51 protein-coding genes and 1 tRNA gene are annotated in these 57,671 nt (G+C 44.8%); 34 read left to right on the forward strand and 18 right to left on the reverse strand.

The window, feature by feature from the left end:
* Window positions 1–44 precede the first annotated feature (44 nt).
* Window positions 45–1,259 (reverse strand): ROK family protein, encoded by a 1,215-nt coding sequence (locus tag AB4558_RS08750; RefSeq protein ID WP_017062194.1) that lies wholly within the window; start codon window positions 1,257–1,259, stop codon window positions 45–47.
* Window positions 1,260–1,261: 2 nt separating this feature from the next.
* Window positions 1,262–2,398: an N-acetylglucosamine-6-phosphate deacetylase gene (gene nagA, locus AB4558_RS08755; RefSeq protein ID WP_017062193.1), complete on the reverse strand. Its 1,137-nt coding sequence runs from the start codon at window positions 2,396–2,398 to the stop codon at window positions 1,262–1,264.
* Between the two features lie 475 nt (window positions 2,399–2,873).
* On the opposite strand from nagA, the gene nagE reads away from it, so the two are divergent.
* Together nagE and glnS are read left to right on the forward strand one after the other, a co-directional pair.
* Window positions 2,874–4,424 carry an N-acetylglucosamine-specific PTS transporter subunit IIBC gene (gene nagE, locus AB4558_RS08760; protein ID WP_032545860.1) on the forward strand — a complete coding sequence of 517 codons (1,551 nt, stop codon included), beginning with the start codon at window positions 2,874–2,876 and terminating at the stop codon, window positions 4,422–4,424.
* Window positions 4,425–4,723: 299 nt separating this feature from the next.
* Window positions 4,724–6,391, forward strand: a complete 1,668-nt coding sequence (glnS, locus tag AB4558_RS08765; protein ID WP_372074669.1) for a glutamine--tRNA ligase — start codon at window positions 4,724–4,726, stop codon at window positions 6,389–6,391.
* A 132-nt stretch (window positions 6,392–6,523) separates the two neighbouring features.
* On the opposite strand, the gene AB4558_RS08770 is transcribed toward glnS, so the two are convergent.
* On the reverse strand, window positions 6,524–7,141 hold the full coding sequence (locus AB4558_RS08770; protein WP_032547229.1) for a prepilin-type N-terminal cleavage/methylation domain-containing protein: 618 nt from the start codon (window positions 7,139–7,141) through the stop codon (window positions 6,524–6,526).
* A gap of 57 nt (window positions 7,142–7,198) precedes the next feature.
* A complete protein-coding gene (gene fcrX / locus AB4558_RS08775) occupies window positions 7,199–7,645 on the reverse strand; it encodes a ferric iron uptake transcriptional regulator FcrX (RefSeq protein WP_017061956.1) in 447 nt (148 codons plus the stop codon).
* A 207-nt stretch (window positions 7,646–7,852) separates the two neighbouring features.
* On the opposite strand from fcrX, the gene AB4558_RS08780 reads away from it, so the two are divergent.
* Window positions 7,853–8,359, forward strand: a complete 507-nt coding sequence (locus AB4558_RS08780; protein WP_017061955.1) for a DUF4442 domain-containing protein — start codon at window positions 7,853–7,855, stop codon at window positions 8,357–8,359.
* 96 nt (window positions 8,360–8,455) lie between these two features.
* On the opposite strand, the gene fldA is transcribed toward AB4558_RS08780, so the two are convergent.
* The 3 genes from fldA to AB4558_RS08795 all read right to left on the reverse strand — a co-directional run bounded on the left by fldA (window position 8,456) and on the right by AB4558_RS08795 (window position 10,136).
* Entirely contained in the window at window positions 8,456–8,989 is a 534-nt protein-coding gene (fldA, locus tag AB4558_RS08785; protein WP_010436745.1) for a flavodoxin FldA, read from the reverse strand.
* 58 nt (window positions 8,990–9,047) lie between these two features.
* A complete protein-coding gene (locus AB4558_RS08790; protein ID WP_004737900.1) occupies window positions 9,048–9,266 on the reverse strand; it encodes a DUF2788 domain-containing protein in 219 nt (72 codons plus the stop codon).
* Between the two features lie 108 nt (window positions 9,267–9,374).
* On the reverse strand, window positions 9,375–10,136 hold the full coding sequence (locus AB4558_RS08795; RefSeq protein WP_017061954.1) for an alpha/beta fold hydrolase: 762 nt from the start codon (window positions 10,134–10,136) through the stop codon (window positions 9,375–9,377).
* Between the two features lie 93 nt (window positions 10,137–10,229).
* Between AB4558_RS08795 and seqA the strand changes: the two genes are divergently transcribed.
* Together seqA and pgm are read left to right on the forward strand one after the other, a co-directional pair.
* Window positions 10,230–10,769 carry a replication initiation negative regulator SeqA gene (seqA, locus tag AB4558_RS08800; protein WP_017061953.1) on the forward strand — a complete coding sequence of 180 codons (540 nt, stop codon included), beginning with the start codon at window positions 10,230–10,232 and terminating at the stop codon, window positions 10,767–10,769.
* Window positions 10,770–10,861: 92 nt separating this feature from the next.
* A complete protein-coding gene (gene pgm / locus AB4558_RS08805; protein ID WP_061034159.1) occupies window positions 10,862–12,508 on the forward strand; it encodes a phosphoglucomutase (alpha-D-glucose-1,6-bisphosphate-dependent) in 1,647 nt (548 codons plus the stop codon).
* A 122-nt stretch (window positions 12,509–12,630) separates the two neighbouring features.
* Here pgm and AB4558_RS08810 read toward each other — a convergent pair whose 3' ends face one another.
* Window positions 12,631–13,389, reverse strand: a complete 759-nt coding sequence (locus AB4558_RS08810) for a DUF1853 family protein (protein ID WP_017061951.1) — start codon at window positions 13,387–13,389, stop codon at window positions 12,631–12,633.
* Window positions 13,390–13,479: 90 nt separating this feature from the next.
* On the opposite strand from AB4558_RS08810, the gene AB4558_RS08815 reads away from it, so the two are divergent.
* Window positions 13,480–14,238, forward strand: a complete 759-nt coding sequence (locus AB4558_RS08815) for a Nif3-like dinuclear metal center hexameric protein (RefSeq protein ID WP_017067382.1) — start codon at window positions 13,480–13,482, stop codon at window positions 14,236–14,238.
* Between the two features lie 248 nt (window positions 14,239–14,486).
* On the opposite strand, the gene AB4558_RS08820 is transcribed toward AB4558_RS08815, so the two are convergent.
* Window positions 14,487–15,776, reverse strand: coding sequence for a citrate synthase (locus AB4558_RS08820; protein WP_017061949.1), 1,290 nt, complete (start codon window positions 15,774–15,776; stop codon window positions 14,487–14,489).
* A gap of 417 nt (window positions 15,777–16,193) precedes the next feature.
* Here AB4558_RS08820 and sdhC point away from each other — a divergent pair, with 417 nt between their 5' ends.
* The 8 genes from sdhC to sucD all read left to right on the forward strand — a co-directional run bounded on the left by sdhC (window position 16,194) and on the right by sucD (window position 25,809).
* Window positions 16,194–16,586 (forward strand): succinate dehydrogenase cytochrome b556 subunit, encoded by a 393-nt coding sequence (gene sdhC, locus AB4558_RS08825; RefSeq protein ID WP_017061948.1) that lies wholly within the window; start codon window positions 16,194–16,196, stop codon window positions 16,584–16,586.
* Window positions 16,580–16,927, forward strand: coding sequence for a succinate dehydrogenase, hydrophobic membrane anchor protein (gene sdhD, locus AB4558_RS08830; protein WP_010436768.1), 348 nt, complete (start codon window positions 16,580–16,582; stop codon window positions 16,925–16,927). The genes sdhC and sdhD overlap by 7 nt, the downstream gene beginning before the upstream one ends.
* Entirely contained in the window at window positions 16,928–18,694 is a 1,767-nt protein-coding gene (gene sdhA / locus AB4558_RS08835; protein WP_048606450.1) for a succinate dehydrogenase flavoprotein subunit, read from the forward strand.
* Window positions 18,695–18,706: 12 nt separating this feature from the next.
* Window positions 18,707–19,420: a succinate dehydrogenase iron-sulfur subunit gene (locus AB4558_RS08840; protein WP_010436773.1), complete on the forward strand. Its 714-nt coding sequence runs from the start codon at window positions 18,707–18,709 to the stop codon at window positions 19,418–19,420.
* A 97-nt stretch (window positions 19,421–19,517) separates the two neighbouring features.
* Window positions 19,518–22,334 (forward strand): 2-oxoglutarate dehydrogenase E1 component, encoded by a 2,817-nt coding sequence (gene sucA, locus AB4558_RS08845; RefSeq protein WP_017061946.1) that lies wholly within the window; start codon window positions 19,518–19,520, stop codon window positions 22,332–22,334.
* Between the two features lie 21 nt (window positions 22,335–22,355).
* A complete protein-coding gene (odhB, locus tag AB4558_RS08850) occupies window positions 22,356–23,564 on the forward strand; it encodes a 2-oxoglutarate dehydrogenase complex dihydrolipoyllysine-residue succinyltransferase (RefSeq protein WP_017056410.1) in 1,209 nt (402 codons plus the stop codon).
* A 206-nt stretch (window positions 23,565–23,770) separates the two neighbouring features.
* A complete protein-coding gene (gene sucC, locus AB4558_RS08855) occupies window positions 23,771–24,937 on the forward strand; it encodes an ADP-forming succinate--CoA ligase subunit beta (protein ID WP_010436793.1) in 1,167 nt (388 codons plus the stop codon).
* Window positions 24,937–25,809 (forward strand): succinate--CoA ligase subunit alpha, encoded by an 873-nt coding sequence (gene sucD / locus AB4558_RS08860; protein ID WP_004734209.1) that lies wholly within the window; start codon window positions 24,937–24,939, stop codon window positions 25,807–25,809. The genes sucC and sucD overlap by 1 nt, the downstream gene beginning before the upstream one ends.
* Window positions 25,810–25,922: 113 nt before the next feature.
* Here sucD and znuB read toward each other — a convergent pair whose 3' ends face one another.
* Window positions 25,923–26,708, reverse strand: coding sequence for a zinc ABC transporter permease subunit ZnuB (gene znuB, locus AB4558_RS08865; protein ID WP_372074665.1), 786 nt, complete (start codon window positions 26,706–26,708; stop codon window positions 25,923–25,925).
* On the reverse strand, window positions 26,708–27,487 hold the full coding sequence (znuC, locus tag AB4558_RS08870; RefSeq protein ID WP_017061943.1) for a zinc ABC transporter ATP-binding protein ZnuC: 780 nt from the start codon (window positions 27,485–27,487) through the stop codon (window positions 26,708–26,710). The genes znuB and znuC overlap by 1 nt, the downstream gene beginning before the upstream one ends.
* Window positions 27,488–27,570: 83 nt before the next feature.
* On the opposite strand from znuC, the gene znuA reads away from it, so the two are divergent.
* From znuA to AB4558_RS08895, 5 genes are all read left to right on the forward strand, one after another.
* The gene (gene znuA / locus AB4558_RS08875; protein WP_017067380.1) at window positions 27,571–28,461 is read left to right on the forward strand and encodes a zinc ABC transporter substrate-binding protein ZnuA; all 891 of its coding nucleotides are present in this window, start codon (window positions 27,571–27,573) and stop codon (window positions 28,459–28,461) included.
* Between the two features lie 269 nt (window positions 28,462–28,730).
* Entirely contained in the window at window positions 28,731–32,093 is a 3,363-nt protein-coding gene (locus AB4558_RS08880) for a helix-turn-helix domain-containing protein (RefSeq protein ID WP_372158679.1), read from the forward strand.
* Window positions 32,094–32,708: 615 nt separating this feature from the next.
* Window positions 32,709–32,930, forward strand: coding sequence for a FeoA family protein (locus AB4558_RS08885; protein ID WP_004734203.1), 222 nt, complete (start codon window positions 32,709–32,711; stop codon window positions 32,928–32,930).
* The gene (gene feoB / locus AB4558_RS08890; RefSeq protein WP_372125652.1) at window positions 32,931–35,204 is read left to right on the forward strand and encodes a Fe(2+) transporter permease subunit FeoB; all 2,274 of its coding nucleotides are present in this window, start codon (window positions 32,931–32,933) and stop codon (window positions 35,202–35,204) included. It begins immediately after the preceding gene.
* Window positions 35,201–35,431 carry a FeoC-like transcriptional regulator gene (locus AB4558_RS08895; RefSeq protein WP_017061938.1) on the forward strand — a complete coding sequence of 77 codons (231 nt, stop codon included), beginning with the start codon at window positions 35,201–35,203 and terminating at the stop codon, window positions 35,429–35,431. The genes feoB and AB4558_RS08895 overlap by 4 nt, the downstream gene beginning before the upstream one ends.
* Window positions 35,432–35,563: 132 nt before the next feature.
* Here the strand turns inward: AB4558_RS08895 and AB4558_RS08900 are convergent, their stop codons facing one another.
* The gene (locus AB4558_RS08900) at window positions 35,564–35,992 is read right to left on the reverse strand and encodes an HIT domain-containing protein (protein ID WP_017061937.1); all 429 of its coding nucleotides are present in this window, start codon (window positions 35,990–35,992) and stop codon (window positions 35,564–35,566) included.
* A 391-nt stretch (window positions 35,993–36,383) separates the two neighbouring features.
* Entirely contained in the window at window positions 36,384–38,117 is a 1,734-nt protein-coding gene (gene argS, locus AB4558_RS08905) for an arginine--tRNA ligase (RefSeq protein WP_017070297.1), read from the reverse strand.
* Window positions 38,118–38,464: 347 nt separating this feature from the next.
* Here argS and AB4558_RS08910 point away from each other — a divergent pair, with 347 nt between their 5' ends.
* Window positions 38,465–39,061, forward strand: coding sequence for a VOC family protein (locus AB4558_RS08910; RefSeq protein ID WP_017070298.1), 597 nt, complete (start codon window positions 38,465–38,467; stop codon window positions 39,059–39,061).
* A 315-nt stretch (window positions 39,062–39,376) separates the two neighbouring features.
* Here AB4558_RS08910 and purU read toward each other — a convergent pair whose 3' ends face one another.
* A complete protein-coding gene (gene purU / locus AB4558_RS08915) occupies window positions 39,377–40,210 on the reverse strand; it encodes a formyltetrahydrofolate deformylase (protein ID WP_029235131.1) in 834 nt (277 codons plus the stop codon).
* 301 nt (window positions 40,211–40,511) lie between these two features.
* Between purU and AB4558_RS08920 the strand changes: the two genes are divergently transcribed.
* From AB4558_RS08920 to rnd, 8 genes are all read left to right on the forward strand, one after another.
* Window positions 40,512–40,712: a hypothetical protein gene (locus tag AB4558_RS08920; protein ID WP_017062381.1), complete on the forward strand. Its 201-nt coding sequence runs from the start codon at window positions 40,512–40,514 to the stop codon at window positions 40,710–40,712.
* 160 nt (window positions 40,713–40,872) lie between these two features.
* Window positions 40,873–42,801, forward strand: a complete 1,929-nt coding sequence (locus tag AB4558_RS08925) for an ATP-dependent DNA helicase (RefSeq protein ID WP_017063417.1) — start codon at window positions 40,873–40,875, stop codon at window positions 42,799–42,801.
* 59 nt (window positions 42,802–42,860) lie between these two features.
* The gene (gene tsaB, locus AB4558_RS08930) at window positions 42,861–43,562 is read left to right on the forward strand and encodes a tRNA (adenosine(37)-N6)-threonylcarbamoyltransferase complex dimerization subunit type 1 TsaB (RefSeq protein ID WP_017062379.1); all 702 of its coding nucleotides are present in this window, start codon (window positions 42,861–42,863) and stop codon (window positions 43,560–43,562) included.
* Between the two features lie 72 nt (window positions 43,563–43,634).
* Window positions 43,635–43,940 carry a chromosome partitioning protein ParA gene (locus AB4558_RS08935; protein WP_372158654.1) on the forward strand — a complete coding sequence of 102 codons (306 nt, stop codon included), beginning with the start codon at window positions 43,635–43,637 and terminating at the stop codon, window positions 43,938–43,940.
* Window positions 43,941–43,975: 35 nt separating this feature from the next.
* The gene (locus tag AB4558_RS08940; protein WP_017067373.1) at window positions 43,976–44,536 is read left to right on the forward strand and encodes a Slp family lipoprotein; all 561 of its coding nucleotides are present in this window, start codon (window positions 43,976–43,978) and stop codon (window positions 44,534–44,536) included.
* Window positions 44,537–44,584: 48 nt separating this feature from the next.
* Entirely contained in the window at window positions 44,585–45,436 is an 852-nt protein-coding gene (locus AB4558_RS08945) for an alpha/beta fold hydrolase (RefSeq protein ID WP_372158681.1), read from the forward strand.
* Between the two features lie 106 nt (window positions 45,437–45,542).
* Window positions 45,543–47,237 carry a long-chain-fatty-acid--CoA ligase FadD gene (fadD, locus tag AB4558_RS08950; protein ID WP_017062375.1) on the forward strand — a complete coding sequence of 565 codons (1,695 nt, stop codon included), beginning with the start codon at window positions 45,543–45,545 and terminating at the stop codon, window positions 47,235–47,237.
* Window positions 47,238–47,380: 143 nt separating this feature from the next.
* Window positions 47,381–48,499 carry a ribonuclease D gene (gene rnd, locus AB4558_RS08955; RefSeq protein WP_017062374.1) on the forward strand — a complete coding sequence of 373 codons (1,119 nt, stop codon included), beginning with the start codon at window positions 47,381–47,383 and terminating at the stop codon, window positions 48,497–48,499.
* Between the two features lie 129 nt (window positions 48,500–48,628).
* On the opposite strand, the gene minE is transcribed toward rnd, so the two are convergent.
* From minE to minC, 3 genes are read right to left on the reverse strand one after another with little or no spacing between them, the layout of a single operon-like run.
* The gene (minE, locus tag AB4558_RS08960) at window positions 48,629–48,892 is read right to left on the reverse strand and encodes a cell division topological specificity factor MinE (RefSeq protein ID WP_010436847.1); all 264 of its coding nucleotides are present in this window, start codon (window positions 48,890–48,892) and stop codon (window positions 48,629–48,631) included.
* 6 nt (window positions 48,893–48,898) lie between these two features.
* Entirely contained in the window at window positions 48,899–49,711 is an 813-nt protein-coding gene (gene minD / locus AB4558_RS08965; RefSeq protein ID WP_009848498.1) for a septum site-determining protein MinD, read from the reverse strand.
* Window positions 49,712–49,732: 21 nt separating this feature from the next.
* Window positions 49,733–50,395, reverse strand: a complete 663-nt coding sequence (gene minC, locus AB4558_RS08970; RefSeq protein ID WP_017063419.1) for a septum site-determining protein MinC — start codon at window positions 50,393–50,395, stop codon at window positions 49,733–49,735.
* 219 nt (window positions 50,396–50,614) lie between these two features.
* Here minC and AB4558_RS08975 point away from each other — a divergent pair, with 219 nt between their 5' ends.
* The 5 genes from AB4558_RS08975 to AB4558_RS08995 all read left to right on the forward strand — a co-directional run bounded on the left by AB4558_RS08975 (window position 50,615) and on the right by AB4558_RS08995 (window position 56,374).
* On the forward strand, window positions 50,615–50,905 hold the full coding sequence (locus AB4558_RS08975; RefSeq protein ID WP_017062372.1) for a YcgL domain-containing protein: 291 nt from the start codon (window positions 50,615–50,617) through the stop codon (window positions 50,903–50,905).
* A 30-nt stretch (window positions 50,906–50,935) separates the two neighbouring features.
* Entirely contained in the window at window positions 50,936–51,934 is a 999-nt protein-coding gene (locus tag AB4558_RS08980) for a lytic transglycosylase domain-containing protein (protein WP_372125639.1), read from the forward strand.
* Window positions 51,935–52,069: 135 nt separating this feature from the next.
* Entirely contained in the window at window positions 52,070–52,990 is a 921-nt protein-coding gene (locus AB4558_RS08985) for a LysR substrate-binding domain-containing protein (protein ID WP_017067671.1), read from the forward strand.
* A 205-nt stretch (window positions 52,991–53,195) separates the two neighbouring features.
* Window positions 53,196–54,395: a NupC/NupG family nucleoside CNT transporter gene (locus AB4558_RS08990; RefSeq protein WP_019826134.1), complete on the forward strand. Its 1,200-nt coding sequence runs from the start codon at window positions 53,196–53,198 to the stop codon at window positions 54,393–54,395.
* 164 nt (window positions 54,396–54,559) lie between these two features.
* The gene (locus AB4558_RS08995) at window positions 54,560–56,374 is read left to right on the forward strand and encodes a cation:proton antiporter (RefSeq protein ID WP_372158658.1); all 1,815 of its coding nucleotides are present in this window, start codon (window positions 54,560–54,562) and stop codon (window positions 56,372–56,374) included.
* A 117-nt stretch (window positions 56,375–56,491) separates the two neighbouring features.
* Here the strand turns inward: AB4558_RS08995 and folD are convergent, their stop codons facing one another.
* On the reverse strand, window positions 56,492–57,349 hold the full coding sequence (gene folD, locus AB4558_RS09000) for a bifunctional methylenetetrahydrofolate dehydrogenase/methenyltetrahydrofolate cyclohydrolase FolD (protein ID WP_372158661.1): 858 nt from the start codon (window positions 57,347–57,349) through the stop codon (window positions 56,492–56,494).
* A 211-nt stretch (window positions 57,350–57,560) separates the two neighbouring features.
* Here folD and AB4558_RS09005 point away from each other — a divergent pair.
* Window positions 57,561–57,637, forward strand: a tRNA-Arg gene (locus tag AB4558_RS09005).
* The last annotated feature ends 34 nt before the right edge of the window (window positions 57,638–57,671 follow it).

Here is a 57,671-nt window from a genome sequence, read left to right on the forward strand (position 1 = left end):
GTGTTTATACAAACACGGCCCGCGGAAAATCAGAATTGTTTTCTCTAGTCTTCGAGAAGCTTCTGCAGTAACACGCCGTTAAGCATGGCGCGCTTAATCATAGCAAAAGCTCCCATCGTAGGATGTTTATCGATCTGTGATGCTACAATAGGCAGGCCGCTATGGAAAGTCGTTAACGACTGATTCTCTACATTGCGCTTAATTGCAGGAAAAACAATCTCTTGTGCCTTGGTAATATCACCAGCAATGATAACTTTTTGAGGGTTAAATAAGTTAATCGTCATCGCGATAGCCTTACCTAACTGGTTTCCTACTCGAACTAAGCTTTGCTTGGCTAGCTCATCACCATTAATCGCGTGGTCACAAACGTCTTGAATCGTAATATGCTCAAGCTCTGTTAAAGAAGACTCATAGCCTTGTTTAATCAGCTTCTGCACGCGTTCAACGATAGCTGGGTTTGCCGCTACTGTTTCAAGACAGCCGAAGTTACCACATTGGCATTGCTCGCCTAGCGGATCAATTTGGATATGACCAATTTCACCCACATTACGGTTATGACCTAGGAAAACCTGACCATTAACGATAATACCTGCACCTGTACCACGGTGAACACTGACCAAAATAGAATCTTGGCTATCTTTACTTGCACCGAAGTAGTGCTCAGCAAGCGCCATTCCACGAACATCGTTACCAACAAAACAAGCAACATGGAATGTATCGCGAATAATGTCGCTTAATGCGAGGTTATCGATGTCGGTATTCGGCATGTACTCAACAACACCGGTCGTTGGGTTAACCAAGCCTGGAAGCGTGACACCAATAGCAATCAGTTGATCGATCTTTGGTTGATGCTCAGCAATGAAAGCTTTGAGGTTATTGACCAAGCCTTGGGTAAGGTCTGATTGGTCTGAATAATTCAGGTCTTGCTGTTGGAAAGCCAATTCACGACCACCAAGGTCATGCAGGCTTATTTGAATGTAGTCTCGACCCAAACGCACAGCAACAGAATGAAAAGGCTCTACTTCTGTGGTTAGGGAGATAGCGCGTCTACCGCCAGTAGACGCTTGCTGCGCAACCTCTTTAATTAGGCCGCGCTCTAAAAGTTGGCGGGTAATTTTTGTAACACTTGCCGGTGCGAGTTGGCTTACATCAGCCACTTGTATACGACTGATAGGCCCCTGTTGGTCTATAAGTCGGTATACCGCCGCACTGTTTAGTTGTTTAACTAAGTCTACGTTACCTATTTGTCCGCCATTCATACTTAATTGTGCTCGTATTGTCCGTTAACAACAGTCGCTTTAACGTTAAAGTCTCGGTCAAATACAGCTAGGTTTGCAACCATGCCTTTTTTGATTCGACCTAGCTTGCTTTCTACACCGATAGCCGTAGCTGGGTATAGCGTAGCCATGCGAAGAGCTTCGTCTAAAGCGATACCAGCGTGCTCAACTGTATTCTGAACTGCTTCAATCATAGTCAGAGCTGAGCCGCCCAGTGTGCCGTTTTCATCAACACACTTACCATCACGGTAATATACTTTCTTACCGACAAAAATAAAGTATTCCATGTCAGCACCTGCAGGAGCTGTGGCATCCGTCACTAATACCAACTTTTCTCCCTTGATTTTATGCGCAATTCTGATGTTTGCGTAATCAACGTGGAAGCCGTCGGCAATAATGCCAGCGTAAACCTCAGGAGTATCGTAAATCGCGCCAACAACGCCAGGCTCACGACCAACCATCGGCGTCATTGCATTGAACAGGTGAGTGGCGAACGTGATACCAGATTCGAAACCTTGACGCGCTTCTGCGTAAGTTGCGTTGGTGTGGCCGATAGAAACGACAACGCCAGCTTTGTGCAGGCGTTCGATGTGTTCAGGGTCGTTAAGCTCTGGAGCCAATGTTACTTTTGCAACAAGGTCACGGTTCTCACAGATAAGCTCAATCATTTCGTTGTCAGATTTACGAATGTGATCGACGCTATGGATGCCTTTTTTCGCAACGTTTAGGTAAGGGCCTTCAAGGTGCAGACCTAAAGATTGGTTTTGGTACTGGTTATGGTATTCACGAGCTGCCGTAATAACCGCACGCATATCTTCGTCTGAAGAGGTGATAAGCGTTGGTAGGAAGCTAGTACAGCCAGATTTCAGGTTTGCTTTGTGCATGATCTGCATGGTTTCTGCAGTGATCTCATCGTTAAGCATTACACCGCCACAACCATTCAGTTGTAGGTCAATGAAACCTGGGCTTAGGTTTGCTCCGTCTAGGTCGCGAAGCTCGATTCCTTCTGGCAATTCAGAGATAGGACAGACTTTTTTGATCAGTTCGTTTTCGATTACAACAGCATGATCGGTTAGAACATCACTACCAGTGTAAATTTTACAGTTACTTAGCGCGTACATAGTCAGCTAATCCTTATTTCGTGAGATCTTTTAAATTCGTTCGTTACCTAAATGCGGACTTAGTTTGCGAGCATCATTTACGTAACGATTTATCTTTTATGGGCAAACGGCTTCAAAATGAGAAGCGATTTAAGTTGTTGAAAAACATATGAACAATTGATTTTTATTATACATTTAGGTCCATCAATAATGATTATTCACGGTGCTCTATAAGCCCGGAGTTACCATCTTTTTGCCTAATGATTAGATTTGGATTTTATCCATAAATGTTCATTTTTTTGAATGATAAAATAAGTTTTATGATCTCGCTAGCAAAAACCTCTGGATTTGGTAAAAACTGGTGATTAGGATCACAAATGGTAAGGTTTTAATTTGCGGAGCAAAATTAATTGAATACACTGAATAGGACTAAATTGAGCGACTAAAATAAGTTTCTCAAACGAATTCTAAAAAATCCTATAGGGGGAAACAACTGGTGAATATTCTAGGATATGCGCAGAAGCTTGGTAAGGCGTTAATGCTACCAATCGCAACGCTTCCGATTGCGGCATTGCTGCTACGTCTGGGTCAACCAGACTTACTCGATATCGCATTCATGGCATCTGCTGGTAACGCAATCTTCAGTCAACTACCATTATTGTTTGGTTTGGGTATAGCTATTGGTCTTTCTAAAGACGGTAACGGCGCAGCAGGTCTTGCTGGTGCAGTTGCTTACTTTGTTCTGACAGCAACCGCAACAAACATCGATGCTAGTGTAAATATGTCATTCTTCGGCGGTATCTTTGCAGGTATCATCGCAGGTCACTCTTACAATGCATTCCACGCGACTCGTCTTCCAGAGTGGCTAGCATTCTTCTCTGGCAAACGTCTAGTTCCTATTATGGCTGGTCTATTTGCTCTAGTTGCTGGCGCAATCTTTGGTGTTGTATGGCCTGCTGTTCAATCTGGTCTAGATGCACTTGCTCACGCAGTTTCAACGTCTGGCGCTATCGGTCAATTTGTTTACGGTACTCTTAACCGTGCACTTATCCCAGTAGGTCTACACCATGTACTGAACTCGTACTTCTGGTTCGGTATGGGCTCTTGTCAAGAGATCGTAGTTGCTGCAGAAGGCTTCTCTCAACTTTGTGTTGACCCTGCACTAGCTAAAACTTTAGTTGTTGGTCAAGAGTACACATTTGAATTTGCTAACTCAGTTAACCCAGAAATTGTTGCAACTGTTAAAGAAGTAACTGAAACAGTTAAATCTGGCGACCTACACCGTTTCTTCGGCGGCGATAAAGGCGCTGGCGTATTCATGAACGGTTTCTTCCCAGTAATGATGTTCGGTCTACCAGGTGCTGCACTTGCAATGTACCTAGCTGCTCCTGCAGAAAAACGTAGCCAAGTTGGTGGCGCACTATTCTCAGTTGCATTCTGTTCATTCCTAACAGGTATCACAGAGCCGCTAGAATTCATGTTCGTATTCCTAGCTCCTGCTCTATACGCAATGCACGCTGTATTTACAGGTTTGTCTCTAGTAGTTGCTAACATGTTTGGTACTCTGCACGGTTTCGGTTTCTCTGCTGGTCTTATCGACTTCGTATTGAACTGGGGTCTAGCAACTAAACCATTCGTACTACTACTAATCGGTCTTGGCTTCGGTGCTCTATACTTCTTCACTTTCTCTTTCGCAATCCGCGCTTTCAACTTGAAATCGCCAGGTCGTGAAGATGATGACGAAGCTGTTGCAGCTCCTGCTGGCGAAGCACCAAAGGGCGACCTTGCACGTCAATACCTGAAAGCTCTAGGTGGTCACGACAACCTAACTTCAATCGACGCTTGTATCACTCGTCTACGTCTAACTCTTAAAGACCGCTCTGTTGCAGATGAAGTTGTTCTTAAGAAACTTGGTGCTAAAGGTGTGGTTAAACTAGGTGAAAACAACCTACAGGTTATCCTAGGCCCACTAGCTGAAATCGTAGCTGGCGAAATGAAAGCTATTGGTGCAGGCGAAGACCTATCTGATGTAAAACTTCCACAGTAAGGGAAGTACTTAGTTAAGACGTAAAGTTACTCTTAAGTAAGTGTCAAATTGAAAGCCTCCCACATGGGAGGCTTTTTTGTGCCTGCAGTTTAAGACCAGCGAACACGGTTCGTTCTATTCTTCATCGAATAGCAGAAATAATCGCAATTAACGGACGGTTCTTATTGTGCAAAGGCTAAGAATTGTGGATGATTAGCAACAATGATCTTTCTATCTTTGACTGGCGCTATAAGCGACCGTTTTCTTGGGGACGAAAGATAACTTTCTCTGACAATACTAAATACATAGAGGTGCTATAGATGAGTGAAGCTGAGGCTCGTCCATCGAATTTCATTCGCCAAATTATTGATAAAGATTTAGCGGATGGTACACACAGTAGCGTGCATACTCGTTTCCCGCCGGAGCCAAATGGCTACCTGCACATTGGTCACGCTAAATCTATTTGCTTGAACTTTGGTATTGCTCAGGACTACCAGGGACAATGTAATCTTCGTTTCGATGATACAAACCCTGAAAAAGAAGACGTTGAATACGTTGAGTCAATTAAGAATGATGTAAGCTGGTTAGGCTTCGAATGGTCTGGTGATATTTGTTACTCATCAAACTACTTCGATACGCTTTACGCTTATGCTGTGGAATTAATTAATAAAGGCTTAGCGTATGTTGACGAGCTAAGTCCTGATCAAATCCGTGAGTACCGTGGCACGCTAAAAGAGCCTGGTAAAGCGAGCCCATACCGTGACCGCAGCCCTGAAGAGAACCTAGCGTTGTTTGAAAAAATGCGTGACGGTGGCTTTGAAGAAGGTAAAGCGTGTCTACGTGCTAAGATCGACATGAGCTCTTCGTTCATGGTTATGCGCGATCCTGTTATCTACCGTGTTCGTTTTGCTCACCACCATCAAACGGCTGACAAGTGGTGCATTTACCCAATGTACGACTTTACTCACTGTATCTCTGATGCGCTGGAAGGTATTACGCACTCTATCTGTACGCTTGAATTCCAAGATAACCGTCGTTTGTACGATTGGGTTCTAGATAACATCACGATTGACTGCCAACCTCGTCAGTACGAGTTTAGCCGCCTGAATCTTGAATATACAGTGATGTCTAAGCGTAAGCTGAACCAACTTGTGGTTGAAAACCTAGTTCAAGGTTGGGATGACCCACGCATGCCTACTATTTCTGGCCTACGTCGTCGTGGTTTTACTTCAAGCTCGATTCGTGAATTCTGTAAGCGTATTGGTGTAACTAAGCAAGAGAACATGATTGAGTTCGGTTCACTTGAATCTTGCATCCGTGATGATCTGAACGAAAATGCACCTCGTTCAATGGCTGTTCTGGATCCAGTTAAGATCGTTATCGAAAACTACGAAGCAGATACAGTAGAAACGCTAACGGTTGCAAACCACCCGAACAAGCCAGAAATGGGTACTCGTGAAGTTCCATTTACACGCGAAGTTTGGATCGAACGTGACGACTTCCGTGAAGAAGCAAACAAAAAGTACAAGCGTTTGGTTCTAGGTAAAGAAGTTCGCCTGCGTGGTGCTTACGTGATCAAAGCTGAACGTATCGAAAAAGATGCAGAAGGCAACATTACGACTATCTTCTGTTCTTACGACAATGAAACATTGGGTAAGAACCCTGCAGATGGCCGCAAAGTGAAAGGCGTTATCCACTGGGTATCTGCTGATAAAGCACTGCCTGCTGAGATTCGTTTGTACGATCGTCTATTCACAGTGCCAAACCCAGCCGCTGCTGATGACTTCGCTGCAACGCTAAACCCTGAATCTCTTGTTACGCTAAATGGTTTTGTTGAACCTAGCTTAGCAGAAGGTGTGGCAGAGCAAGCGTACCAGTTTGAACGTACAGGTTACTTCTGTGTGGATTCGAAAGACTCTAAAGCAGATGCACTAGTCTTCAACCGCACGGTTGGTCTACGTGACACATGGGGTAAAACTGAAGCTTAATGCTTGAGTATTTAGTTTGTTAAAAACGACCCAATAAAAAACCGGCTTAGAGCCGGTTTTTTTGTGTCTTAAATTTGATTACCAAGGTGTTTCTAGTGACCAACTAGCGTTTTAAGCACTAGAGCCAGAGTTTTAGGGATTATTAGGGTCTTGTTGGGTTACTTCACCCGTGCGTGAGTTATACCAGAAAACATAACCTGCATTACCAGGATCGCTGTCGAAATCGACTCCAGTGTAGATGAAGTAGCAAAGCGCGAGTTTGTTTTGAGGAGTACCGTCTTTGGCAACAAAACTATGGTTTTGACGGCGGGTAATAAAATCAAAATTGTTGGACTGGTTCGGGTCTGTAGTAGCGGTCAGGTCGGTTGTCATAATGGCATTCCATATTGACACACACCCTTGGTCACCTTGACCTATGTTGTAAGGCTGCCCCATAGGGTTGCCTTTATCGACGCCGAGTGGGTAGCCGACGTCATTTATGTCCAATTGAGCATTGCCGTCTCCGTCTTCCCCAAAACCTGGCATGTCATTCATTTCAGCGTTGCCGCCGCCGCTGACCAGCCATTTACTGTGAGCAAACGTGATCGCAGTTTGAAATTGAGATTGAGCAGCGTCAAACAGAGCGATACGGCCATCGGTTTGAATGTTAAGAAAACGGGGAAGGGCAACAATAGCAAGCACTGCAATAATCACTACAACAACCAACATCTCAATTAAAGTAAAAGCCTTAACTAGCGGGATTCTTTTCATGGATACTTTATGATGCCCTATATAAAAAACGCCGGCCTAAGCCAGCGTTCTGTATTACTACTTCGCTTTATGCGCGTCTGGATTGCCTTTGCAATCTCCGTTAATGCTTTTGCCGTACAAGTACAAACTGTGGTTTGTTAGTTGCACGTTGTAACGCTGAGCAATCTCTTTCTGTCTTTCTTCGATGATGTCATCAGAGAATTCGATCACTTCGCCACAATCTAAACATACAAGGTGGTCGTGGTGGTGCTGTGTAGAAAGTTCAAATACAGACTTGCCGCCTTCGAAGTGGTGACGAGTTACAATGCCAGCGTCATCGAATTGGTTAAGTACTCGATAAACGGTTGCAAGACCGATTTCTTCACCTAGGTCGATCAGCTTCTTATATAAATCTTCAGCACTAATATGTTGGCAGTCTGGCTGTTGTAATACTTCTAAAATTTTGAGCCGTGGAAGGGTCACTTTAAGACCTGCATCTTTTAGCGCTTGATTATTGTCTGACATATACTTTCCTGTTGATGATCTGCAGCAATTAACAGAATTCAATATTAATACCATTATAGTTTAGTCAGGCATAACAATAAACCACGAACTTCAAAGGGTTACTTACTGACATCACAATCTGTTTTGTAAATTGGAAGTATCTCACTTATAGTGGAGGTACGACCAGTCAAGGTGACGGTGTTTCTGATATGAACATGGAATGTTGTTATGAATAAGCAACTCGCAAAAATATATAAACCCAACATTGTAAAATTTGCTCTTAATATTTGGCCTCCCTTTTGGGGAGCGGGTATTCGAATAGCCCACATTAGCACTGACTTTAGGGTTGTTAAGACGGTACTTAAGCTACGCTGGTGGAATAAGAACGCCAATCGTACTCAATATGGCGGCAGTATCTTTTCTCTTACCGATCCCGTTTACTCATTGATGTTAATGGGAATTTTAGGTGAACGATATTATGTTTGGGATAAAGAAGCGAGCATTAACTTCATCAAGCCGGGGCAATCGGACTTGTATGCAGATTTTGAGATAAGGCAAGGGCAGCTTGACGATATCTATCGTCAGACGCAACTCGGTGAAAAGTGCTTCCCCGAATTTATTATTCACGTGAAAGATAAGCAGGGTAATGTGGTTTCAGAAATTCAACGCACCCTCTATGTAAGAAAGAAGCCGCAATTTAGAGATGATGATGAAGCATTAGAGGCTGAGTGCTAATTAATAGATTTTAAATAGCAAAAAACCTCCTATAAGGAGGTTTTTTCATATCTACATAATGGTTATTAACTGTAACAATTAACAACCACTAGAGAATTAGTCTTCTAGCTCTGCTAGGCACATCTCTTCGTGGATTTGTTTAACCCAGTTAGATACGCGCTCATCAGTTAGCTCAGGTTGACGGTCTTCATCGATACATAGACCAACGAATTGGCTGTCATCGCCTTCAACTAAACCTTTCGATGCTTCGAATTCGTAGCCTTCAGTTGATGTGTGACCTAGGATAGTACCGCCTTTCGCTTCAACGATGTCACGGATAGTACCCATAGCATCACAGAAGTATTCTGCGTAATCTTCTTGGTCGCCACAACCAAAGATAGCAACAAGCTTAGTTGAGAAATCAATAGCTTCTAGCTCTGGGAAAAAGTCATCCCAATCACATTGTGCTTCGCCGTAGTACCACGTAGGGATACCAAGCAGCAGTAGATCGAAGTTATCGATATCTTCTTTGCTGCTTTTTGCAATGTCTTGAACGTGAACGAGCTGTTTGCTCAATTGCTTTTGAATCATCTTAGCAACAGCTTCAGTGTTACCTGTATCGCTACCAAAGAAGAGACCTACACTTGCCATAGAATCATTACCTTTCATTTTGTCTGTTGTCGGTGTAATAAAGTTCGGAAGAGAATCGTTAGATCCCAGTTCCTTCCCAGCTTAGTTGGATTATCCCTTTGGCGATAAAACCCGCACAGCCAAGGAAAAGTACTAACCATACGATGCGACGACCAAATGGAGGAACATTTCCCTGCTTGAGAACGTCCTTAATTGCCATACCGATTAAAAAGAAAATCGCGGCAAACAGGAGATCTAAACCAACAGATTCGATGATGTTCATGTAGTCGTAAAGCATGGGAACCTTATATACCAATTTTGCTTGGGCGCACTATATCACTGTTGTGAGATAAAGTTAATCTGCAGTAATTACACAGCTCTCATTTATCTGCACGAAAAAGCGCAGTTAAGCGATGAATTTTCTAATTGCTCTAAGTACTTCTGCTGGTTTTTCAGCATGCAGCCAGTGACCTGTGTTGGCAATGACATGCGCTTTTGCGTTAGAAAATTGCTGCTGAACGGCTGCTTGATGTTCTGCGGTGAGGTAATCTGAATCCCCACCTTTAATGAGCAAGGTTTTGACCGAGGTTTTCTCGATCGGTTCCCAACCAATAATATGTGGGTAGTTGCTCAATAACGAAGCAACATTGAAGCGCCATTCCATGATGCCTTGCTCTGTTTTGAACAAAGATTTGGTTAAAAACTGGCGAACGCCATCGATCTCGATATGTTTTGCGAGAACCTTGAGTGCATCTGAGCGTGAAGTCGGCTCTTCTTCTATCACGGCTTGCAGGCCTGCGAATACGTTGTCGTGGCGACTCTGAGTGTACGCGACCGGAGCCATATCCAAGACAATCAATTTATGCAGCGCAAGATGTTGTGTCAGTGCCATCGCTACTTTGCCACCCATCGAGTGACCAATCACAGTGACGTCTTCTGACTTAAGATCATGCAGCAGTTGAGCCACGTCTTGTGCCATCGCTTGATAGTTATGAGTGTCACTATGGAAGGATTGACCGTGGTTGCGGAGATCGATACTAAGTACCTGATGATCGGCTTTTAGATCCCTAGCGAGCAAGCCAAGGTTGTCCAGATTACCGAATAATCCATGGATCAAAACAATGGTGTGACCCTCACCTTCAATTTTATAGTTGAGCTGTACTGACATTTTTATCTTATTCATGGTGGGTTTGACGTAGAGTATCCGCGCGGATCTCGCTATAATCCCCCAGAGTTTAAACATTGAGATTGTGAAAAGCGAATGAAAACAATTGAGGTTGATGAGGACCTATACCGTTTTATTGCGGGTCAGACAGAACGTATTGGCGAAAGCGCTTCAGATATTCTGCGCCGCTTGTTACAGGTTGATAGCCAAGGCATGGCTCCGATCGAAGAGATCGTTGAGCCAAAAGGTATCGTTGTTAGCAAAGAGGTAGGCTTTACTCCAGAGAAGTTCGATGGCGTTAAAGAAATGCGCTCACTACTAATATCAGATGAGTTTGCATCACTAAAGAAAGCCATTGATCGTTTCATGCTTGTGTTATCAACACTGCATAAAATCGACCCTTTAAGCTTTTCAGAAGCAACTCAAGTAAAAGGCCGTAAGCGCGTTTACTTTGCAGATAACGAAGCGACGTTGCTAGCAAACGGCAACACGACTAAGCCTAAAGCTATTCCACAAAGTCCTTTTTGGGTTATTACTAATAACAATACAAGCCGAAAAAGACAGATGGTTGAGCAGCTTATGAGCCGCATGAATTTCCAAGCAGAATTGATAGAAAAAGTAACAGGTTCAATTTAACGAAATCTGATTTAAACCTCATAATATCCATGGATAAGAAGATATTATGAGGTTTTTTTGTTTTAAAATTTTATATATAAGGATGTCGAAAAATGGCTATGCACCCTCGTGCTGGGCAGAAAGCTCAGCAGGAAGATCTTCATAATATCCCGGCTTTAGTTGCTAACTATTTCTTACAGCAACCGGATGCTACGAACCCTGATCATAAAGTACTTTTCGGTACTTCAGGTCACCGCGGTACAGCAGACAAATCAACATTTAACGAAAACCACATTCTAGCAATTGCACAAGCGGTTGCTGAAGTTCGTGCCGAGCAAGGTACAACTGGCCCTCTTTTCTTAGGTAAAGATACTCACGCTCTATCTGAGCCTGCGTTCTCTACGGTTATCGAAGTGCTTGTAGCGAACGGTGTTGAAGTTATTATTCAAGAAAACAACGGCTTTACTCCAACACCTGGTATCTCGCACGCGATTCTTACGCACAACCTAGTGAATGACAAAAAAGCCGACGGCATTGTTATCACGCCTTCACATAACCCACCTCAAGACGGCGGTATTAAATACAACCCGACACACGGTGGCCCAGCTGAAGCTGAACTGACTCAAGCGATTGAAGACCGTGCGAACGTGATCATTGCTGAGCAAATGCAAGGTGTTAAGCGTACGCCTATCGCACAGGCTAAACAGTCTGAGCTAGTAAAAGAAGTTGACCTAGTCGCGCCATACGTCGCTGATTTGGTTAACGTCGTGGATATGGAAGCGATCCAGAAAGCAAACATCAAGATTGGTGTTGATCCACTGGGTGGCAGCGGTATTGATTACTGGCGTCAAATTGGTAAAGCGTACAATCTAGATCTTACTCTGGTAAGTGAAGCGGTTGACCCTTCATTCCAATTCATGTCTCTAGATAAAGATGGCGTAGTTCGTATGGACTGTTCTTCTCCATACGCAATGGCAGGTTTGCTTGCACTTAAAGATGAATACGCACTAGCGTTTGGTAACGACCCTGATTACGATCGCCACGGCATTGTTACGCCTAAAGGCCTAATGAACCCAAACCACTTCCTAGCGGTTTGTATCGATTACCTATACCGTAACCGTGAAGGTTGGGGTAAAGAGGTTGCTGTTGGTAAAACTTTGGTATCAAGCGCATTGATCGACCGTGTAGTAGCAGACTTAGGTCGTGAACTTTGTGAAGTGCCAGTTGGTTTCAAATGGTTCGTTGATGGCCTTTACAACGGTCAGTTTGGTTTCGGTGGTGAAGAGAGTGCAGGTGCTTCTTTCCTACGTAAAGACGGTACGCCTTGGTCAACAGATAAAGACGGCCTGATTCTTTGCTTGCTTGCGGCTGAGATCACAGCAGTGACAGGTAAGAACCCACAAGAATACTACGAAGAGCTGGCTGCTAAACACGGTGAATCTAAGTACAACCGTATTCAAGCGGTAGCAAATGGTGCACAGAAAGACGTGCTGAAGAAACTATCTCCAGAGATGGTTTCTGCTGAGACGTTGGCTGGTGATGCAATTACTGCACGCTTAACACACGCTCCAGGTAACGGTGCTGCGATTGGTGGCTTGAAAGTGACAACTGAGAACGGCTGGTTTGCTGCTCGTCCATCAGGCACTGAAGACATCTACAAGATCTACTGTGAAAGCTTTAAGGGTGAAGAGCACCTGAAAGCAATCGAAGCAGAAGCTCAAGAGATTGTGAACCAAGTATTTGCAGCGGCTGGCCTATAATCGAATCTCGATTACTAGAGTTGCTACGTAAATAGAAGAAGGGTTGATGTGAAAGCATCAGCCCTTTTTGTTTGTGTTAGTTACGTATAAGCGGGAAAAGGTAACTGAGTTAGCTCAGACGACTAACCGTGTGGCCAACTTTGTGGCATCACAAACCAGAATTGCCCCGACTTTGTTTGCCCATGGACGAAGCGATCACCGAACTCGGTGATAGGCTGACTGCTGAAATCATCCGTCCCTGCTGCCCATTGCTCTTTGGTGAGTGGATACAGTGGTTCACTGATTAAATGAGCCTGATCTTGATAGCACCAAAAGCCGTTTACTTGGCTTGGGTTAATGTCATAGCCCAAGCATTTTGTCGGTATGTTTTGCTCTAAGAAAGGGTTGGTATACAGACGACCTTGCATCAGTAAGTGTTTTGAGTCGACATCGATTTCTGGATATTGCTCAACAAAGGCGGCAGAAGAGGACATTTCGAGTTGGTGGCTGAGCATCCTGTCGAGTTTCTTATCCAATTGGTCGTGAGAGTTGGGTCCAAACCATGTTTGTTCGTGGAGCAGATAAAACTTAATCGCCACTTCCCAATGTTCCAGCTTTTGGCTGCTCTCTTCTTTAAGAATAAAGTCGATTGCACCGAGAGTTCTGCCTTCCACATTGATCTGAATCTCGTCGTGCTTTATCGAGTAATTCGGTGAGGCAGCGATCACTTGCTCGCATAGATATTGGTAGAGGAAACCTAATCTAGGATTACCCTCATAAGTATGTGATGAGTCGATGGCATGGTTGCTAGAGAATGCACTGAGATCCGAAACCGGTGGCTTGATTTCTAGTAATGGCGGTGAGTCGATGACCCATTGGTAAAAACGTTGCAGTGCTGTCATCTCTTCCTCATAAACTCATCGTGGGGCTTTCGACATTCTACCCGTAAATTGATATAACGACGTTATTATAAAGGTAAGCTGGAAAGAAAAATGATTAACTTACAATTAGAAAAGCTACTTAACGAAAAACTGCAGCCACAGCAGATTAAAGATTACTGTCCTAATGGTCTTCAAGTTGAAGGCGCGACAGAAGTGAAGCGAATCGTTACTGGTGTAACAGCTTCTCAAGCCTTGATTGATAAAGCGGTAGAACTGAACGCAGACGCTTTGTTAGTCCATCACGGCTTTTTCTGGAAAGGCGAGTCAGAAGCGATTCGTGGCATGAAGGGTAAGCGCATTCGTACCTTGATTAAAAATGACATCAATCTTTTAGGTTATCACTTGCCGCTTGATATCCACCCTGAGCTTGGTAATAACGCGAAACTGGCGGAGTTACTTGAGATAGAAGTCGAAGGCGGTTTGGAAGGGCACCCACAATCGGTTGCTATGTTTGGTAAATTAAAAACACCAATGACAGGTACTGAATTCGCAGCAAAAATCGATCAAGCTCTAAATCGTAAACCACTGCATATCGCTCCAGAAAACCAAGACAAAATGATAACGACCGTCGGTTGGTGTACTGGTGGTGGTCAAGACTACATTGAGCTAGCGGCTTCTCAAGGCATTGATGCTTTTATTTCTGGTGAAATTTCTGAGCGCACTACTTACTCAGCACGCGAGCAAGACATTCATTATTTTGCTGCTGGCCACCACGCGACTGAGCGATACGGTGTAAAAGCGTTAGGTGAATGGTTAGCGGAAGAACATGGCTTGGATGTTGAGTTTATTGATATCGATAACCCAGTTTAAGAGCAGATGCGAGATAAGGGGTACGAGTCGAGTGTATGCGTCGTTCTCTAGAATTGAGCAGGTAACCTGTATAGTTTATCTGCTCGCTTAAGGAGATCCCCAACTCATTCGTCCCTCGTTCTTGGGGATGACGATATTATTTTATTCGTTCACTTCGCATTCTTGAGGATGACGAAGTTGAGAGCGTACAAAAGAAAAGGGGTTGATGTTCTCACATCAACCCCTTTTAACATTATGATTTATAGCAACTATTCACGTTCGTGAAGTGCTTTAAAGTCACGTTGTTCTTCACCAGTATATAGCTGACGAGGACGACCGATACGGTTCGTCGGATCGCTGTGCATTTCGTTCCAGTGAGCAATCCAACCGATGGTACGAGACATCGCGAAGATTACTGTAAACATAGATACTGGAATACCGATTGCTTTCAGAATGATACCTGAGTAGAAATCTACGTTCGGGTATAGCTTCTTAGAAACAAAGTACTCATCAGAAAGAGCGATACGCTCAAGTTCCATCGCCACGTCTAGTAGTGGATCTTGGATGTTTAGCTCTTTAAGCACTTCGTGACACGCTTCGCGCATTACTGTTGCACGTGGGTCGTAGTTCTTGTAAACACGGTGACCGAAGCCCATCAAACGGAATGGGTCATCTTTGTCTTTTGCTTTCGCAACGTATTCTTCAATGTTATCTACGCTACCGATCTCTTCAAGCATGCGCAGACAAGCTTCGTTTGCACCGCCGTGAGCTGGGCCCCAAAGTGATGCGATACCTGCTGCGATACACGCAAACGGGTTAGCACCAGATGAACCAGCAAGACGCACTGTAGACGTAGAAGCGTTCTGTTCGTGGTCAGCATGTAGAGTGAAAATCTTATCCATTGCACGAGCAACGATAGGGTTCACTTCATACTCTTCACATGGGTTTGCAAACATCATGTGTAAGAAGTTTTCTGCGTAGCCTAGGTCGTTACGTGGGTAGATAAACGGCTGACCGATTGAATATTTGTAACACATTGCAGCCAGTGTTGGCATTTTTGAAATCAGGCGGTATGCCGCAATTTCACGGTGTGTATCGTTGTTGACATCAAGTGAGTCGTGGTAGAACGCCGCTAGAGCGCCTACAACACCACACATTACAGCCATAGGGTGAGCGTCACGACGGAAGCCGTGGAAGAAACTAGCGATTTGCTCGTGCACCATAGTGTGACGTGTCACGGTAGTCTTGAACTTTTCGTACTCAGCTCGAGATGGGGCTTCACCGTAAAGAAGTATGTAACATACTTCTAAGTAATCAGCGTTATTGGCAAGTTGGTCGATTGGATAACCACGATGTAAAAGAATGCCTTTTCCACCGTCAATAAAAGTGATTTGAGACTCACAGGATGCAGTGGCAAGAAAACCAGGGTCAAAAGTGAAAAAACCATTAGAACCTAGTGTACGAACATCGATCACTGGAGTACCAAGTACACCTTCTGTAATCGGCAGCTCGATTGGCGCTTGACCTTCAATGTGAAGGGTAGCTTTCTTATCCGCCATAACAATCTCCTTTGTTTATTATTTAATCCGTCCAGGATGTTTATGTGCCATTTTTTTACTGGTCTTACGTGGGAAAGTCAATTTTTCTGAAGCTTTGTGTGCACTTGTTAGTGTTTTTTACATTAAATTCGTTAAAAATCTGGTCTGTGTAGCATTATTTGTTACATCAATTGTATTAGAATGTTGCCAGTCGTATAGTGACGCTGAAAAGTTTGGTTAAAACCTTATAAATGCAAGGCTAAGAAGAAATGTGAGGTGTCTTTCTTAATCGAGCAGTTAACAATTATTTTACAATTATCTAAGGCTCAACTTCAGTTATTTGTTAAGTTAATGTTAAATTTTGAAGGTTTACAATCAAATTTTGTCCATAACAATATCATAAGGTTATTTAATGACCATAATGCTCAATGGAGCTGAGTGAGCAAGCCCGTGAAAGAAAGAAAGACAAGACCTGTTAATTTAGATTTACAGACCATCCACTTTCCAATCACAGCAATAGCTTCCATCCTACACCGTGTGTCTGGGGTGATAACTTTTGTCGCGATTGGAATTCTGCTTTGGTTACTATCCATTTCCCTCTCATCCCCAGTAGGCTTTGCCGAAGCTAGCGACATTGTCGATGGTTTCTTCGTGAAGTTTATTCTGTGGGGCATTTTAACCGCTTTGGCTTACCACATTGCTGGTGGTATTCGTCACCTTCTTATGGACCTTGGTCACTTTGAAGAGCTGGAATCTGGCGCTAAGAGCGCTAAGGTTGCATTCGCAGCAACAGCGGTATTGTCTCTACTAGCGGGGATCTTAGTATGGTAAACAACGTTTCTACTTTTGGTCGTAATGGTGTCCACGATTATCTATTGATTCGTGCAACTGCCATCATTATGACGCTTTACACTATCTACCTAGTTAGCTTCTGTGCTTTCTCTGGTGATATCTCTTACGCATCTTGGACGCAATTCTTTGGTGGAACCTTCACTAAAGTCTTCACCATGTTAGCGCTTACTTCTGTTTTGGTTCACGCGTGGATCGGCCTATGGCAAGTACTAACTGACTACATCAAATGCGCAAAACTGCGTGTTGGTCTTCAAGTCGGTGTTGTTGCAGTTCTTCTTGGATATTTCTTCTCTGGTCTGTTTATTTTGTGGGGTGCGTAAGTGACTATTCCTGTTCGTGAGTTTGATGCCGTAGTTATCGGCGCTGGTGGTGCAGGTATGCGTGCCGCACTGCAAATTTCTGAGCAAGGCCTTTCTTGTGCATTGCTTTCTAAAGTTTTCCCTACTCGTTCTCATACGGTTTCAGCGCAAGGCGGCATCACTGTTGCTCTTGGTAACGCGCATGAAGACCATTGGGAACAACATATGTATGACACAGTAAAAGGTTCTGATTACATCGGTGACCAAGACGCTATCGAATACATGTGTAAAAACGGTCCTGAGTCGGTAATCGAACTCGAAAAAATGGGCCTACCTTTCTCTCGTTTTGAGAACGGTACTATTTACCAGCGTCCTTTCGGTGGTCAATCTAAAAACTTTGGTGGTGAGCAAGCGGCTCGTACCGCAGCTGCAGCCGACCGTACTGGTCACGCTCTGCTTCACACGCTTTACCAACAAAACATTAAACACAAAACGACTGTTTTCTCTGAGTGGTATGCACTGGATCTTGTTAAGAACGAAGATGGTGCAATCTTAGGTACTACTGCGCTTTGCATGGAAACCGGTGAGGTTTGCTACTTCAAAGCGAAGGCAACAATCCTTGCTACCGGAGGTGCTGGTCGTATCTACGCATCAACAACCAATGCACATATTAATACTGGTGACGGTGTTGGTATGGCGATTCGTGCTGGCGTTCCTATGCAAGACATCGAAATGTGGCAGTTCCACCCAACGGGTATCGCTGGTGCAGGTGTATTGGTAACGGAAGGTTGTCGTGGTGAAGGTGGTTACCTTCTCAATAAAGACGGCGAACGCTTCATGGAACGTTACGCACCAAACGCTAAAGACTTAGCGGGTCGTGATGTTGTTGCTCGTTCAATGATGGTTGAAATTCGTGAAGGTCGTGGTTGCGATGGCCCTTGGGGTCCACATATTAAGCTTAAGCTTGATCACTTAGGTAAAGAGACGCTTGAATCTCGTCTTCCTGGTGTATGTGAACTTTCTCGTACCTTTGCTCACGTTGATCCAGTGAAAGAGCCAATCCCAGTAATCCCGACATGTCACTACATGATGGGTGGTGTTCCAACACAAGTTTCTGGTCAAGCTATTAAGCAAACCGAAGACGGCAGCGATGTTGAAATCCAAGGTCTATTTGCTTGTGGTGAAATCGCATCAGTATCAGTACATGGTGCCAACCGTCTAGGTGGTAACTCACTGCTTGATTTGGTGGTATTTGGTCGTGCGACAGGTCTACACCTAGGTGAGACACTGAAGAAGCAAGACGAAGCGAAACCTGCAACTGAAGCTGACATTGAGCGTTCACTAGAGCGTTACAACCGTTGGGAAAACAGCACAGACGGCGAAGATCCAGCGCAAATCCGTAAAGATCTTCAGCAATGTATGCAGAACAACTTCTCAGTATTCCGTGAAGGCAAAGCAATGGCTGAAGGCCTAGAAGAGCTAAAAGCGATTCGCGAGCGTCTGAAAAATGCACACCTATCTGATAAGTCTACAGAGTTCAACACTCAACGTATCGAGTGTCTAGAGCTTGAAAACTTGATGGAAACGGCATTCGCAACGGCTGTTGCTGCAAATTTCCGTACAGAGAGCCGTGGCGCACACGCTCGATTCGATTTCCCTGACCGTGATGATGAGCAATGGCTATGCCACTCACTTTACAACCCAGAGTCAGAGAGCATGACTAAGCGTGGTGTAAACATGGAACCTATCCATCGTGAAGCGTTCCCACCAAAAGCACGTACGTACTAAGGAGATATGACCATGAAACTGAATTTCTCTTTATATCGTTACAATCCAGATGTCGACCAGAAACCTTATATGAAGGAATACACTCTAGAAGTGGATGAAGGTTCAGACATGATGCTTTTGGATGCGCTTATTCTGTTGAAAGAGCAAGACCCAACAATCTCATTCCGTCGCTCATGCCGTGAAGGTGTATGTGGCTCGGATGGTTTGAACATGAACGGTAAAAATGGCCTAGCGTGTATCACGCCATTGTCTGCGCTTTCGGGCCAAGACAAGATTGTGATTCGCCCACTGCCTGGCTTACCCGTTGTTCGTGACCTGATTGTAGACATGACTCAGTTCTACGATAACTACGAAAAAGTGAAGCCATTCTTAGTGTCTGATGGCAATGTGCCACCGGCTCGTGAAAACTTACAAAGCCCTGATGAGCGTGCTCATTTAGATGGATTGTACGAATGTATCATGTGTGCATGTTGTACAACGTCATGCCCATCATTCTGGTGGAACCCTGACAAATTCATCGGACCAGCAGGCCTGCTTGCAGCGTACCGTTGGCTAATTGATAGCCGAGATACAGCGACAGACGAACGTTTGTCCGATCTTGATGATGCATTTAGCGTTTTTCGTTGCCATGGCATCATGAATTGTGTAAGTGTTTGTCCTAAGGGATTAAATCCGACGAAAGCTATTGGTCACATCAAGACCATGCTAGTGAATCGTTCGGTTTAAGTTATATAAAAATTGCCGCCCTAGAAGTTTTGGGGCGGCCTTTTAATAGCTCGGCATAGACCGCAGCAAACGTGAAAACTACTGGTTAAGGGAAAATATGCACAACGGCGTGATGAAGGCATGGCTCGAGTCTTCACACTTGGCTGGCGCCAATGCAACGTACGTAGAAGAACTCTATGAACTGTATCTAAGTGACCCAGATTCGGTAAGTGACGAATGGAGAAGTGTTTTTGAAGAACTGCCTGTGCAAGCTTCAGAGACAGTGGAACAACCACACTCTCGTGTTCGTGAATACTTCCGTCGACTCGCTCAAGAAACAAAGCATTACAGTGTCCAAGTTAGTGATCCAGATGTCGATGCGAAACAAGTAAAGGTTCTGCAACTTATTAATGCCTATCGATTCCGAGGGCATCAAGCAGCAAATCTAGACCCCCTAGGTTTATGGAAAAGAGCGACAGTTGATGAACTGGACCCTTCTTTCCACACTCTTACCGAAGATGACCTCAATGAGACGTTCAACGTCGGCTCTTACGCCATTGGCCAAGAGACGATGGTGCTTAAAGATCTCTACAAATCTCTAAAGCAAACGTATTGTGGCTCTATTGGTGCTGAATACATGCACATGACAAATACAGAGCAAAAGCGTTGGATCCAACAACGTTTAGAGTCTGTATCTGGTCAACCCTCTTTCAACAAAGAAGAAAAGCAAGCTTTCCTAGAAGAGCTAACTGCTGCTGAAGGTCTTGAGCGCTATCTTGGTGCGAAATTCCCAGGCGCAAAACGCTTCTCGTTGGAAGGTGGTGATGCTCTTATCCCAATGACGAAAGAAATTATTCGTCATGCTGGCGGACAAGGCATGCGTGAAGTTGTTGTTGGTATGGCTCACCGTGGTCGTCTAAACATGTTGGTCAACGTGCTTGGTAAAAAGCCACAAGACCTGTTTGACGAGTTTGCGGGCAAGCACGATGACACGTGGGGTACTGGTGATGTGAAATACCACCAAGGCTTCTCTGCGGACTTCGCAACGCCAGGCGGCAACGTTCACTTAGCACTAGCATTTAACCCATCTCACTTAGAAATCGTAAACCCGGTAGTTATCGGTTCAGTACGTGCACGTCAAGATCGCCTTGGTGATAATGATGGTAGCCGTGTACTTCCAATTACTATCCACGGTGACTCAGCTATCGCTGGTCAGGGTGTAGTACAAGAGACGTTTAACATGTCTCAAGCTCGTGGTTTCTGTGTAGGTGGTACGGTTCGTATCGTTGTAAACAACCAAGTTGGTTTTACAACGTCTAACCCTCGCGATACACGCTCTACGATGTACTGTACCGATATCGCGAAGATGGTTCAGGCTCCGATTTTCCACGTTAACTCTGATGATCCAGAAGCGGTTGCGTTTGTTGCGCGTCTTGCATTGGATTACCGTAATACGTTTAAGCGTGATGTTGTTATTGATTTGGTTTGTTACCGTCGCCACGGTCACAATGAAGCCGATGAGCCGAATGCAACACAGCCTTTGATGTACCAAAAAATCAAGAAGCACCCAACACCACGTAAGCTTTACGCTGACGTGCTAATGGAGCGCGGTGAGTTTGGTATTGATACAGCAACTCAGCTAGTTAACGAATATCGTGATGCACTTGATCACGGTGAAGTTGTGGTTAAAGAGTGGCGTCCAATGGCACTTCACTCAGTAGACTGGTCTCCTTACCTAGGTCACGACTGGAACATCGAGTGGGATAACAAGATTGATATCGAGCGCCTGAAAGAGCTTGGTACCAAACTTTGTCAATACCCGGACAGCCACAAGCTGCAAAGCCGAGTAAATAAACTGTACAACGATCGTACTGCCATGGTGAATGGTGAGAAACAAGTCGATTGGGGTATGGCTGAAACTCTGGCATACGCAACACTTGTTGACGACGGTAAGCGTATTCGTATCTCAGGCCAAGATTCAGGTCGTGGTACGTTCTTCCACCGTCACTCAGTACTGCACAATCAATCAGATGCAAGCACGTATGTTCCTCTTGCGAACATTCATGATAAACAAGGGCCATTCCAAGTGTTTGACTCTGTGTTATCTGAAGAAGCGGTACTCGCATTTGAGTATGGTTACGCGACAGCAGAGCCAAGCGGTCTAACCCTTTGGGAAGCTCAATTTGGTGACTTCGCAAACGGTGCACAAGTTGTTATCGACCAATTCATTTCATCAGGTGAGCAAAAGTGGGCACGTCTATGTGGTCTAACTATGCTGCTTCCTCACGGTTATGAAGGCCAAGGCCCGGAGCACTCTTCTGCACGTCTTGAGCGTTACCTTCAGTTATGTGCTGAACAAAACATGCAGGTTGTTGTTCCTTCAACACCAGCTCAGGTTTACCACATGATTCGCCGTCAGGTTGTTCGACCAATGCGTCGTCCACTGATTGTAATGTCACCTAAGTCATTGCTTCGTCACCCTCTGTGTACTTCTTCTCTTGAAGATTTGGCAGAAGGCACGTTCCAACCAGCTATCGCAGAAATTGATGACCTGGCGCCTGAGAACGTAAAACGCGTCGTGTTCTGTTCAGGTAAGGTTTACTTTGACCTGCTTGACCAAAGACGTAAGAACGAGCAAGACGATGTCGCTATTGTACGTATTGAGCAACTTTACCCGTTCCCTTATGAGGATGTGAGAGCTGCCATCGCACAATACACAAATGTAGTCGATTACGTTTGGTGTCAAGAAGAGCCACAAAACCAAGGTGCTTGGTACAGTAGCCAACATAATTTCCGAGCTGCTATCCCAGTAGGTGCTGATATTCAATACGCAGGTCGTCCTGCATCAGCATCACCAGCTGTTGGCTATATGTCAGTACACTTGAAACAACAAAAAGCGTTAGTTGACGACGCTTTGACCCTACTTAAGAACTAGAAGTAAAAGGAAAATACGCACATGACAATTGAAATTCTGGTTCCAGATTTACCTGAATCTGTGGCTGATGCAACAGTTGCTACTTGGCACAAAAAACCGGGCGAAGCGGTTGCACGTGATGAAGTCATTGTAGATATCGAAACAGATAAAGTAGTTCTAGAAGTACCGGCTCCTGAAGCGGGTGTTCTGGAAGCTATCATCGAAGAAGAGGGTGCTACGGTACTTTCTAAGCAGCTTCTGGCTAAAATCAAGCCGGGTGCTGTCGCTGGTGAACCAACGAAAGACACCACTGAAGATACAGAAGCATCTCCTGATAAGCGCCATAAAGCTGCGCTAACAGAAGAGAACAACGACGCGCTAAGCCCAGCTGTTCGTCGCCTGCTTGCTGAGCACAACCTACAACCAGCTGACGTTAAAGGCACTGGTGTTGGTGGTCGTATTACTCGTGAAGACATCGACGCACACCTAGCAGCAGCGAAAGCGGCTCCGGCAGCAGCATCTGCACCAGCAGTTGAAGCGCCAGCAGCGGCTCGCAGCCAAAAACGCGTGCCTATGACTCGCCTGCGTAAGACAGTTGCAAACCGTCTTCTAGAAGCGAAAAACAGCACAGCAATGCTGACTACTTTCAACGAAGTGAACATGAAGCCAATCATGGACCTTCGTAAGCAGTACAAAGACCAATTCGAGAAACGTCACGATACGCGTCTTGGCTTCATGTCTTTCTACGTGAAAGCAGTAACAGAAGCACTGAAGCGTTTCCCAGAAGTGAACGCTTCTATTGATGGTACAGATATCGTTTACCACAACTACTTCGACATCAGCATGGCGGTATCTACGCCACGTGGTCTAGTGACTCCAGTACTCAAAGACTGTGACACACTAGGTTTCGCTGATATCGAAAAAGGCATCAAAGAGCTAGCAATCAAAGGTCGTGACGGCAAGCTAACGGTTGATGAACTGATGGGCGGCAACTTCACTATCACAAACGGTGGTGTATTTGGTTCTCTAATGTCTACGCCAATCATCAACCCGCCTCAAGCGGCAATTTTGGGTATGCACAAAATCCAAGACCGTCCAATGGCTGTTGATGGCAAGGTAGAGATTCTACCAATGATGTACCTAGCGCTTTCTTACGACCACCGTCTAATCGATGGCCGTGAATCAGTTGGCTTCCTAGTGACCATCAAAGAGCTTCTAGAAGATCCTGCACGTCTGCTATTAGACGTTTAGTATCGCTAAAACGTCTAGTTAACCCCGTTAGCTAGACGTAAAAAGTTTCAAAGGCTAGGCTGCTCAACGTCTGGCCTTCAATTGAACTGTAAAGCCATTAGAAAATGGACAGCAGTTGTTTTGAGAAGACCCTACAGACGTAACACAGGAAACTGTGTCGTTATGGAAATAATAATCCCTTAAGGGAAAATAAACGGAATATCAAAATGAATTTGCATGAATACCAAGCCAAACAGCTGTTTGCAGAATTCGGTTTGCCTGTACCAGAAGGTTTCGCATGTGATACTGCACAAGAAGCTTTCGAAGCTGCAGGTCGTATCAGTACAGCCAAGAAAGTCGTTAAGTGTCAAGTACACGCTGGTGGCCGCGGTAAAGCGGGCGGCGTAGAGCTACATGACACCAAAGAAGGCGTTAAAGAGTTTGCACAAAAGTGGCTAGGTAAAAACCTAGTGACTTACCAAACAGACGCTAATGGTCAGCCTGTAACTAAGATCCTAGTTGAAGAAGCATCAAACATTGCTAACGAACTTTACCTAGGTGCTGTTGTTGACCGCGCAACGCGTAAAATTGTATTCATGGCGTCAACTGAAGGCGGTGTGGACATTGAGAAAATCGCTGAAGAAACTCCAGAGTTGATTCACCAATCAGCGATCGATCCTCTAGTAGGCCCTCAAGCTTACCAAGGCCGTGAACTGGCGTTCAAACTTGGTCTAGTTGGCGATCAAATCAAACAGTTCGTTAAGATCTTCATGGGTCTTGGCCAAATGTTCTCTCAGTACGACCTAGCTCTACTAGAAATCAACCCGCTTGTAATTACTGGCGAAGGCAACCTGCTTTGTCTAGACGGCAAGATCAACATCGACTCAAACGCGATGTACCGTCAGCCTAAACTACGTGAAATGCACGATCCATCTCAAGAAGATGAGCGCGAAGCACACGCAGCACAGTGGGAACTGAACTACGTAGCACTAGATGGTAACGTTGGCTGTATGGTTAACGGTGCAGGCCTTGCGATGGGTACGATGGATATCGTAAACCTACACGGCGGCAAGCCAGCAAACTTCCTTGATGTAGGCGGCGGCGCGACAAAAGAACGTGTAGCTGAAGCATTCAAGATCATCCTTTCTGATGACAATGTTAAAGCAGTACTCGTAAACATTTTCGGTGGCATCGTTCGTTGTGACATGATCGCTGAAGGTATTATCGGTGCAGTTAAAGAAGTCGGCGTAACAGTTCCTGTAGTTGTTCGTCTAGAAGGTACAAACGCAGACCTAGGTCGCGAAGTACTTGCTAATTCTGATGTTGATATCATTGCAGCTGAATCTCTAACAGATGCTGCTCAGAAAGTTGTTGCTGCTGCGGAGGCTAAATAATGTCTGTATTAATTAACAAAGACACTAAAGTAATCTGTCAGGGTTTCACTGGCGGTCAAGGTACATTCCACTCAGACCAAGCTATCGCATACGGTACGCAAATGGTTGGTGGTGTTTCACCTGGTAAAGGTGGTCAAACTCACCTAGGCCTTCCAGTATTCAACACAGTACGTGAAGCGGTAGAAGTAACTGGCGCAACAGCAACAGTTATCTACGTACCAGCTCCTTTCTGTAAAGATGCAATCCTAGAAGCGATTGATGCAGGTATCGAACTGATCGTAACGATCACTGAAGGTATCCCTACAACAGATATGATCGACGTTAAAGTGAAGCTAGAAGAAACTGGCGTTCGCATGATCGGTCCTAACTGTCCAGGTCTTATCACTCCAGACGAGTGTAAGATTGGTATCATGCCTGGTCACATCCACAAGAAGGGTAAAGTAGGTATCGTATCTCGTTCAGGTACTCTGACATACGAAGCAGTTAAGCAAACAACAGATGAAGGCTTTGGTCAGTCTACATGTGTTGGTATCGGTGGTGACCCTATCCCAGGTTCAAACTTCATTGATATCTTGAAACTTTTCCAAGAAGACCCAGAAACTGAAGCAATCGTAATGATTGGTGAAATCGGTGGTACTGCGGAAGAAGAAGCGGCTGAGTTCATCAAAGCAAACGTAACTAAGCCAGTTGTATCTTACATCGCTGGTGTTACTGCTCCTCCGGGCAAACGTATGGGCCACGCAGGCGCAATCATCTCTGGCGGTAAAGGTACTGCTGAAGATAAATTCGCAGCACTAGAAGCAGCAGGCGTTAAGACTGTTAAGTCTCTTGCTGACATCGGTAAAGGCCTACGTGAAATCACGGGTTGGTAATCAGCTGGCTTTTATCGATTGAGATAGAAGTTAATTGAAACGATATTAAAAAGGCTTGGTCACTGACCAAGCCTTTTTTATGTTTTCGAGATACGAGATCGTACTGCTAAGTGCTAAGCTCGACTTCTAACCATTTGAGATAGCATAAACATTGCTGCCGCACTGATAACCACAGACGGGCCAGCAGGCGTATCATAGAACCAAGACAAGCTTAATCCACCGAATACAGCGATAGAGCCAATAATTGATGCAAGGAAGGCCATCTGCTCAGGTGTGCTCGAGAACTTCCTTGCCGTTGCTGCAGGAATAATCAGTAGCGATGTCATGATTAACGCACCAACAAACTTCATACCGACAGCAATCACGATACCGACCAATAGCATCAGAATCAGACGCATTAAATCAATGTTGATGCCATCAACCGCCGCGAGATCTTCGTTAACCGTCGTTGATAGTAGTGGTCGCCAAAAGATAGCAAGTACTAATCCAATCACAGCAGCACCCGCATAGATGAACACTAAATCCGTTGGAGATACTGCCAGCAAGTCACCAAATAGGTAGCTCATTAGGTCAACACGAACGTTATCTAAGAAACTGACAGCAACCAAACCAAGTGATAGCGCACTGTGCGCCAAAATACCGAGTAGGGTATCGGTCGCGACCAGCTTTTGTTTTTGTAAAGTCACTAGCAACACGGCCAGCATCAAACAACAAATCAGCAGCGCGAAATACAAGTTAATGTTGAACAGAAAGCCAAGTGCTAAGCCCATCAAAGAAGCGTGAGCAAGCGTGTCACCAAAGTAAGCCATCTTACGCCACACCACGAATGAACCTAGTGGGCCTGCAATTAGTGCAATACCCAAACCCGCCCAAATAGAGGGAAGAAGAAACTCAAGCATTAGTGGTGTCCGTGTTTATGGTTTGAACATTCATGCACGTCGCCTTCGACAGGCTGGCCTGCGAGATCATGATGGTGATGTTCGTGTTGGTGATGATAAAACGCTAGCGTCTCTTGGGTCGCGGTGCCAAAGAGCGCAATATACGAAGGATGGTGTTTGATGTCTGCAGGTGCGCCTGAGCAACAGATGTGGTGGTGTAAACAGATAACATCGTCTGTTTTTGCCATCACTAAATGCAGATCGTGTGAAACCATAAATACGGCACAACCAAAGCGGTGGCGAATGGTGTCAATCAAGTCATACAGGTCTATTTGCCCTTGAACGTCGACGCCTTGAGCCGGTTCATCGAGAACCAGTAGATCTGGTCTTCTTAGCAATGAACGAGCAATGAGCACACGTTGGTTTTCTCCGCCAGATAGCTGGTGCATGTTACTCTTCTGCAGATGTTCAGCACCAACAAGCTTCAATGCTTCAAGGATCTCTTGCTGACTGAAATTGCCAGTGAGTTTTAGAAAACGCTCTACGTTGAGCGGTAGGGAATCATTGAGCTTTAATTTTTGTGGTACATAGCCAATTTTCAGTTTTTTAGCTTTTGTTATTGTGCCTGAAAATTTGGTCTGTAAACCCAGTACCACTTTTACTAATGTCGACTTTCCTGCACCGTTTGGCCCAATCAGGGTGGTGATTCTGCCGCGCTCTAAATTTAGAGAGATGTTGTCTAGAACTTTTCGACCGTCAAATTCGACGCTCACAGAATCTAGTTGGATTAAGTTATCCATGAATAGAACTCATTTGCAATTCGCTAATGTTATAATGTAACATTTACCTCAAGCCTAAGCTACTTTTCTATTATCGAGGTATTATGTCACGTTCATCTTTTATACTTGCTACTTTGCTTTTAGCGCCAAGTGTCGCAAGTGCCAATACTATTCTAACAAGCTTTAAACCAATTCAAATGATTGTGACAGAATTAACGCAAGGCGTTAGTGAGCCGGATGTGTTGATGAACAGCAATGCTTCGCCGCATGATTATGCGCTTAAGCCATCGGATGTCAAAAAAGTTCATAGTGCCGATATGGTCATCTGGTTCGGCCCTGACCTAGAAGCCTTTCTGACTAAGGTGATTGGTTCAAAAGAAAATGTTATCAAGATCAGTGATATTCCCGGAATCAACTTGCGAGAGTTCGGACACGAAGAGCATGACCACGATGCACATGAAGGGCACCACCACGGTAGCCATGACCCGCATTTTTGGTTAGGTATCGAGCAAGTTGAAGTAGCTGCAAAATACATCTCAGCTAAGTTGATTGAATCTGATCCAGACAACGCAATGGCGTACCAAGAGAATCTCGATTCATTCCTGATTGCATTGAAAGAGAAGCAACAGTCTATTCGAGAGCAACTTGCACCCGTGAAAGACAAAGGTTACTACGTTTTTCATGACGCGTATGGTTACTTTGAGCAAGAGTTTGAGCTAAATAACTTAGGTCACTTTACGGTGAGCCCAGAGCGTAAGCCGGGTGCAAAAAGCCTGATCGCTATTAAGAAAACGATAGTACGTGAAAACGTTCAATGTGTGTTTTCTGAGCCTCAATTCACTCCTGCTGTGATTGAATCAGTGACGCGCGGAAGTAACGCAAAACAAGGTCAGCTTGACCCTATCGGTTCAACAGTTGAAGTGAAGAGTGGAAGCTATTTCGATTTTCTTCAGCAACTTACAGATAGCTATACAAGTTGCTTAGACGAGAAGTAAGTCATAAACGAGTATTCTTTACTCTACTTTGCTCTCGTTAATTTATGAATCATGCCGCTTTTTGCGGCATTTTCGTGACCGCTAAGATAAAACCTCCTAACAAATAACAAACCTCCTTTCTCCTTTTCTAATTTCCGCTAAAATGGAAAGATAATAATAAGCACAAAAAAACTCAGTTTTTGGTTTAGCAACGATAAGACGTTGTGGTACCCAAAATTTCATGTGTTGTTGCTGTTCAGGATTAAGAGTTGTATCGAATTATCTTCAAAATGTTCATGTTAATGAGCATTTCATTTAGCGTTCTAGCGGTAAATACCTCGCCCTCCGTTTTCTATCCTTTGCCCGTTCAAGCGCAAGGGAATTTCCTTGCGGCTAAAAACTTGTATTTAGGTGCCGGAGGTGGGCTCTGGGTTCATGATGTGCATGGAAAAGTACTCTTTTACGATGGTCGAACTCTATTCCCTCGCAAGGGAAGCTTACTGCAATTTTCTTCGGAAAGAGTCGCCTTTCTGAACGATGAGTTTTGGACATTTTTCGACAATGAGGTCTATCGACATAACCCTGGAATTGGCAACGAATTGGCGTTTAGCCTAAGTCCCGGCGCTGAAATAGCGAATATCGGTGCATCAGGCGATTATATTTGGGTTACTGACGGCAGTAATTTCTATACCTACAACACTCAATCTTTAGAATTCAACACCTACTCTCTACTTAAACTGTACCGATACAATAACAGCAGTGACATTGCGATTAACGACGCTGAGTGGGTACTATCAAAGTGGGTGCTAGCGACCAGTTCTGGCGTTTACCTTTCAGAGAATCAAGAGTTTACCCATGTCACCGCATCAGACAAAAACCATATTGAGACGGTTTATTTTTCGAATGCTCGACGTGAGTTAGTGATCGGTACTTTAAATGGTGCTGTGATTGTTGATCTCGCGAACCCAGACAAAGAGACCATCGTTAAAGGGTCGCATGTTCTCTCGTTGGCCGAAACTTCGGACCAGTATTGGATTGGTACAGAGCACGGCCTTATTAGCTACAACTTTATTACGGGACAAATTACTCGATTCGAACAAGCCGCTAGTCAAGACTTCTCGTTACCGGGTGAGAAAATATATTCGTTGATAAACGATCATGCTGGTGGTATGTGGGTTGCGACAAACAACGGTATCCGATACTTCTCACTGTTCAGCAAAACCTTCTCGAGAACACCCCTAACTGGAATGGGCATGCATTCGAGTAGTGTGGTGATCAATAAAGTACTGCCTGTCAGTGACCAGTTATCTTGGGTCGCGTCTTCAATGGGGCTCTACTTGGTTGATTCTGAAAGTGAAGAGAACCCAATTCGTGTTTACTCTAACCCTGTTAATGATTTTGAGATCTTTGGCTCTTCCATTTGGTTGGCGACCGAACAAGGTATCATCAGTCTAAATACGGAAACACTACAACCCGAAGCCCTTGATTTACCAAGGCCAATTGAGGGAGTGCGTGTTGAAAACCTTGCGCTTCAAGCCGATAACGTTCTTTGGATGACCTCTGGGCAAAACCTCTATTCGTTATCTATCGAAACCATGAAACTGACGAGTTATGACACTGACTGGTTAGTCGACAAGTTCTTGCCTGCGAAGATCACCGCTCTCAATGTAGGCTTGCTAGGTCGCATCTATATAGGAACGGATCATGGCTTCTACTCGTTCATTGATAAACGAATTAGCTTTAGTCGTTCCAGCGAACGGTTTGGCAAAGTCGTCGATATTGAAAAAGCGAAGGATGGAGCGCAGTGGTTTGCGAGCAGTTATGGCGTGTATCGAATCCCGGATGACAGCTCTATTATTCAAGAAATCACTCTTGTTGAAGACAATATTAGCCCCAACTGCCTGATAAGCGATGACAATGGTGTTTGGTTAGGCTCTTCGAAAGGCATCAGTTATTACGGATTGGATGGGCAACTGCATAAACACATAGGTTCGCCATTTGGTTTGATCACCAATGAACTGGCGGCAGGAGCGTGTGCTCTTTTTTACAGTCAAGATAGCCAACCTTCGAGGCTTGTTTTCGGCTCAAAGTATGGTGTAGTCAGCGCGTTATCTAACGAGTTACTGGTATCAACTACACCTCATAGCCGTGCCTTGTTGAGTAAGATAAGTGTCGACCAACAAACGGTGTCACTTGGCGGGAAAACGGCCGAACTGGATGAGATTCCTTATGGCTCATCGATGGGGTTTAAGCTAGGCATCTTACCAGCAACGTTCGCACCAGCGATGGAATATCGACTGAGCGACGATGAACCATGGAGTGAGTTTGAAGGGGGCTTGTTAACGCTCGATCATCTTCTTCCTGGGGATTACACACTTGAAGTGAAGCCGGTTAAAGGCTCCCATTATCGCTTTGTGTCAACCAATCAAAGCTTTTCGATTGCAGAACCTTGGTATCTGACCAATTGGGCTGCAGCAAGCTCTCTGATATTACTGATTGGCGTTGTGACTATCTTAGTCTTTTGGCGTTCGCGTTATGTCACTTTTGCCAACCGGGACTTAAAAGCGCAAGTTGCACTGAAGACAGACCAATTGAGACACCAAAGCCGGATATTACTCGCGACTAATCAACAGCTTAAAAAGCAGCTATCCGTGAAGAATGCGCTTGTGTCTCACACTGCCAATGAACTCTCTTCTGAAGTGAATCATATTGCTGCGATGCTCCCGAATTGGAATGACGAGCTCGGGAAGTCGCCGATTCTAACCTTGAAAAATGGCTTAGCTCAATTGAGTAATACGCCTCAAGGAGAAGGGCAAGTTTGTTACGATATAATTTTAATCTTAGAGGTGGTACTCAAAGCTTGGCAGGATGACTTAACCAAAGCCGGTATTGAACTGGATATTAAAGTCGAAACAAAACAACGATATGTCTCGTTGCTGTATTTTAATCTCGATATTATCTTCAATAGCTTGGTTGCGAGCATCATCAAGAGAAACTTTAAGTCGCAGAGTATGGTGGTTCTGGTTGAAGAGGTTAAGGAGCATCTTGTTGTGACCATTCGAGATCATGGGATGCCTTTCCCTAAACTGGCATCAAGCATGGGTGACAATACCGGAAAGTCGACCGACCTTAACATCGAAAAGCTGCCGCTATTGATGAATCAGAGCGGTGGTGAGCTTAATGCCTTTGTTTCGGAGTCTCAAAATAAGGTTCAGCTTTCGTGGCCAATTGAGTATCAAGTACTCGACAATCTTGAAGCCAGCACAATTGAACAGATTGAAACCATTAAGCTTGCCGCCTCAACACCAGAGCAACAAAAACTGACAGCGGAACAAGAGTGGAAGAACAGAGTGTCGCAGCTTGTGAGTGAAAACTACGCTGATGCCGAGTTCAGTACTGCAACTGCCGCTAAGTATTTGTTTATGTCTGAGAGAAGCTTACAGAGACGCTTTAAATCGGCTTACAACAAGACCTTCAAAGAGCACTTGAATGAAGTACGTCTAGAGCATGCGTGTGAGCGCTTACTCGCTGGAGAGAAGATCTCTAATGTGGCGTTTGATTCGGGGTTCAATGACCCTTCCTATTTCAGTCAAAGGTTTAAGCACCACTTTGGCATGTCACCATCTAAGTTTGCTGAAAACAACGAAGAGTAGCACGCAGCGGATACTCAGCTAGAACATAAATAAAGATACTTTAGCCTCGACATTCGTGTTGGGGCTTTTTTATGCTTCTACGAGATACGAGATACGAGATACGAGATACGAGATACGAGATACGAGATACGAGATAAATGGGGAGTTTAAAAAGGTTGTTGGGATAAAACAAAGGGAAGAAAAAAATATCGTGGCATAGCCGGGGGGGACTATACCACGGGTGCCAACGACACCTTCGCTTGCTGCCGGAGTGATATAGCAAAGCCATATCACCTCTGGAATAAAATTAAAGAGAAGTAGTTTCTCTTCGATGGAGTAACTATACGTCCAGCTACTTATTTTACTTATAAAATTAACGACAGATACCTATGAGAAAACCGACATTGTCTCAAGTGATTGATAATTAATGATTTGTTTTTGTTTGGGAGGGTTTGTACTAGTGAGGTAGTTCTCGCTAGTTGTTGAAAGTAACGTTTTTGACGTAAACGTTTTTAACGAAACTTACGAGTATGTATTTTCGAAAACATTGATTTCACACAATAGAATTGTGGGCATGTATGTGTATCATGGCGTTAATAACAATCTTTCTCATTATCAGTCACGAATTGGGTACTTATGAAACTCTCACAACTAGAGCAAGGAAAGGCGGCTTCTATTGTTGCACTAACAGGTTTAACACCAGACGTAAGGAAGAAACTTATGGTCATGGGTATGTTGCCAAAAACCGAGGTGACGCTTATCCGCCGTGCACCTATGGGTGATCCGCTTCAAGTTGAAGTGAGAGGTGTTTCTATCGCCATTCGTGAAAGCATTGCAGAACAAATCGAGGTTATCTAAATGGATTATCAAGTTCTTACCGTTGGTAACCCGAATAGTGGTAAAACAACACTGTTCAACGCACTGACTGGTGCTAAGCAGCACGTTGGTAACTGGGTTGGTGTCACTGTTGAAAAGAAGACGGGTTTATACTCGCAAGCTGGTGATCAGTTTCAACTAACGGATTTACCGGGTATCTACGCACTAGACAGTGGTAATGATGCGAACAGCATCGATGAGTCTATCGCGTCTCGCGCTGTTTTAACTCACCCAGCAGATGTGATCATCAATGTTGTCGACGCTAGCTGTCTAGAACGAAGCTTATATATGACATTACAGCTGCGTGAGTTGGGTCGCCCAATGATCGTTGTGTTGAACAAAATGGATGTATTAAAGCGCGAACGTCAGGTGATTAACCTTAAAGCACTAGAGAAAGAGCTAGGTTGCCCAGTTCTAAGCTTGTCTGCAAACGATAAAGGTCAAGTGGTTCGCTTTAAAGAGCGTCTGCATAAACTGCTTGTTCAAGGTGTGAGCCTTGACCCTATCTCTATTGATTACGATGCCGCGTTAGAAGCTCTTATCCCTTCTGTTGAGTCACAATTTGATGATGCTGACGTATCTCACCGAGCGCTAGCGATTCGTGCTTTAGAAAATGATTACTTGGTATTGAATGGTTTAGCCCCACAAACTCGCACTCAAATTGATAGCGTGCGTCTTGGTGCCGATTTCGATATTGACCTTGCTGTTGCTGACGCTAAATACACTTTCTTACATGACCTTTGTAAACGTGTTCGTCGCAGCGAAGGCAAACTAAGCCGTAACTTTACAGAGAAAGCAGACCAATTCATTTTGAACAAATGGGTCGGTATTCCTTTCTTCTTCGTTATCATGTACCTAATGTTCATGTTCTCTATCAATATCGGTAGTGCGTTTATCGACTTCTTCGATATTGGTGTTGGAGCAATATTAGTTGATGGTGGACACCACTTATTAGATGGCCATTTACCAGTTTGGTTAGTCACTGTACTTGCTGATGGTATTGGCGGCGGTATCCAAACGGTTGCGACCTTTATTCCTGTTATCGCAGCGCTTTACCTATTCTTAGCGGTACTAGAAAGCTCAGGCTACATGGCTCGTGCTGCATTTGTACTTGATAAAGTGATGCAGAAGATTGGTTTACCGGGTAAAGCATTTGTCCCACTTGTACTGGGCTTTGGTTGTAACGTGCCTTCAATCATGGCAACTCGTACTCTTGACCAAGAGCGCGAACGTAAACTAGCAGCATCAATGGCGCCGTTTATGTCATGTGGTGCTCGTTTACCGGTATACGCACTGTTCGCGGCGGCGTTCTTCCCAGGTGCAGGACAAAACGTAGTATTCGCTCTGTACATCATGGGTATCGTTGCTTCTGTATTTACGGGTTTGTTCCTGAAAAACACGATCTACCCAGGTAGCAGTGATAGCTTAGTGATGGAAATGCCAGATTACGAATTGCCGACAGTGCAAAACGTAATGTTGAAAACTTGGCAGAAGCTGAAGCGTTTCGTACTTGGTGCAGGTAAAACAATCGTGATGGTTGTGGCTATTCTTAGCTTCCTAAACTCTCTAGGTATGGACGGCAGCTTTGGTAACGAAGATAGCGAAAACTCAGTACTGTCTAGAGCAGCTCAAGTTGTAACACCTGTATTCCAACCAATTGGTATTACTGAAGAGAACTGGCCTGCAACGGTTGGTATCATCACAGGTATTTTCGCTAAAGAAGCCGTTGTTGGTACATTAAATAGCCTATATACAACGCCTTCTGATGAAGAAGCAGCTGAGTTTGACTTAGCAGCAAGCCTGCAAGAAGCGGTAATGACGATCCCTGAAAACCTAGCCGGATTGAGCTACTCAGATCCATTAGGTATTGAAGTTGGCGACTTGTCTGACTCTAATTCTGTAGCAGCTGACCAAGAAGTCGATACCTCTATCTTTGGTAACTTGAAAGACAAGTTTGTATCTGGTCATGCGGCATTCGCTTACTTGATTCTTATCCTGCTTTACACGCCTTGTGTGGCCGCGATGGGTGCTTATGTTCGTGAATTTGGTCAGACGTTTGCACGCTTCATCGCGGTTTGGACGATGGCTCTTGGTTACTTTGGTGCGACTTTCTACTACCAAGCGGCAAACTTTGCTGCGCATCCTGTGACAAGTGCAGTATGGATGGTGGCGATTGCTGGTGGTTTTGTGGTGACGTATCGCGTCTTCAAGAAAGTGGGCAGTAAGCAGAAAGCACTAGAGGTGCAAGTAGTATGATTTTAACTGAACTTCATCAATACATTGATAGCCACGGCGTTGCGGCTCGTAAAGAGCTCGCTGCAAAGTTTGGCATGAGTGAAGATGGCGTCGATGCGATGCTGAGTGTTTGGGTCAAGAAAGGGAAAGTTTCTCGCTTGGTCGATACGAATAAGCATGGTCATACAACGCGTATTCGCTACACCATCAGCAAACAAGATGGTTTGTCGCTTAACGTGATGATGTAGTTCGGTCTTCAGACTCTCGTTGAAAAAGGCGAGATTAGAAAATGACAAAGCCGCTTATCTAAGATGAGCGGCTTTTTGTTATGTGTCTTTTCTGAAGTGTTTTGCTTTAAAGCTCAATGAGATGAACTCGAATTATGCTTTCTTGAAGATAGAGCTCAGTGACAGAACGTTTTGGATACGAGTCAGGATAGCGGCTTGATCTTCTTCACTGCGCTGTTCGCCTTTTGTATTACCCCATACTGGGCCGGGCCAAGCAATGTCGTCTTTGAAGCGTGCAATATGGTGGATGTGCAGTTGTGGCACCATATTACCCAGCGCACCAAGGTTCAATTTGTCTGGTTGGAACGTTGCTTCTAATGCTTGGCTTACCGCCTGAGATTCATGTAGGAACTGCTGTTGCTCTTTCATTGGTAAGTGGTGCAACTCTTTTAGGTTGGCACGTTTTGGTACCAAGATAACCCAAGGCACTGCGTTATCTTTGTGTAGCAGGGCTAAGCTCAGTGGAAATTCGCCGATAAGTGTGGTGTCTTTCGCAAGTTGCGGGTGAAGTTCGAAGCTCATGATCTTTCCAATTAATTGTTTTACATGAGTATAAGGTCGGAGTTTGAATGTGGCTAGGGCTTACGTTCTCAATAAGCAGATTCCCTATCACGTTCGTCCCTCACTGTAGGGAATGATGGTGAGAAGAGGGATAACGATTTGGTGTGGTTTGATGGCGCATCATTGATGTTGTCTTGGATTCACTACACCTATTCTCGTCATCTCCTAGAGCGACGAATGAGCGTAATAGGAGATCTCTTGCTGTGTAGGTTAGCTAATCGCTTAAATAATCGAGTAAACAAACCTCCAGACAAAAAAAAGGTTGACGCTTTCACGTCAACCTTTCTAATTTTCTCGAATCTCGAATCTCGAATCTCGAATCTCGAATCTCGAATCTCGAATCTCGAATCGCTTACATGCGCTCTAGAGTGTCGATACCTAGAAGCGATAGACCTTGCTTGATCGTCTTCGCTGTTAGTGCAGCAAGCTTCAGACGGCTCTGCTTAACAGCTTTGTCTTCAGCAACTAGGATAGGGCAAGCTTCGTAGAAGCTAGAGAATTGACCAGCTAGTTCGAATAGGTAGCTACACATGATGTGTGGTTGACCTTCACGAGCAACAGACTGTACTGCTTCTTCAAACTGTAGAAGTTTCGCGATAAGCGCTTTCTCTTTCTCTTCAGTGATTTTGATTTCACCTTCAAGCGAGTCCATAGAAATGCCAGCTTTAGCAAATACAGAAGCAACACGAGTGTATGCGTACTGCATGTATGGTGCTGTGTTGCCTTCGAATGCAAGCATGTTGTCCCAATCGAACACGTAGTCAGTAGTGCGGTGCTTAGAAAGGTCTGCGTACTTAACCGCTGCCATAGCAACAGTGTTCGCGATCGCTTTCTTCTCGTCTTCTGCTAGTTCTGGGTTCTTAGATTCGATTAGCTGCGCTGCACGAACTTCGGCTTCATCAAGAAGATCAGCAAGACGAACAGTACCGCCTGCACGAGTCTTGAATGGTTTACCGTCTTTACCTAGCATCATGCCGAATGCGTGGTGCTCAAGAGAAACAGATTCTGGGATGTAACCTGCTTTACGAACGATAGTCCAAGCTTGCATTAGGTGCTGGTGTTGACGTGAGTCGATGAAGTAAAGAACGCGGTCTGCGCCTAGTTCTTCAAAACGGTATTTTGCACAAGCAATGTCGGTTGTTGTGTAAAGGAAGCCGCCGTCGCGTTTCTGGATGATAACGCCCATTGGGTCACCATCTTTGTTTTTGTATTCGTCTAGGAATACAACTTGTGCGCCGTCATCTTCTTTAGCAAGACCTTGCTCTTTCAGATCCGCAACAATAGTTGGAAGCATGTGGTTGTACATGCTTTCGCCCATTACGTCATCACGTGTTAGAGACACGTTTAGACGATCGTAGTTGCGTTGGTTTTGAATCATTGTTACGTCAACAAGCTTCTTCCACATCTCTGCGCAGAACTCGTCGCCGCTTTGCAGTTTAACAACGTAGCCACGTGCTTTAACTGCGAACTCTTCGTCTTCATCGTAGAGCTTTTTAGATTCACGGTAGAAGCCTTCAAGGTCAGCAAGTTCCATTGAAACTTCACCAGACTCAGCCTGAACGCGCTCAAGGTTTGCGATAAGCATACCGAATTGAGTACCCCAGTCACCGATGTGGTTAGCGCGGATAACGTTGTGGCCTAGAAATTCTAGAGTACGAACTACTGCATCACCGATGATAGTTGAACGTAGGTGACCAACGTGCATTTCTTTAGCAACGTTTGGCGCAGAGTAATCCGCAACAATAGTTTGCGTTTCAGCAACGGCAACACCAAGGCGAGAGTCAGCCAATGCTGCGTCTGCTTGTTTGGCTAGGAAAGCTTCATCTAGGAAGATGTTTAGGAAACCCGGACCTGCGATTTCAACTTTAGACGCGATACCGTCTAGGTTTAGAACGTCCAATACTTTTTGAGCAAATTCTCGTGGGTTAGTGCCTAGTCGTTTAGCAACGCCCATAACGCCGTTTGCTTGGTAGTCACCAAACTGTGGTTTTGCAGATTGACGAACAGCAGCAGGAGAGCCTGCAGGTGCGCCAGCGGCTTCTAGAGCCTGAGATACTTTGTCATTAATAAGTGCTTGGATATTCACACGCGTTTCCTTCAATTCAAGGATGATAAGAGTGGCCGTTAATTCTTGGTCATTAAATTGGTTAATTATGCTTCTAGTTAACGATTTAATGCCAAAATCAGCAGCAGACTCTGTTTAAGTTCACAGAAATGGCGGTAATCATACCAATTTTGTGCGGTTTCTTATAGGTCGAATTGATAGAAAATTAACATTTCCTGAGTGGTTTTTGACAATCGACTTTTAGCAAGACGCGTTTGCATGTTTAAGGAGCGAAAAGAACATAGTTATTGAGTGTTTTTTGTAAAAGCAACGCTTGTTGCAAAAGGCAAAACTGATAACATGCAGCCATTATTTGGAGAACACAGACAATGATGATGAGCCTGAAGCAAGCTGAACTAGAACCACAACAAATGATCGCCCGCCTTGATACTTTTATGGCAAAAATCGAGAGCCTAGGAAATACATTAGGTTTGGATTTAAGCTTTGCTCAAGCGGATCATATTGCGCTGCGAATCAATGACACTGAGCTAGCGAAATCTGCCCATCAAGCGTGGTCTGAGTACGGCTCTATGATTTCTGAGGCGATGATTAATGGTCGTCCAATTGTGGTGTTGGCTTTCGATGAACCCTTGCAAAGCCTTGGCTGGAAAATTGAATGTTTGGAGCTGCCATATCCAGCAGAAGGTAAGATTTACCCAAGCCAAGATTGGGAACATGTAGAGTTTGTGATTCCTTCTCATGCCCAAACAGCTGATGAGTATCTAGCGGATCTTAAAGAAACTTACCCGCAGTTCGCTGCTAACTTTGAAACGCTGGGTGAGCAAGGCGTTAAGATCAAACTCTCTAGCCCGAAAGGCGAGGGTGAACGCTTGAATAACCCAACAGTGGCTTTTAAACATCAAGGGATTTGCATCAAGCTGCATCCACACTCTTTGAAGAAGATTGTGGAATCAGAACAGGCTTAATTTGAATAGAGAGTTGCTAGGAAAGAGATTCCTGATCTCGCCTTGGCTCGTCGGAATGACGGGGTGTTCGATGAAATTTTCCAGAGTCTATCTTTGGATAGTGACAGACTGAGCGTTCGAGAGCGTATGTTAGAGCCTATAGCTCGAAGGTTCATCACCGAGTTCGTCATTCCCGATAGCGACGAAGGAGCGTAGTCGGGAATCTCTCAAAGCGAGTCTGATCATCAGATACAAAAAACGCGCGATGGGCTTTCCCTATTGCGCGTTTTTTATTGGGTTCTAACTGGAAGTCTTACCGGAAATCGAATATCCGATTTACAGAATTACAGTCTTGTTGCCGTAAACAAACACATGATCATTGATCACCTTGTTTAACGCCTTACTTAATACATTCTTCTCTACGTCACGACCGGCTTGTGCCATGTCTTTCGCGCTGAAGTTGTGATCCACAGGGATAACATCTTGCTTGATGATTGGACCTTCATCCAAATCATTCGTCACAAAGTGTGCCGTTGCGCCAATGATCTTCACGCCGCGCTCATACGCTTGTTGGTATGGCTTCGCGCCAATAAATGCTGGCAAGAAGCTGTGGTGGATATTGATGATCTTGTGGTGGTATTTTTCAACAAAACCTGGTGTCAGCACTCGCATGTACTTAGCCAAAACAAGGTAATCCGCCTCGTACTGGTCAATCACTTCTAGCATCTTCTTCTCATGTTCTTCACGGTTTAGCCCTTCGTGAGAAACATGGTGGTAAGGGATGTCAAAACGCTCGGTTAGGCTTTGTAGAATGTCGTAGTTACCGACAACGGCCGCAATTTCAACGTCTAAGCTGCCATCGAAGTTCTTCATTAGAATGTCGCCAAGGCAGTGTGCTTCCTTGGTCACGAGTATCACAACACGCTTGCGAGACGAATCAACAAGCTTACGTTTCGTATTTGGTGGCAGGGCTTGATCTAAATCGGCAAGTAAGGTTTCGTCATTGAAATACCCTTCAAGCTCGGTGCGCATAAAGAAGTGGCCACTTGTGTTATCTACGAACTCATTGTTGTGAATAATATTGAGTTGGTGCTTATAACAAATATTGGTGATCTTAGAGATGAGGCCGGGGGCATCAGTACAATGTGTTAGTAAAGTTTTTCTTTCCATTTGCATCTTACTTCCATGAAATGTTGCACTTATTATATGAAATCGGGATTCTTCAAATTTAATGCAGGCCGTCGAACGGTGAACTGAGCCGCAATATCACCGTTATAATTAATCTATTATCAAGTTGGTTTCAACAAATTCTGCTGCTGATTTATCGCTTTGATAAATTGTTTGATATAGAAATATCAGTTTTTAGATAGAAAAACAGGCAGAAGCTTCATTTTTAAAAGTTTTGACCGTAGTACGCATTTGAACTTCAACCGAGGCATTTACGCCTTGGCCAAAAATAGAGGTGATACTTATGGATAAAGAGTTACTAGCCAAAAAACTGTACTGCAAGCGAGTGAATTCATTGGCGAGAGGTACCGAATTAGATGGTCATGTTCTAGATGAAATGTGGGAAAGTAAGACCTCACCAACCGATGCAGCGAAAGCCATACAGCCTGGTGATAACCATTTTGAAGGTGCTCCTTGGCTATCACGTTATCTCAGTCGAAAATAAAAACGATTCTCTAATTCCTACTTCTTCAATTCTTACCTTCAAGGTAACTTAAGCCACGTCAAGCCAAACCAAACACCTCCGGTGCGAAGTCATTCTTGATTCGCGCCGGCTCACTAAACCTGCCATAATTCTCCTTCTCTTTTTCTAAACTTCGTACTCTATGATATCTAAAACGTTTTCTGCTGATGGCGCTCTGGGCAAAGCTATCCCTGGGTTTCAACCAAGACAAGCTCAGTTAGACATGGCTGAAGCGGTTTCACAAGCTATTGAAAATCAAAGCCAGTTGGTTGTTGAGGCTGGAACAGGTACTGGTAAGACGTTTGCTTACCTAGTGCCTGCGCTGCTTAGTGGCAAGAAAACCATCATTAGTACGGGGTCTAAAAACCTTCAAGAACAGCTGTTTCACCGAGATTTACCCTTGATGGTCGATGCGCTTGGCTTTTATGGTCAAGTTGCGTTGCTCAAAGGACGTTCAAACTATTTGTGTTTGGACAGACTCAGCCGCCAAATGATCGAGAGTCATGGTGCTCATACCGATCCAACGCTGCTGGCTCAGTTAGTCAAAGTTCGTAGTTGGTCGTCATCCACTCAAACGGGTGATTTAGGCGATTGTGATGATATCGCTGAAGACAGCCCGGTTATTCCAACCATTACCTCGACCAATGATAATTGCTTGGGTAAAGAGTGCCCAAGCTATACCGATTGCTTTGTGCTTAAAGCGCGTAAAAAAGCGATGGATTCCGATGTGGTGGTCGTAAACCACCACCTTTTCCTAGCTGATTTGGCGATCAAAGAAACCGGATTTGGCGAATTGATACCTGAAGCTGACGTGTTTATTTTCGATGAAGCACATCAACTTCCTGACATCGCCAGCCAGTACTTCGGACAATCGGTTTCCAGTCGACAGATCCAAGAGTTAGCCAAAGACATTGAAATTGCTTACCGAACTGAAGCCAAAGACATGCGTCAGCTACAGAAAGTAGGGGATAGGCTCGTTCAATCGTCAGCCGATCTGCGTATTGTGCTTGGTGATACCGGCTTTCGTGGTAACTGGCGCGAAGCTTTGAAATCCGAGTCGATTGCACGCGAGTTAGTTCGTTTGCAAGATGCTCTGCAACTTGCTGTTGATGTATTGAAGTTAGCACTTGGGCGAAGCCAGCTGTTAGATACCGCTTTCGAACGCGCAAATATGATTAAGTCGCGTATCGAACGTGTGTGCGATGTGTCGATCACTGGCTATTCGTATTGGTATGACACTACACCGCGCCACTTTGCTCTGCATATCACACCGCTTTCTGTCGCCGATAAATTCCACGAACAGATTGAGCTGAAGCCGGGCGCATGGGTGTTTACCTCAGCAACCTTGGCGGTGTCGGATGATTTCGAACACTTTACTTCTCGATTAGGGTTAAAACCGTCGGCACAGTTTTCACTGCCGAGCCCGTTTGATTATCCGAATCAAGCGCGCTTGTGTGTGCCTCGTTATCTTCCAGAACCGAATAGCCCCGGTCTCGCGGATAAGCTAGTAAGAATGCTGACTCCTGTGATTGAGCAAAACCAAGGCCGCTGTTTCTTCTTGTGTACTTCACACAGCATGATGAAAGAGTTGGGGGAGCGATTCCGTGAAACCCTCTCGGTTCCCGTTCTATTGCAAGGTGAGACAAGTAAGCAAAAAACCTTAGCCGAATTCATGGAATTAGGTAACGCATTGCTGGTGGCTACAGGTGCTTTCTGGGAGGGGATAGATGTTAGGGGCGACGCATTAAGCTGTGTTATCATCGATAAATTGCCCTTTACAGCCCCTGATGACCCTTTACTTAAGGCTCGAATCGAGGACTGTAAGCTAAAAGGGGGTGATCCTTTTGCACAAGTACAGTTGCCAGACGCTGTGATTACCTTGAAACAAGGTGTCGGCCGATTGATACGTGACAAGCGCGATAATGGTGCTTTGATTATTTGCGATAACCGATTGGTGACTCGCGATTACGGTGGCATATTTTTGGCGAGTTTACCGCCTATCCCTCGTACACGTGACTTAGGGGTCATTAAAGAATTCTTAGCTAAAGACCATTCAACCGCTGCTGAGTAATTGGCATTGTTGAGTTTAGCCATTATTTTTAGATTAGATAACGAATATTTGAGACACAAATGAGCGCGAAAATTCTTGCAGTAGATACCGCAACTGAAAACTGTTCAGTTGCATTAGTAATTGGTGACCAGGTGTTCGCACGTAGCGAAGAGGCTCCTCGAGACCATACGAAGAAAATTCTACCTATGGTGGATGAAGTACTGAAAGAAGCGAATGTCGCTTTAACCGATATCGATGCTATCGCGTTTGGCCAAGGCCCAGGCAGTTTCACGGGTGTGCGTATTGGTATTGGTATTGCTCAGGGCTTGGCTTTTGGTGCGGATTTACCAATGATTGGTGTCTCTACACTGGCAGCGATGGCGCAAGGCAGCTACCGTAAATTTGGTGAAACTCATGTAGCAACAGCGATTGATGCGCGTATGAGCGAAGTGTACTGGGCTCGTTACAGCCGCGAACAAGATGGTCGTTGGACTGCGGTTGATGCCGAATGTGTAACGCCACCAAGTGAACTGGCTGCGCAGTTAGAAGCAGATTCTGAAATATGGGCGAAAGTCGGTACCGGCTGGGAAGCTTATGCCGAGCATATGGATACACTTGCGATCAACACCAAAGCGTGTGAAGTGCTATTCCCAGAAGCTCAAGATATGGCGTTCCTTGCTCAATTTGCTTACGCAGAAGGTAAAGCGGTTGCAGCAGAAGAATCTGAGCCAGTTTATCTTCGTGACAAAGTGACTTGGAAGAAACTGCCAGGTCGCGAATAATTTTTACAAGGTTCTGATGCAAATTAGGTCTAAATGCGTATTATTTAGATTTGAGAGGGCAGATATTTAGTCATGGTATCAATTAACAACTTACCTCCTTCTTTGATAGGCAGCACGTCTAAGCCGAATCGAATTAAAAAGAAGGAGCAGGCAAAAAAATCTGATGCTAGCACTGCGGTTGGGCAACCGACTAAGGTCGCTAATGCTGTTTCTCACTCTATTCGTCAAGTTAAAGAGTCTGAACTACACAAGGCTCAAATCCAGTATGATCTTCCAGAAGGCCGAGGACGTAAGGCTATCGAAGAGTATATGGATGTAATGAATCAGGCGAAGAAAGAAGAACTTGCAAAGCTTATCGGTGTCGATATCTACATCTAGAGCTTCTTATTAATGCCTGTTTAAGGACCAGAACCATGTCAAATTATCTCTCTAAATTACGCTTAATAGCCCTTTCTCTTGGTGTCTTGGTACTTGCCGGGTGTTCATCACTTCCTAGCGAACTTGAAGCAAAATCAGAGCCTGTAATTAGTGATTACCAACAGTGGGTCGACCAACTACCGGAGGCGAAAAGTGTTCGATTGGGTGGCGTTATCTCTAAAGTAACCAACTTGAAAGATAAGACTCGAATCGAAGTTGCTAATATGCCGATTTCGAGTAGCGGTAAGCCAGACCTAGACGCAGAGCCAAGCGGACGCTTTGTTGGTTATATTGAAGGGTATGTTGAGCCTCTAAGTTTTGCAGAAGGCCGTCTGATTACACTGGTTGGTCAGTCAAGCGGAAGTGAAGATGGAAAAATAGGGGAATACCCTTACATCTTCCCTGTGATGAAAGTGGACAACCAACGACTGTGGAACATCACTGAGCGTGTTGTTGTTAACGATTTTGCACCAACCTACTACTCGTGCAGAAGTTTACATTGTCGCAGTTTTCAAACGATGCCAAGACAAGGTCGAGTGATACAGGACGTAGAGTAATTAACTTTTTAGACGTTGATTGCGCAAACAGATGGAACTAAGTGTTTGATGATTGAAAAGTCATACTCCCTCGCGAGCGGGACGCTTGCAACACAACAGATTGGCAACCCACAAACGACCGCAACGACGGTCGTTTTTATTCATGGGTGGTTGGATAATTCGTCCAGCTTTAATCAGGTTATGCAGCAAGTCGCCAAGTTTGCGCCCAATGCTCACCTTGTTGCTATCGATCTCTTCGGACACGGCTTCTCGTCGCACAAATCGGGAAGTTACTACCCATTTCATGATTATATAGATGACTTGCATCAGTTGGTGACTAAATTATCGCCAAACAGACTGGTACTGGTAGGACATTCACTTGGTGCATTGATAGCAAGTTGCTATAGTGCCGCCTTTCCTGAAAAGGTGTCAGGATTAATTCAAATTGAAGGTCACGGACCTCTTTCAGAAGCTCCCCAAGAAACGGTTTCTCGCTTGAGAGATGGGGTACTCAGTCGTCTTCGACAGCGAAGAAAGCCTTCACGTCCTCTGGCAAGCCTTGAGGATGCTATTAAGCTGAGAGCTCACGCCAATCAAATCAATGCTGAATTAATTGCTCCTATTGTCGAGCGAGGAATTGTCGAGTTAGATAACTCTTGGCAATGGCGATGCGACCCTAACCTAAAATGTGACTCGTTATATCGAATGTCACAGGCGCACGCTGAAGCGATCATGGCGGCTATTGAATGCCCTCAATTAATAGTTTTAGGAAATGATGGATTCCGACATTTGCAGCATAATCGCTACAAATCAGTGCATAGTCCTCTGCATATAGAGACTGTTCCTGGCGGACATCATTGTCATTTAGAGAGCCCAGAGTTAGTTTCAGAGCTAATTCTTGGTGTAGTTAACAAAATTTAAACAAGTGTTTGAGCCTTTTAGTGCTCATGCACTAAAGCTGTGCTGTAATACCGCAATGATAAAAAGCGGCGAAGCAGTCGTCAGCTGATAAACGAGGAGTAACATCGTGGATAAACCTTGGCTTTCACGTTATCCAAGTGACGTACCAGAAACGATCAACCCAGATCAGTACCCATCTCTTGTAGAAATGTTTGAACAGTCGGTACAGAAGTACGCGGACCAACCTGCATTCGAGAACATGGGCTCGATTATGACATTCCGTAAGCTTGAAGAGCGCAGCCGTGCTTTTGCCGCTTACCTACAGAATGACTTGAAACTGAAGAAGGGCGATCGCGTCGCGCTAATGATGCCAAACCTACTGCAATACCCAATTGCACTATTTGGTGTATTGCGTGCAGGTATGATTGCAGTGAACGTCAACCCACTGTACACACCTCGTGAGCTTGAACATCAACTGAACGATTCTGGTGCAAAGGCGATTGTTATCGTATCTAACTTTGCGAGCACGCTAGAGAAAGTCGTTGATAACACGCCGGTTAAACACGTTGTTCTAACTAGCCTAGGGCAAATGCTGCCACGCGCGAAAGGGACAATTGTCGACTTTGTAGTGAAATACGTAAAAGGCATGGTGCCTAAGTATGATCTGCCGGGTGCTATCTCATTCAGAAAAGCGCTGCACAAAGGTCGTCGTCTTCAATATGTGAAACCGTTCATGGCGGGTGATGACATCGCGTTCCTACAGTACACTGGTGGTACAACAGGTGTAGCGAAGGGCGCAATCCTAACGCACCGCAATATGATTGCGAACGTACTTCAAGCGAAAGGGGCTTACGGTCCTGTTCTGCAAGAAGGCCGCGAGTTGGTTGTAACGGCATTACCGCTTTACCACGTATTTGCACTGACGGTGAACTGCTTACTGTTTGTTGAGATGGGTGGTCGTAACCTTCTAATTACTAACCCTCGTGACATTCCTGGCTTTATTAAAGAGCTGCAAAAGGTTCCGTTTACCGCAATTACCGGCGTAAACACCTTGTTTAATGCGCTAGTTAATAACGAAGATTTCCACGAGTTGGATTTCAGTAACCTACGCCTATCTGTTGGCGGCGGCATGGCGGTTCAACGCGCTGTTGCTGAGCAATGGAAGAAAGCGACAGGCATTCACCTATTGGAAGGCTATGGCTTAACTGAGTGTTCACCACTGGTAACGGGTAACCCATACGACCTGAAAGACTACACAGGTGCTATCGGCCTACCAGTACCATCGACAGAAGTTCGTATTGTTGATGATGAAGGTAAGGTTATTGCTAATGACCAAGTAGGCGAGCTACAAGTTCGTGGCCCTCAAGTGATGCAAGGTTACTGGCAGCGCCCTGAAGCGACCAAAGAAGTGATCGATCAAGACGGTTGGTTATCGACAGGTGACATCGTTAAGTTTGATGACGAAGGCTTGTTGTACATCGTTGACCGTAAGAAGGACATGATTCTTGTATCAGGCTTCAACGTCTACCCGAACGAGATTGAAGACGTTGTGGCTCTGCATGGTAAAGTGCTTGAAGTAGCAGCTATCGGTCAACCTCATGAAGTGTCTGGTGAATTGGTTAAGATCTACGTTGTGAAGCGTGACCCTAGCCTGACCAAAGAAGACATTATCGCGCACTGTCGTGAGCACTTAACGGGTTACAAAATCCCTAAATTAGTCGAGTTCAGAGATGATCTTCCAAAGACTAACGTAGGTAAGATCTTACGCCGCGTACTGCGTGAAGAAAACGATGCAGAACTTGCGAAACGCGCTAGCGAATAATTAGCCCGTTTGCGCGAAAGTACTGCACCAAAACCATTGAGGCGCTTAATCTAAGCGAGCGCTGAAAAATGGTGTTAGAATGCCGACAGTTAATGTCGGCATTTTTGTATCCGGCGATCAAATAGAAACCTGTGAGAGTTTTTGTGGATTATCAAATCATTACCCAATTGAAAGACCTTGAGCGAGTTTGCCAACAAGCACGTGAAGCCGATGTCGTTATGCTTGATACGGAGTTCGTTCGTACTAGAACCTATTACCCTCAATTAGGCTTGATTCAGTTATTTGATGGTGAAACGCTGTCACTGATTGACCCTATTGCTCTTGATGACATGACACCGTTCGTTACCTTGTTGAAAGACGCATCAGTATTGAAAGTGCTGCACGCGTGCGGTGAAGATTTGGAAGTGTTCCAGAACGCATTTGGCTGTACACCAACACCAATGGTTGATACGCAGATCATGGCAGCCTTCTTAGGTCATGGTTTATCAACGGGCTTTGCTGCTCTGGTTTCAGAGTTTGTCGGTGTCGATCTCGATAAGAGTGAATCTCGCACAGACTGGCTAGCGCGTCCGCTTTCTCAAAAGCAATTGGACTACGCAGCGGCAGACGTGCATTACCTAATGCCAATGTACAACAAGCTTCTAGAAAAAGTGATGGAAGCTGGCTGGTGGGAAGCGGCTCAGCAAGAGTCTGATTTACAAGTTGCCAAGCGCATTCGTAAAGTAAACCCAGATACAGCCTACCTTGATATTAAAGGGGCGTGGCAGCTTAAACCTAAGCAATTAGCGATCTTACGACCTCTAGCAACTTGGCGTCTAAAAGAAGCAATCAAGCGCGATTTAGCGCTGAACTTTGTCTTCAAAGAACAAGACCTATGGGCTGTGGCGCGTTTTGCGATGAAAGATCCCAAGCACATGGAGCAAGAGGGTTTTGATTACCGCTCTGTGCGTCGCCATGGTGCGAAGATCAGCTCAATCGTAAAGTTAGCGGAACATACACCAGAAGAAGAGTACCCAGCACCAGTAGAACGTCTAATGGACTTCCCTGGCTACAAGCAACTGTTCAAAGTGCTGAAAGATGAAGTGAAAACAGCATCACAACACAGTGGTTTGGCGACGGAATTCTTGGCATCGAAGAAGCAACTTAACCAAATGTTAAGCTGGGTGTGGAAGCACGATCGTAACCCAGAAAAGCTGCCTGATGTTATGCAAGGCTGGCGTTTAGATGTAGTTGGCGAAAAGCTGAGTAAAGCGATCAAATAACCGCTTGCTGCTTTAAAGCCTAACTTAGTTACAGTTATAAACTGCACATACAAAAAAGAGAGCCTAGGCTCTCTTTTTTATTCAATCAATACAAGCAAGTGTATTACCTGCCAATCTTGTTCAGAAAGATTATCGATCTTCTTCTGGAAGCTTAACATTCAACTCTAACACTGAGATGTCGTCATCTTTGTGTTCAAAAGTCAGATCAACCATTGATGGATCGACCTCAACGTACTTGGCAATACACTTCAAGATGTCTTCTTTTAGTTGCGGCAGGTAAGACGGCGCTGGGTCGTCATGGCTGCGTCGTTCGGCAACAATGATCTGCAAACGTTCTTTGGCTAGGTTTGCGGTTGTCTTTTTCTGTGGTCTAAAAAACTCTAATAATGACATTGTGCATTAGCCCCCGAACAGTCGTTTGAAGATGCCTTTCTTCTGTTCCGTTAAGAAGCGGAAGTCAACTTGGCTACCCAGTAGTCGCTCTACAGTATCATTGTAAGCCATACCTGCGTCGGTTGCTTCGTCAAAGATAACTGGAACACCCTTGTTCGATGCGTTCAGTACCGCTTGGCTCTCTGGAATTACACCCAGTAGAGAGATGTGCAGGATTTCTTCAACGTCTTCAACACTGAGCATCTCACCTTGAGTTACACGTGCTGGGTTGTAGCGAGTCAATAGAAGGTGTGTTTTCACTGGCTCTAAGCCGTCTTCAGAACGACGAGATTTAGAGTCAAGAATACCTAGAATACGGTCTGAATCGCGTACTGAAGAGACTTCTGGGTTGGTGGTTACAATCGCTTCATCAGCGAAGTACAACGCCATAAGAGCGCCTTGTTCGATACCCGCAGGAGAATCACAGATGATGAAATCAAAGCCCATTTCATCCAGTTCATCAAATACACGACGAACACCATCTTTTGTTAGTGCGTCTTTATCACGAGTTTGAGAAGCAGGAAGAATGAACAGGTTCTCTGTGCGCTTGTCTTTGATCATCGCTTGGTTCAGCGTCGCTTCACCATTGATAACATTAACGAAGTCGTACACAACACGACGCTCACAACCCATGATTAAATCTAGGTTACGCAGACCGATATCAAAGTCGATAACTGCGGTTTTCTTTCCTTTTAAAGCCAGACCCGAGGCAATAGCTGCACTGGAGGTCGTTTTGCCTACCCCGCCTTTACCTGACGTTACAACGATAATGCGTGCCATTCTGTTTTCCTTTTATTTCTCTTATATTGCGAGGACATCAACGTGTAATACATCGTTTGCCATACTGAACATGGTTTTCTTCTGCCAGTACTCGCTTTCAATTTGATCGCTGAGCCAGTAATTTCCAGCAATGGAAACCAGCTCGGCTTGTAAGTCATTACAAATTATTTTTGCTTCAGTTTGACCACTTGCACCTGCAATCGCACGGCCGCGTAAAGTGCCATGAATATGGATGCTGCCATCGGCAATCACTTCCGCGCCTGCACTCACATGGCTGAGTATCAATAGATCGCCATCTTTCGCATAAACCTGCTGACCAGAACGAATAGGGGTTCTAATCACCTTGATTGGTGCCATTTTCGCTGGAGCTTGAGACGGCGACTTGCTTGCCGTCATCACCGCAAAACCGGCTTCTTTAGCGAGGTTTTGCATTCGCTTATCAGAACAGCCAGCCACACCAACCGGGATCATGCCCGCTTGAGATATACCATTTTTAAGTTGCACAAAATCGATATCGCCCGCGACTTTACTGATGTTGATAACAACAGGTGCGGCAGCGAAAAACGTAGGTGCTTGGTCTACTTTCTCTTGAAGAAAAGAGACTGCATTTTCGACTTGATCATCGGATAAGTGCAAAACAGATAGCGTAAAGCTGCTACCTTTTAGATCTGGGTTACTAGACATCGAAAAACTACAGGACCTCAATAGCGGATTGGTACAATTTCTTTATCAATAAAATAAAGGGCATTGCCTGAAACTAGGTTTATCATGTTATATTCCCAAACCAAGCACAGCAAGTAATCTTGTTGTCAAATGGACGTTTTGTTCCCAATATTTCCCTAACATAAACTATTGATCTCGCAAGTGAGAGTTTTGTAGTCATAATCAATTAAAAGGTTTGTCATGCTGTGTTCTATATATAAAAGCTCAAAGAAAGAAGGAACATACCTTTATATCCCTAAGAAGGATGATTTTTCACAAGTTCCTGACGCATTGATGCAAATGTTTGGTAAACCTAGTTTTGTAATGGTAATTAAAATGGATGGCCGTAAACTGGCTCAAGTAAACATCGAAAAAGTGAAAGAATCACTGAATACCGATGGTTTCTTTTTACAGGTTCCGCCACCACCAGTTAACGAACTTGAGCTTCATAAAGAGCGTAAAGCTCAACAGAAATCTCAAGACGAAGAGTGATAGCCACCTCAATTCAAGGAGGAGTGATCGTTGAGTAAATTTTCGAAAACCATATTGGCTGTGTCGGCATTACTATTGGGTAATAGCCTGACCATAAGTTCAGTACAAGCTGAAGAACTGAGCTTCGAGCAATATGTAGAAAAACTAAAACAACAAGGCCGTGAAGAAGGCATCTCTGAAGCGATCATTGATGAAGCCTTTGATGGTGTAACGTTTAAGCCAAGAGCGGTAAAAGCCGACAAAAACCAACCTGAGAAAAAACTGACTCTGGATGAATACATTCCACGAGCGGTTCCAGATTGGAAAGTGAAGCAAGCAAGGTCACTCTACAAGGAGCATTACACCGCGTTAAAGCGTATTGGTGATGAATATGGTGTTCAACCAAGATTCATTGTCGCGCTATGGGGCGTTGAGAGTAATTTTGGTAAGTTCACGGGCAATTACAGCGTTATCGACGCCCTAACTACCATGGCTTATGAAGGACGCCGAGAAGCTTTCTTCCGTAGCGAAGCGATGGCGGCATTGAAGATTCTTGATCAAGGCCATATTGCACCAAAAGAGATGAAAGGCTCTTGGGCTGGTGCGATGGGTCAACCTCAGTTTATGCCAAGCTCATTCTTAGCTTACGCCGCTGATGGCAGTGGTGATGGCAAGAAAGACATTTGGGGCACTGAAGAAGACGTATTTGCTTCGGCGGCCAATTATCTCAGCCAATCAGGGTGGGATGACAAATATACTTGGGGTCGTCAGGTTCATGTTCCGTCAAATGTGTCGATCGATTTACAAGGTCGAGACGAAGACAAAGCGAAATACTTAAAAGAGTGGTCTGAACTCGGTATTAAACGCTATGACGATCGCCCACTGCCAACGCTTGATGAAGACATTAAAGCTTGGTTGATAATGCCGGATGATGAAACCGGACGTTCGTACCTCATTTACAACAACTACAATGTGTTAATGAAGTGGAATCGTTCTTACTACTTTGCTTTGGCAGTAAGCCATCTAGCCGACAGAATTAAGTTTGATTAACAGACCTAAGTCGCTTTGAATAGCATTTGGCCTACCATAGGCAGAACGAACTAAAGGACTCTTCGGAGTCCTTTTTGATTTTATATTTCAGAGATTTAATAAGGTGATCTTGTGCTAACAGATAGAGCTGCACAGATGGTGATATTCCATGCGCTGATCAAGCACGAAGGCTTTACCAGTGCTGCAAAAAGCTTGAACGTTTCGGTGTCTCACATTAGTAAGCAAGTTGCTTTGCTTGAAGACTCTATTGGTATCAAGTTGGTACAACGCACCACACGTAGCTTAACGCTGACCGAAGCAGGGGAAGTGTTCTATCAGCACTGTGAGCAACTGTTTAACACGGTAAAAGCCGCTCAAATGGATATGGACAGCCAGCGTGATGACATCTCTGGAATATTGCGTGTTGGGTTGTCACAGTCATTTGGCACTTTACATATCATTCCTGCGATTGATCAGCTCAGACAACTTTATCCTCAGCTGAGAATCGAGGTTCACTTGTTTGACTACAAGGTGGATATGATTGAAGAGCGACTGGACCTATGGATCACCAACAACGAAGATCTGCCAGAAGGTTATATTGCTCAGCGATTGGCTGACAGCCAGTTTGTGGTGGCTGCATCACCGGACTATTTGATTAAGGCCGGGACGCCACATGTGCCTTCTGATCTGATTGACCATAACTGTCTTATCTATCGCAGCCGTGAACGAGATTACACCTCGTGGGCATTTGATAATGGCCAAGAGAACCTTAGCGTTAAAGTAGCGGGTGATTACTCGGTGGATCTAGCTGAGGCCGTGCGAGACGCAGCCGTATCAGGGTGGGGTGTGGCTTACTTAGCAACTTACTTAGTAAAAGAAGAGTTTAGAACGGGCAAATTAATCCAAGTTTTGCCGGAATGGAGAGCGAGTCAATTAATGCCATTCTATGCCGTTTACCCGAGCCGAAAGAATATGCCGAAGAAGCTTTCGGCAGTGATTGAGTTCATTAAAGATCATATCGGGTCGCCGACGTATTGGGACAAAAACCTCAAAACTTGCGTTGAACTGCATCGCTAACTGTTTCCTAATCTATAAATATAATTTCCATATGGAAAAAGTACGCTTTTTAATCAAAGTTAATTATTAAAATTCAATAACTTAATTATACTCATAGTTAAATCGTGATTACCCCAACATCACATTAACAACCTCAGCTTGCCGCAAACGATTTCCTCTATAGAATGCGTCGCCTTTCCTACCTACAACTTTTAGGTTGACGCACATGGCTTCGCTACTTGGAATTATCACTATTTTAGTTGCCGCTTGGTTACTATCTACGGACAGAAAAAATATTCCACTAAGAACAGTCTCTTTGGCTTTCTTATTACAAATCTCATTCGCGCTGTTGGTTCTGTATGTACCAATGGGTAAAGAAGCGTTGAATGCAGCCACAGGTGCGGTATCTAGCTTGATCAACTACGGTCAAGAGGGGATTAACTTTCTATTTGGTGGCCTAACGAATAACGGATTTGTTTTCGCGATTAATGTTCTTGGCATCATTATCTTTTTCTCTGCATTGATTTCAGGTTTGTACCACATTGGCTTTATGCCAAAGGTGATCAACCTTATTGGTGGTGCGCTACAGAAGTTCTTGGGTACAGGTCGTGCAGAATCACTGTCTGCGACTGCCAATATCTTTGTCGGCATGATTGAAGCGCCATTGGTGGTTAAACCTTACCTAAAGCACATGACGGATTCACAACTGTTTGCTGTGATGGTGTGTGGTTTGGCTTCTGTAGCTGGTGGTACGTTAGTGGGTTATGCATCTCTTGGCGTTGACTTAAACTTCCTGATCGCTGCGGCATTCATGTCTGCACCAGCCGGTCTACTGATGGCTAAAATCTTAGTACCTGGCAGCCCAGATGACGCTCAAGAAAATATTGAGTCTGATGTAGAAATTCCACGAGCAACAAACGTCGTTGAGGCAATGGCAGATGGGGCTATGTCTGGACTTCGTATTGCCGTTGCAGTGGGTGCAACACTTCTTGCCTTTATCAGTGTGATTGCAATGCTGAATGGCTTGCTAGGTATTGTTGGTGGCTGGTTTGGCGTAAACCTAAGCTTCGAACTTATCCTAGGTTATGTGTTTGCACCCGTTGCATGGCTAATCGGTGTACCGTGGTCTGAGGCTGTGGTTGCAGGTTCATTGATCGGTAACAAGATTGTCGTGAACGAGTTCGTGGCTTTCATCCAACTAATGGATGCTAAAGAGGCACTGAGTGAGCACTCACAAGCGATCGTAACTTTTGCTCTATGTGGCTTTGCTAACATCTCTACTATGGCAATTCTGATCGGTGGTTTGGGTAGCTTAGTTCCAGAGCGTCGCTCTTTCATCTCACAATATGGCTTCAAAGCAATTTGTGCGGGTGTGTTTGCTAACTTGATGAGTGCAGCGATTGCTGGTGTTGTACTTTCTCTATAGCTAACTGATCATGACTTTACTCCCCCTAAAGTAAAGTGACTGATTAATCACAATAATATTCGGTTAGCGTGAAAAAGAGAGCCTATAGTGTAAGAACGTAGGCTTTCTTATTTCATTGAATAGTTTGTACCACAGGGTGTGGTGCAAACCTTTTAGGGGCACAAATGGATTTGTCGATTACTTCTTCTTTGGCGTTAATTGGACTTTTGTCTCTAGCTTGTCAGCTGCTCGGTTGGCGTTTACGTCTTCCCGCGATTCTTCCTCTCCTTATCGTCGGCCTATTGTTAGGTCCTGGCTTGAATATCTTAAATCCCGATGCCATTTTTGGTGATGTGCTGTTTCCTATGATTTCATTAGGTGTTGCGATCATCTTGTTTGAAGGGGCATTAACCCTAAATTTCAAAGAAATCAGAGGCCATGGCCGGATGGTGACTCATCTCGTGAGTTTCGGCATGTTGATTACCTGGGCCTGTATCGTGGTGGGTGCTTACTACTTTGTGGACTTTAGTTGGCCGTTAGCCGCATTGTTTGGTGCATTAGTAGTGGTAACTGGCCCAACGGTGATCGTACCCATGCTTCGCAGTATTCAGCCTAAATCCTCCTTAGGCAGTATCTTGCGATGGGAAGGGATAGTGATTGATCCCATTGGCGCTCTGTTTGCTGTTCTGGTTTATGAATACATAGTCTCTTCGGCCGACCCTACAGGACATGTACTTTCAGCTCTGGGACTAACCTTAATCATTGGTTTAGGTTTAGGGATCATCGGTGGCTATTTGATTGCCAAGATGCTGCAAGGGCATTGGGTACCGCACTATTTACGTAATGTGGCTGTATTGACGCTAATGCTCGCTGCGTTCTCTTTCTCGAATGACTTGAGTGAAGAATCGGGTTTATTAACCGTGACCATCATGGGGATCTGGCTTGCCAACGTGAAAGGCTTGGATATCGAAGACATCATCGAATTCAAAGAAACCCTGACCGTATTACTCATTTCAGCGTTGTTTATTCTGTTAGCGAGTAGACTCGATTCAGGAACCTTCCTCTCGATAGGTTGGGGCGGTATTGGTTTATTAGCGGTGGTTATGCTGGTGGCTCGCCCGTTAAGTGTGTGGATCAGCGGGATCGGCACGGATCTTACCTCTGCGGATAAATGGTTTTTGAGCTGGATGGCGCCGCGCGGGATCGTTGCAGCCGCGGTTTCTTCTCTGTTTGCAATCAAGCTTCAAGAAAAACAATTAATAGAAGGCGCAGACCTGCTGGTACCAATGGTGTTCTTGATCATCATCGGTACAGTTGTGATTCAAAGCCTCACCGCGAGTTGGTGGGCAAGAAGGCTAGGTGTGACTCAAGAGAAGGCACAAGGCGTTATCTTCTTTGGTGCGACTCAGTTTTCACGCCAGTTTGCCAAAGTATTGGCGACACACAACATCAATAGTGTGCTTGCCGATACCAACTGGGAAAGCATTCGCTTAGCACGCATGGATAACTTGAATGTCTACTTTGGTAACCCAGCTTCGAGTCACGCTGAAAATAATCTGGAATTGGATGGAGTAGGGCGTGCGATGATCGTCTCGCCTTATCGTCAAACCAACCCATTAGTTAGCATGCACTATCAAGACGAGTTTGGTGAAAATAAGGTGTTTGAGCTTGAGTCATCAGAGAATAAACATGAAAGGCATCAGGTGAACCGCGATGGCAACAGAAGCTTGTTTTCGGAAGGAGTTACCTATTCCAAGCTTAACTCGTTGATGGCTCAGGGTAGCCAAATTAAAAGTACAGGTTTGACCGAGGCATTTGATTTAAACGAGTTTAACGCGCTGTACCCTAAAGCCATTCCTCTTGGGGTGATTACTGGCGGTGATTTCCGTTTAATTACACAAGGATCTGAGTTGGAAAAACTCATATCAACGGAGTGTGAGCTTATTAGTTTATTACCGCCTTCTGAACAGACGGAAAAAGTCGAGAATCCAGATAAGTAGCGAATAGCAGTGCATCAAAAGCGAGTCGCCCTGTTTCAAAACGAATGTCTAAGTATCAAAAAAGCCGCAGCGTTCATCACGTTGCGGCCTTCTAATTTTATTTATATGCGCTGCGGATTACTTCGAGTGAAATTGCTCACAAGCGATCATGGTGTTCTCGATTAGGCTCGCCACCGTCATTGGACCAACACCACCCGGTACAGGCGTGATGAAGCTTGCGCTTTCTTTCGCTACGTCGTATTCAACGTCACCCACTAGTTTGCCAGATTCCAAACGGTTGATACCCACATCGACCACAACAGCGCCTTTCTTGATCCAAGCACCTGGAATGAAGTTTGGCTTACCTACTGCAACTACAACAACGTCTGCTTGACGCACGTGGCCTTCAAGGTCTTTGGTGAAGCGGTGACATGTTGTCGTTGTACAACCTGCTAGAAGGAGCTCTAGCGTCATTGGGCGACCTACGATGTTTGATGCGCCAACGACAACCGCGTGCTTACTACGTAAATCGATGTTGTAACGGTCAAGCAGCGTGATGATGCCTTTTGGCGTACAAGAGCGAAGCTTAGGCATACGCTGAGCCAAACGGCCGACATTGTATGGGTGGAAGCCATCAACGTCTTTTTCTGGCGTGATACGCTCAAGAACGTGAGTGCTATCAATACCAGCAGGTAGAGGCAGTTGAACCAGAATACCGTCGATCTCTGGGTCTTGGTTCAGTTGGTCTACCAGTGTTAACAATTCGTCTTCTGTCGCAGTGGCTGGCAAGTCGTAAGATTTAGACACGAAGCCAACTTCTTCACACGCTTTACGCTTACTTCCAACGTAAACCTGAGAAGCAGGGTCTTCACCCACTAAAACAACCGCTAGGCCCGGAGCGCGTAATCCAGCTTCAGTACGAGCTTTTACACGTGCAGCAACTTCGGAGCGAACCGTTTGAGAAATTAGCTTTCCATCAATATTTTGAGCAGTCATGAATTTCCTTAGTATTGATATTCAAGTTAGTGGCTGATGTTTTTGGCGCATTATTCCAGAAAATCTTTTTGATTACCATCAAGCAAACGTTTGCTTTGTTCTATTTTCCAACACTTATATGTTTGTTGCCCTTTTTTTACTCACTTAGATCAGAATGTTACATAAAGCCGTTGCTTTACTGATTCGAATTCGTATAATTCGTTCCTGTAGCGCGCCCTTAGCTCAGCTGGATAGAGCACCTCCCTTCTAAGGAGGTGGTCGAAGGTTCGAATCCTTCAGGGCGTGCCATTATTTAAAGAAACCCGATAACTCTCCGAGTTGT

The organism is Vibrio sp. 10N.222.51.C5, from assembly GCF_041474575.1.
In the GTDB taxonomy this organism is placed as follows: domain Bacteria; phylum Pseudomonadota; class Gammaproteobacteria; order Enterobacterales; family Vibrionaceae; genus Vibrio; species Vibrio crassostreae_C.

What these genes read in the sequence shown, in the direction of transcription:
- AB4558_RS08750 (WP_017062194.1), bottom strand. Translation starts at nt 1,259, where the DNA reads ATGAATGGCGGACAAATAGGTAACGTAGACTTAGTTAAACAACTAAAC.
- nagA (WP_017062193.1), bottom strand. Translation starts at nt 2,398, where the DNA reads ATGTACGCGCTAAGTAACTGTAAAATTTACACTGGTAGTGATGTTCTA.
- glnS (WP_372074669.1), top strand. Translation starts at nt 4,724, where the DNA reads ATGAGTGAAGCTGAGGCTCGTCCATCGAATTTCATTCGCCAAATTATT.
- AB4558_RS08770 (WP_032547229.1), bottom strand. Translation starts at nt 7,141, where the DNA reads ATGAAAAGAATCCCGCTAGTTAAGGCTTTTACTTTAATTGAGATGTTG.
- fcrX (WP_017061956.1), bottom strand. Translation starts at nt 7,645, where the DNA reads ATGTCAGACAATAATCAAGCGCTAAAAGATGCAGGTCTTAAAGTGACC.
- AB4558_RS08780 (WP_017061955.1), top strand. Translation starts at nt 7,853, where the DNA reads ATGAATAAGCAACTCGCAAAAATATATAAACCCAACATTGTAAAATTT.
- fldA (WP_010436745.1), bottom strand. Translation starts at nt 8,989, where the DNA reads ATGGCAAGTGTAGGTCTCTTCTTTGGTAGCGATACAGGTAACACTGAA.
- AB4558_RS08790 (WP_004737900.1), bottom strand. Translation starts at nt 9,266, where the DNA reads ATGCTTTACGACTACATGAACATCATCGAATCTGTTGGTTTAGATCTC.
- AB4558_RS08795 (WP_017061954.1), bottom strand. Translation starts at nt 10,136, where the DNA reads ATGTCAGTACAGCTCAACTATAAAATTGAAGGTGAGGGTCACACCATT.
- seqA (WP_017061953.1), top strand. Translation starts at nt 10,230, where the DNA reads ATGAAAACAATTGAGGTTGATGAGGACCTATACCGTTTTATTGCGGGT.
- pgm (WP_061034159.1), top strand. Translation starts at nt 10,862, where the DNA reads ATGGCTATGCACCCTCGTGCTGGGCAGAAAGCTCAGCAGGAAGATCTT.
- AB4558_RS08810 (WP_017061951.1), bottom strand. Translation starts at nt 13,389, where the DNA reads ATGACAGCACTGCAACGTTTTTACCAATGGGTCATCGACTCACCGCCA.
- AB4558_RS08815 (WP_017067382.1), top strand. Translation starts at nt 13,480, where the DNA reads ATGATTAACTTACAATTAGAAAAGCTACTTAACGAAAAACTGCAGCCA.
- AB4558_RS08820 (WP_017061949.1), bottom strand. Translation starts at nt 15,776, where the DNA reads ATGGCGGATAAGAAAGCTACCCTTCACATTGAAGGTCAAGCGCCAATC.
- sdhD (WP_010436768.1), top strand. Translation starts at nt 16,580, where the DNA reads ATGGTAAACAACGTTTCTACTTTTGGTCGTAATGGTGTCCACGATTAT.
- AB4558_RS08840 (WP_010436773.1), top strand. Translation starts at nt 18,707, where the DNA reads ATGAAACTGAATTTCTCTTTATATCGTTACAATCCAGATGTCGACCAG.
- sucA (WP_017061946.1), top strand. Translation starts at nt 19,518, where the DNA reads ATGCACAACGGCGTGATGAAGGCATGGCTCGAGTCTTCACACTTGGCT.
- odhB (WP_017056410.1), top strand. Translation starts at nt 22,356, where the DNA reads ATGACAATTGAAATTCTGGTTCCAGATTTACCTGAATCTGTGGCTGAT.
- sucC (WP_010436793.1), top strand. Translation starts at nt 23,771, where the DNA reads ATGAATTTGCATGAATACCAAGCCAAACAGCTGTTTGCAGAATTCGGT.
- sucD (WP_004734209.1), top strand. Translation starts at nt 24,937, where the DNA reads ATGTCTGTATTAATTAACAAAGACACTAAAGTAATCTGTCAGGGTTTC.
- znuB (WP_372074665.1), bottom strand. Translation starts at nt 26,708, where the DNA reads ATGCTTGAGTTTCTTCTTCCCTCTATTTGGGCGGGTTTGGGTATTGCA.
- znuC (WP_017061943.1), bottom strand. Translation starts at nt 27,487, where the DNA reads ATGGATAACTTAATCCAACTAGATTCTGTGAGCGTCGAATTTGACGGT.
- znuA (WP_017067380.1), top strand. Translation starts at nt 27,571, where the DNA reads ATGTCACGTTCATCTTTTATACTTGCTACTTTGCTTTTAGCGCCAAGT.
- AB4558_RS08880 (WP_372158679.1), top strand. Translation starts at nt 28,731, where the DNA reads ATGTTCATGTTAATGAGCATTTCATTTAGCGTTCTAGCGGTAAATACC.
- AB4558_RS08885 (WP_004734203.1), top strand. Translation starts at nt 32,709, where the DNA reads ATGAAACTCTCACAACTAGAGCAAGGAAAGGCGGCTTCTATTGTTGCA.
- feoB (WP_372125652.1), top strand. Translation starts at nt 32,931, where the DNA reads ATGGATTATCAAGTTCTTACCGTTGGTAACCCGAATAGTGGTAAAACA.
- AB4558_RS08895 (WP_017061938.1), top strand. Translation starts at nt 35,201, where the DNA reads ATGATTTTAACTGAACTTCATCAATACATTGATAGCCACGGCGTTGCG.
- AB4558_RS08900 (WP_017061937.1), bottom strand. Translation starts at nt 35,992, where the DNA reads ATGAGCTTCGAACTTCACCCGCAACTTGCGAAAGACACCACACTTATC.
- AB4558_RS08910 (WP_017070298.1), top strand. Translation starts at nt 38,465, where the DNA reads ATGATGATGAGCCTGAAGCAAGCTGAACTAGAACCACAACAAATGATC.
- purU (WP_029235131.1), bottom strand. Translation starts at nt 40,210, where the DNA reads ATGGAAAGAAAAACTTTACTAACACATTGTACTGATGCCCCCGGCCTC.
- AB4558_RS08920 (WP_017062381.1), top strand. Translation starts at nt 40,512, where the DNA reads ATGGATAAAGAGTTACTAGCCAAAAAACTGTACTGCAAGCGAGTGAAT.
- AB4558_RS08925 (WP_017063417.1), top strand. Translation starts at nt 40,873, where the DNA reads ATGATATCTAAAACGTTTTCTGCTGATGGCGCTCTGGGCAAAGCTATC.
- tsaB (WP_017062379.1), top strand. Translation starts at nt 42,861, where the DNA reads ATGAGCGCGAAAATTCTTGCAGTAGATACCGCAACTGAAAACTGTTCA.
- AB4558_RS08935 (WP_372158654.1), top strand. Translation starts at nt 43,635, where the DNA reads ATGGTATCAATTAACAACTTACCTCCTTCTTTGATAGGCAGCACGTCT.
- AB4558_RS08940 (WP_017067373.1), top strand. Translation starts at nt 43,976, where the DNA reads ATGTCAAATTATCTCTCTAAATTACGCTTAATAGCCCTTTCTCTTGGT.
- AB4558_RS08945 (WP_372158681.1), top strand. Translation starts at nt 44,585, where the DNA reads ATGATTGAAAAGTCATACTCCCTCGCGAGCGGGACGCTTGCAACACAA.
- minE (WP_010436847.1), bottom strand. Translation starts at nt 48,892, where the DNA reads ATGTCATTATTAGAGTTTTTTAGACCACAGAAAAAGACAACCGCAAAC.
- minD (WP_009848498.1), bottom strand. Translation starts at nt 49,711, where the DNA reads ATGGCACGCATTATCGTTGTAACGTCAGGTAAAGGCGGGGTAGGCAAA.
- minC (WP_017063419.1), bottom strand. Translation starts at nt 50,395, where the DNA reads ATGTCTAGTAACCCAGATCTAAAAGGTAGCAGCTTTACGCTATCTGTT.
- AB4558_RS08975 (WP_017062372.1), top strand. Translation starts at nt 50,615, where the DNA reads ATGCTGTGTTCTATATATAAAAGCTCAAAGAAAGAAGGAACATACCTT.
- AB4558_RS08985 (WP_017067671.1), top strand. Translation starts at nt 52,070, where the DNA reads ATGGTGATATTCCATGCGCTGATCAAGCACGAAGGCTTTACCAGTGCT.
- AB4558_RS08990 (WP_019826134.1), top strand. Translation starts at nt 53,196, where the DNA reads ATGGCTTCGCTACTTGGAATTATCACTATTTTAGTTGCCGCTTGGTTA.
- AB4558_RS08995 (WP_372158658.1), top strand. Translation starts at nt 54,560, where the DNA reads ATGGATTTGTCGATTACTTCTTCTTTGGCGTTAATTGGACTTTTGTCT.
- folD (WP_372158661.1), bottom strand. Translation starts at nt 57,349, where the DNA reads ATGACTGCTCAAAATATTGATGGAAAGCTAATTTCTCAAACGGTTCGC.